The 42,925-nt window shown below is 75.0% G+C and carries 35 protein-coding genes; 20 read left to right on the top strand and 15 right to left on the bottom strand.

Annotated features, from left to right (window positions below; translation table 11 throughout):
- Window positions 1-40: 40 nt before the first annotated feature.
- Entirely contained in the window at window positions 41-1,228 is a 1,188-nt protein-coding gene (locus tag ACSNOB_RS17670) for an alkane 1-monooxygenase (RefSeq protein ID WP_436687649.1), read from the bottom strand.
- 215 nt (window positions 1,229-1,443) lie between these two features.
- On the opposite strand from ACSNOB_RS17670, the gene ACSNOB_RS17665 reads away from it, so the two are divergent.
- The gene (locus ACSNOB_RS17665) at window positions 1,444-4,371 is read left to right on the top strand and encodes a M36 family metallopeptidase (RefSeq protein WP_436687648.1); all 2,928 of its coding nucleotides are present in this window, start codon (window positions 1,444-1,446) and stop codon (window positions 4,369-4,371) included.
- A 92-nt stretch (window positions 4,372-4,463) separates the two neighbouring features.
- Here the strand turns inward: ACSNOB_RS17665 and ACSNOB_RS17660 are convergent, their stop codons facing one another.
- The gene (locus tag ACSNOB_RS17660) at window positions 4,464-5,303 is read right to left on the bottom strand and encodes a hypothetical protein (RefSeq protein WP_436687647.1); all 840 of its coding nucleotides are present in this window, start codon (window positions 5,301-5,303) and stop codon (window positions 4,464-4,466) included.
- A gap of 181 nt (window positions 5,304-5,484) precedes the next feature.
- Here ACSNOB_RS17660 and ACSNOB_RS17655 point away from each other — a divergent pair, with 181 nt between their 5' ends.
- Both ACSNOB_RS17655 and ACSNOB_RS17650 read left to right on the top strand, forming a co-directional pair.
- Window positions 5,485-6,153: a class I SAM-dependent methyltransferase gene (locus ACSNOB_RS17655; protein ID WP_436687646.1), complete on the top strand. Its 669-nt coding sequence runs from the start codon at window positions 5,485-5,487 to the stop codon at window positions 6,151-6,153.
- A 9-nt stretch (window positions 6,154-6,162) separates the two neighbouring features.
- On the top strand, window positions 6,163-7,326 hold the full coding sequence (locus tag ACSNOB_RS17650) for a cytochrome P450 (protein ID WP_436687645.1): 1,164 nt from the start codon (window positions 6,163-6,165) through the stop codon (window positions 7,324-7,326).
- A 114-nt stretch (window positions 7,327-7,440) separates the two neighbouring features.
- Here the strand turns inward: ACSNOB_RS17650 and bioD are convergent, their stop codons facing one another.
- A complete protein-coding gene (gene bioD / locus ACSNOB_RS17645) occupies window positions 7,441-8,145 on the bottom strand; it encodes a dethiobiotin synthase (RefSeq protein ID WP_436687651.1) in 705 nt (234 codons plus the stop codon).
- Window positions 8,146-8,213: 68 nt separating this feature from the next.
- Window positions 8,214-9,350, bottom strand: a complete 1,137-nt coding sequence (locus ACSNOB_RS17640) for an 8-amino-7-oxononanoate synthase (RefSeq protein ID WP_436687650.1) — start codon at window positions 9,348-9,350, stop codon at window positions 8,214-8,216.
- Window positions 9,351-9,506: 156 nt separating this feature from the next.
- On the opposite strand from ACSNOB_RS17640, the gene bioB reads away from it, so the two are divergent.
- From bioB to ACSNOB_RS17625, 3 genes are read left to right on the top strand one after another with little or no spacing between them, the layout of a single operon-like run.
- Window positions 9,507-10,502, top strand: a complete 996-nt coding sequence (gene bioB / locus ACSNOB_RS17635; RefSeq protein ID WP_436687644.1) for a biotin synthase BioB — start codon at window positions 9,507-9,509, stop codon at window positions 10,500-10,502.
- An 8-nt stretch (window positions 10,503-10,510) separates the two neighbouring features.
- A complete protein-coding gene (locus ACSNOB_RS17630) occupies window positions 10,511-10,735 on the top strand; it encodes a hypothetical protein (protein WP_436687643.1) in 225 nt (74 codons plus the stop codon).
- A 5-nt stretch (window positions 10,736-10,740) separates the two neighbouring features.
- Complete coding sequence (locus ACSNOB_RS17625) at window positions 10,741-11,247, top strand: GNAT family N-acetyltransferase (protein ID WP_393104527.1); 507 nt, start codon at window positions 10,741-10,743, stop codon at window positions 11,245-11,247.
- A gap of 78 nt (window positions 11,248-11,325) precedes the next feature.
- Here ACSNOB_RS17625 and ACSNOB_RS17620 read toward each other — a convergent pair whose 3' ends face one another.
- Entirely contained in the window at window positions 11,326-11,856 is a 531-nt protein-coding gene (locus tag ACSNOB_RS17620) for a DUF488 domain-containing protein (RefSeq protein WP_436687642.1), read from the bottom strand.
- Between the two features lie 148 nt (window positions 11,857-12,004).
- A complete protein-coding gene (locus tag ACSNOB_RS17615) occupies window positions 12,005-14,887 on the bottom strand; it encodes a glycoside hydrolase family 9 protein (protein WP_436687641.1) in 2,883 nt (960 codons plus the stop codon).
- Between the two features lie 413 nt (window positions 14,888-15,300).
- Between ACSNOB_RS17615 and ACSNOB_RS17610 the strand changes: the two genes are divergently transcribed.
- Entirely contained in the window at window positions 15,301-16,083 is a 783-nt protein-coding gene (locus ACSNOB_RS17610; protein WP_436687640.1) for an LPXTG cell wall anchor domain-containing protein, read from the top strand.
- A 315-nt stretch (window positions 16,084-16,398) separates the two neighbouring features.
- The gene (locus tag ACSNOB_RS17605) at window positions 16,399-17,964 is read left to right on the top strand and encodes an aldehyde dehydrogenase family protein (RefSeq protein ID WP_436687639.1); all 1,566 of its coding nucleotides are present in this window, start codon (window positions 16,399-16,401) and stop codon (window positions 17,962-17,964) included.
- 34 nt (window positions 17,965-17,998) lie between these two features.
- On the opposite strand, the gene ACSNOB_RS17600 is transcribed toward ACSNOB_RS17605, so the two are convergent.
- Both ACSNOB_RS17600 and ACSNOB_RS17595 read right to left on the bottom strand, forming a co-directional pair.
- Window positions 17,999-19,078, bottom strand: coding sequence for a GNAT family N-acetyltransferase (locus ACSNOB_RS17600; protein WP_436687638.1), 1,080 nt, complete (start codon window positions 19,076-19,078; stop codon window positions 17,999-18,001).
- A 120-nt stretch (window positions 19,079-19,198) separates the two neighbouring features.
- Window positions 19,199-19,903 (bottom strand): amino acid-binding protein, encoded by a 705-nt coding sequence (locus ACSNOB_RS17595; RefSeq protein ID WP_436687637.1) that lies wholly within the window; start codon window positions 19,901-19,903, stop codon window positions 19,199-19,201.
- 149 nt (window positions 19,904-20,052) lie between these two features.
- Between ACSNOB_RS17595 and ACSNOB_RS17590 the strand changes: the two genes are divergently transcribed.
- Both ACSNOB_RS17590 and ACSNOB_RS17585 read left to right on the top strand, forming a co-directional pair.
- The gene (locus ACSNOB_RS17590; RefSeq protein WP_436687636.1) at window positions 20,053-21,141 is read left to right on the top strand and encodes a phosphotransferase family protein; all 1,089 of its coding nucleotides are present in this window, start codon (window positions 20,053-20,055) and stop codon (window positions 21,139-21,141) included.
- Window positions 21,141-22,355, top strand: coding sequence for an acyl-CoA dehydrogenase family protein (locus ACSNOB_RS17585; RefSeq protein WP_436687635.1), 1,215 nt, complete (start codon window positions 21,141-21,143; stop codon window positions 22,353-22,355). The genes ACSNOB_RS17590 and ACSNOB_RS17585 overlap by 1 nt, the downstream gene beginning before the upstream one ends.
- Before the next feature lie 644 nt (window positions 22,356-22,999).
- On the opposite strand, the gene ACSNOB_RS17580 is transcribed toward ACSNOB_RS17585, so the two are convergent.
- From ACSNOB_RS17580 to ACSNOB_RS17555, 6 genes are all read right to left on the bottom strand, one after another.
- Window positions 23,000-24,046, bottom strand: a complete 1,047-nt coding sequence (locus ACSNOB_RS17580) for a LacI family DNA-binding transcriptional regulator (protein ID WP_436687634.1) — start codon at window positions 24,044-24,046, stop codon at window positions 23,000-23,002.
- Between the two features lie 85 nt (window positions 24,047-24,131).
- Window positions 24,132-25,565, bottom strand: coding sequence for a GH1 family beta-glucosidase (locus ACSNOB_RS17575; protein WP_436687633.1), 1,434 nt, complete (start codon window positions 25,563-25,565; stop codon window positions 24,132-24,134).
- A complete protein-coding gene (locus ACSNOB_RS17570; protein WP_436687632.1) occupies window positions 25,562-26,404 on the bottom strand; it encodes a carbohydrate ABC transporter permease in 843 nt (280 codons plus the stop codon). The genes ACSNOB_RS17575 and ACSNOB_RS17570 overlap by 4 nt, the downstream gene beginning before the upstream one ends.
- 11 nt (window positions 26,405-26,415) lie before the next feature.
- Window positions 26,416-27,387, bottom strand: a complete 972-nt coding sequence (locus ACSNOB_RS17565; protein WP_393104551.1) for a carbohydrate ABC transporter permease — start codon at window positions 27,385-27,387, stop codon at window positions 26,416-26,418.
- Between the two features lie 147 nt (window positions 27,388-27,534).
- Window positions 27,535-28,827, bottom strand: coding sequence for an ABC transporter substrate-binding protein (locus ACSNOB_RS17560; protein WP_436687631.1), 1,293 nt, complete (start codon window positions 28,825-28,827; stop codon window positions 27,535-27,537).
- Between the two features lie 566 nt (window positions 28,828-29,393).
- A complete protein-coding gene (locus ACSNOB_RS17555) occupies window positions 29,394-29,939 on the bottom strand; it encodes a plasmid pRiA4b ORF-3 family protein (RefSeq protein ID WP_393104555.1) in 546 nt (181 codons plus the stop codon).
- A gap of 150 nt (window positions 29,940-30,089) precedes the next feature.
- On the opposite strand from ACSNOB_RS17555, the gene ACSNOB_RS17550 reads away from it, so the two are divergent.
- The 10 genes from ACSNOB_RS17550 to ACSNOB_RS17505 all read left to right on the top strand — a co-directional run bounded on the left by ACSNOB_RS17550 (window position 30,090) and on the right by ACSNOB_RS17505 (window position 41,973).
- Entirely contained in the window at window positions 30,090-30,836 is a 747-nt protein-coding gene (locus ACSNOB_RS17550) for a pyrimidine reductase family protein (protein ID WP_436687630.1), read from the top strand.
- 143 nt (window positions 30,837-30,979) lie between these two features.
- Window positions 30,980-32,734 (top strand): ATP-binding protein, encoded by a 1,755-nt coding sequence (locus ACSNOB_RS17545; RefSeq protein ID WP_436687629.1) that lies wholly within the window; start codon window positions 30,980-30,982, stop codon window positions 32,732-32,734.
- 66 nt (window positions 32,735-32,800) lie between these two features.
- The gene (locus ACSNOB_RS17540) at window positions 32,801-33,949 is read left to right on the top strand and encodes an exonuclease SbcCD subunit D (protein ID WP_436687628.1); all 1,149 of its coding nucleotides are present in this window, start codon (window positions 32,801-32,803) and stop codon (window positions 33,947-33,949) included.
- Window positions 33,949-36,423 (top strand): AAA family ATPase, encoded by a 2,475-nt coding sequence (locus ACSNOB_RS17535; protein WP_436687627.1) that lies wholly within the window; start codon window positions 33,949-33,951, stop codon window positions 36,421-36,423. Before ACSNOB_RS17540 ends, ACSNOB_RS17535 begins: the two co-directional genes overlap by 1 nt.
- Before the next feature lie 49 nt (window positions 36,424-36,472).
- Window positions 36,473-37,432: a hypothetical protein gene (locus ACSNOB_RS17530; RefSeq protein ID WP_436687626.1), complete on the top strand. Its 960-nt coding sequence runs from the start codon at window positions 36,473-36,475 to the stop codon at window positions 37,430-37,432.
- Window positions 37,432-38,289 carry a spermidine synthase gene (locus ACSNOB_RS17525; protein ID WP_436687625.1) on the top strand — a complete coding sequence of 286 codons (858 nt, stop codon included), beginning with the start codon at window positions 37,432-37,434 and terminating at the stop codon, window positions 38,287-38,289. The genes ACSNOB_RS17530 and ACSNOB_RS17525 overlap by 1 nt, the downstream gene beginning before the upstream one ends.
- Before the next feature lie 82 nt (window positions 38,290-38,371).
- A complete protein-coding gene (locus tag ACSNOB_RS17520; protein ID WP_436687624.1) occupies window positions 38,372-39,064 on the top strand; it encodes a sigma-70 family RNA polymerase sigma factor in 693 nt (230 codons plus the stop codon).
- Window positions 39,061-39,843, top strand: coding sequence for an anti-sigma factor family protein (locus tag ACSNOB_RS17515; protein WP_436687623.1), 783 nt, complete (start codon window positions 39,061-39,063; stop codon window positions 39,841-39,843). The genes ACSNOB_RS17520 and ACSNOB_RS17515 overlap by 4 nt, the downstream gene beginning before the upstream one ends.
- Window positions 39,844-40,052: 209 nt before the next feature.
- Window positions 40,053-40,700 carry a COG4315 family predicted lipoprotein gene (locus ACSNOB_RS17510; protein WP_436687622.1) on the top strand — a complete coding sequence of 216 codons (648 nt, stop codon included), beginning with the start codon at window positions 40,053-40,055 and terminating at the stop codon, window positions 40,698-40,700.
- 352 nt (window positions 40,701-41,052) lie between these two features.
- Complete coding sequence (locus ACSNOB_RS17505) at window positions 41,053-41,973, top strand: DNA-3-methyladenine glycosylase family protein (RefSeq protein ID WP_436687621.1); 921 nt, start codon at window positions 41,053-41,055, stop codon at window positions 41,971-41,973.
- Between the two features lie 144 nt (window positions 41,974-42,117).
- Here the strand turns inward: ACSNOB_RS17505 and ACSNOB_RS17500 are convergent, their stop codons facing one another.
- Window positions 42,118-42,636, bottom strand: a complete 519-nt coding sequence (locus ACSNOB_RS17500) for a DUF1990 family protein (RefSeq protein WP_436687620.1) — start codon at window positions 42,634-42,636, stop codon at window positions 42,118-42,120.
- Window positions 42,637-42,925: the final 289 nt, after the last annotated feature.

Raw genomic sequence — 42,925 nt, 5'->3', positions numbered from 1 at the left:
GGGGCGACGCGCGTCACCGACACACCCGCTACCCCGGCCGTCAGCCGGCGCGCGGCTCGGCGGCGGGTGGACGGGGCGGGCGCGCCCGCAGCCGGCGCAGGGCCGGCGGGTGGACGTTGGCCCGGCTGAGGTCCCCGCCGTAGTGGGCGAGCACCCGGTGGTCCATGACCCGGCGCCACACCGGCGGCACCAGCGCGGCGACCACCATCGTGGCGTAACCGGCGGGCAACTGCGGGGATGAGTCGAAGCTGCGCAGCGTCTGGTAGCGGCGCAGCGGGTTGGCGTGGTGGTCGCTGTGCCGCTGGAGCTGGAAGAGGAAGATGTTGGTCACCGTGCGGTCGCTGTTCCAGCTGTGCCGGGGGTCGACCCGCTCGTAGCGGCCGGCGGGGGTGCGCTGCCGGGCCAGCCCGTAGTGCTCCAGGTAGTTGACCGCCTCCAGCAGGGAGAACCCGACCACCGCCTGGAGCGCCAGGAACGGCAGCACGCCCGGGCCGAAGGCCGCCACCAGCGCGGTGTAGAGCGCCAGGGTCATCGCGTACGCGTTCAGGATGTCGTTGCGCCAGGTCCACGGGCTGCGGCCGCGGCGGCGGAACCGTGCCGTCTCCAGCCGCCACGCCGAGCGCAGGCTCCCGGCGACCGTACGCGGCCAGAACGCCCAGAAGCTCTCCCCCAGCCGCGAGCTGGCCGGATCCTCCCGCGTGGCGACGCGCGTGTGGTGGCCCCGGTTGTGCTCGACGTGGAAGTGGCCGTAGGCGGTCGGGGCGAGGGCGACCTTGGACAGCCAGCGCTCCAGCGTCTCCCGCTTGTGGCCGAGTTCGTGGGCGGTGTTGATGGCGATGCCGTTGACCACCCCGATCGTGGCGACCAGGCCGGTCGCGCCGGCGACCGACAGGTCGCCCCGGGCCCAGACCGCGCAGCAGAGCGCCAGGCCGGCGTACTGGGCGGGCAGGTAGAGGTAGGTGAGCCAGCGGTAGTAGCCGTCGGCCGCCAGCCGGGGCACCGCCTCGTCGGGCGGGTTGCGCCGGTCCTCGCCGACCAGCAGGTCGACCACGGGGATCAGCACGAAGACGACGGCGGGGGTGAGCCACCAGGCCCACCCGCCGCCGGTGGCCCGCCAGGTCGCCCAGCCGAGGAAGGGCAGCGCCGGCACCAGCAGCGCCAGCGGCCAGAACGGCTTGCGGGCGTCCCGCCAGGCGCGGGCGTCGGTCGCAACGGCTTCGGCGGCCACGGCCCACCTCCGATCTGTCGCGGTCCCCCGACTGTGACAGCCGCCACCGACTTGTACAAGAGCAGATGTTTGTAAACCGATGCCGGCGCCGGGCCGCCTTGAGTAGGCGCGACCCTTGTTCCCGCCGACCCGGGCTGATATCCACAGATGCGCATGCGCCACCGCGCCGTGCGGGCCGGCGGAGGGTCGGCCACCCGCTCCCACGAGGAGGTCCCGTGGCACAACCGGAGCCGACACCCTGGATGAGCCGGCGTCGACGCCGGCTCGTCCCCGTCCTGGCGGCGACCGCGGTGGCGGCCGCGCTGCTCCCCGCCGGCCCCACCGCCGCCACCCCCGCCGGCGGAGCCGCCGCCGAGCGGCGCTCCGGCGCGTTCGCCGAGGGGCACGAGCACGCCGACGTCGACAACCGCCCCGGCGCCGCCGCCCCCGACGCGCGGCAGCGGGGCCTGGCCCGCAAGGCCGACCCGGACGTCCGCTGGAACCGACTCGGCACCCCGCACGCGCTCGGCCCCGGCCGCGCGCCGCTCGCCACCGGCCTCCCCGGCGACCCGGAGGCGGCCGCCCGCGCCTACCTCGCCGGTAACCAGGACCTGTTCGGCCTGGACGCCGCCGCGGTCGAGGCGATGGACCGGCTGCTGGTCCGCCCGATCGGCGCCGGCGCGGTGGTCACCCTCCGGCAGCGCTTCGGCGCCCTGCCGGCCGGGCACGACGGCCTGGTCACCGTCGCGGTCGCCGCGGGCAAGGTGCTCGCGGTCAACTCCTCGCTCTCCCGGGACACCGCCGCGCCGGCGCCCGCCACCCTCACCGACGAGCAGGCGTACGCCGCGGCGCTCGCCGACGCCGGCCTGGCCGCGGACGCCGTCCGCGACCACAGCGTGCGGTCCGTCGCCGTGCCCACCCCGCTCGACGGGCCCCGGGCCGCGTACGAGGTGACCCTGATCGGCGCCGACGCCGACGAACCGGCCGCGTTCACCACCTACGTCGACGGGATCAGCGGGCAGGTGCTGGTCCGCGAGGACCTGGTCGACTTCGACTCGGACAACCCGAGCTGGGCCGTCTTCCCGGCCACCCCGCCGCGCGACCTCGGCCCCGGGCAGGACCCCCGGGTGCGCTGGTGCGGCGACCCCGCCCCGGACTGTCGGGCCGCCTTCCGCGACCCGGCCACCGGCCAGCCGTGGGACGTCGACGCGGCCACCGGCACGCCGACCGGCACCGCGCGCGGCAACTCCGCCAACACCGTGCTCTCCTGGGGCGGCGGAACGCCGGCCGTCCCGGCCACGCCCAGCCCACAGCGCCGCTACGAGTACCCGTTCACCGACCAGTGGCACCAGGCCCGCTGCAACCCCGAGGTGTTCACCTCGGCGCGGCGCAACGACGGTGACGCCGCGATCGGCAACCTCTTCGCCATGCACAACCGGATGCACGACTGGGCCTGGCACCTCGGCTTCACCGAGGCGACCTGGAACCTCCAGGCGGTGAACCTGACCCCGCAGGGCCGGGGCGGCGACGCCGAGCAGGGCCGCGCCCAGCAGGGCGCGCTCAGCGGCAACCGGAACAACGCCAACCAGGGCACGCCGCGCGACGGGCTGCCGCCGACCACCAACATGTACCTCTGGCAGCCGCAGGCCGGCGGGCCGTACCCGCCCTGCGTCGACGGCGACTACGACATGACGGTGATCGGGCACGAGTACACCCACGCGATCACCAACCGCATGATCGCCGGACCGGACAGCGGCATCGGCGGGCACCAGGGCGGTGCGATGGGCGAGTCGTGGAGCGACCTGCTCGCCGCCGAGTACCTGTTCCAGCACGGGCTGCGCGCCCCCGGCGAGACGCCCTACGTCACCGGCGGATACGTCACCGGCAACCTCGTCAGCGGCATCCGCAACCACGACTTCAGCCGCAGCCCGCTGAACTACTCCGACGTCGGCTACCACAGCAGCGGCCCCGCGGTGCACGCCGACGGCGAGATCTGGAGCGCGACCAACTTCCGGGTCCGGGCGGCGTTGATGAAGCGGTACGGCGTCGGCACTCCGCAGCGCCAGCTCGACTGCGCGCGGGGCAGGGTGGCGGTGGAGCAGTGTCCGGGCAACCGGCGTTGGTCGCAGCTCGTCTTCGACTCGTTCCTGCTCCAGGCGGCCAGCCAGGTCAGCATGCTCGACATGCGGGACAACATGCTCACCGCCGACCTGCTCCGCTTCGGCGGCGCCAACCAGGATCTGATCTGGGCCGAGTTCGCCCGCTCCGGGATGGGCCGGGACGCGGCCAGCAACGGCGCCTCCGACACCGACCCGACGCCGAGCTTCGCCGCTCCCGGCGCCGACAACGCCGTGCTCACCCTCCGTCCCAAGGGCGACAGCGCCGACGCGCCGATCCGGGTGTACGTCGGGGCGTACGAGGCGCGGGCGGTCCCGGTGGCCGACACCGACCCGGCGACCGCGCTGCCGGACCGGATCGAGCTGGTGCCCGGGACGTACCAGCTGCTCGCCGTCGCGCCCGGCTTCGGCCACCAGCGGCTCACCGTGGTCGCCGAGGCCGGCCGGGAGGGGTACGTCGACCTGCGGATGAGCCGCAACCTGGCGTCCACGGCGTCCGGCGCGACCCTCACCGGCGACGGGGTCAACCTGGACCGGATCGCCGACGACACCGAGGCGACCAACTGGGCCTCCCTGGACGGGGTGGCCGGCCGGCAGGTCACCGTGGCGCTGCCCGGGGACGCGCCGCACGTCGTGAAGCGGGTGAACGTCAGCGCGATGCTGCGCCCGGCGGTCGCCGGCGACGCCGACGCCGGCAGCCAGAACTCGCTCAGCGCGCTGCGCTCGTTCGCGGTGTCGGCCTGCAACGCGAAGACCACCGACTGCGCGGACCCGGCGAACTGGCAGCGGATCCACACCAGCGCGACGGACGCGTTCCCCGGCGGCGCGTACCGGGCCTACGTGCGGGACATCAACCTGCGCTCGTTCCCGGTGCCGACCACCCTCGCCACGCACCTGCGGCTGGAGGTGCTGACCAGCCAGTGCACCGGCGGGCCGGACTACGCCGGCGAGCAGGACGACGACCCGGCCACCACCACCGACTGCGCGACCGCCAGCCCGGCGCGTGCCCAGGTGCGCGTCGCCGAGTTCCAGGCGTTCTCGAAGTGACCGCCCGTCGGGGCCGGCCGGCACGTCGCACCGGCCCCGACGCACGACCGCCGGGCCCGGTGCGGCATGTCACCGGGCCCGGCGGCCCCGGATCAGCGGCGGGCCGGCCGCCACCGCCGGGCCGCCGCGGGCCGTTCCCACCACCGGTCCGGCCCGACGTCGTCGCCCTGCGCGCCGGCCGCCCGCGTCAGGTGACGCAGCCGCAGCAGCAGGCCGACCCCGAGCGACAGCAGCAGCCCGCCGAGCAGGAACGCGGCCTGCACCACCCCGAACCCGCCGGAGCGCGCGACCGGCCGCCCAGCCCCGGCGACCGGGGGCGCGGCGTCGGTCACCGGCTCGTCGGCGGGGGGAGCCTCCGCGGGCTCGTCCGTCGCCGGCCCGCCCGCCTCGGTCGGGGTGGGCTCGGGCGGCGGGGTCGCGGTGGCGTCGGCGCCCGACCCGACCACGGACCGGGTGGCCGTCTGCCGGGACAGCAGCCGCAGGTTCCGGTCGTACGCCTCGGCCTCGAGGGTGACCCGTCCCCGCGTGACGTCCTCGGCGAAGGCGACCCGGTAGCGGGCGGTGACCGTGCGGCCGGGGCAGAGCGTGCCCGGATCGAGCCGCCGGTCGGTCAGCCGGGCCACGTCCCCGTCGGTCCGGACCTCCAGCGGGAACGAGCCGGTCTCCTCGACCCGGTCCATCCGCACCTGGTCGAGCCGGATTCCCCGCACCCGCAGCACCATCGACCAGCGGACCTTGACGCAGCCGCCGTCGTCGCGGGAGACCACGGCGGAGACGGTCTCCACCCGGCCGCCGGCGGTGAACTCGTCCGGCAGGCCGCTCAGCTCGGTGGTGAAGGCCGCCGACGCGGGCAGGGGCGCCGCGAGGACCACCCCGGTCAGGCAGGCCGCCACCACCGGGGCCCGCAGCGCGTACCGCCACACCGTCGCCACCTGCTCCGCCCTCCCTCGCCTCGCCTCCACCCCGCAACGCTGCCAGCGCCGCGGCCCGGCCGGTAGACGGGCGTGTTCGCACCGGTCGCCAAGCGCGGGGGCCTGTTTCACGGTGCGTGGTGAACCGGTCACCGCCGCCCCGCGACACGCCGGGGCCGGACGGCGGGAGAGAATCGGCGGCGTGTCCGACCTCTCCGCCGCCTTCGTCCGGCTGCACGCCCGCCTCGCCCCGGTCGCCTTCGTCCCCGAGGTGCGGCTGCACCAGGCGGACGACGCCATCGGGCTGTGGGAGCTGACCGAGGGCGAGTTCCGCAGCGCGCAGCCCCCGCCGTTCTGGGCCTTCGCGTGGGCCGGCGGGCAGGCGCTGGCCCGGTACGTCACCGACCATCCCAAGCTGGTCGCCGGCCGCCGGGTCCTCGACCTCGCCGCCGGCTCCGGCCTGGTCGCCATCGCCGCCGCGCGGGCCGGCGCCGCCGCCGTCCGCGCCGTGGAGATCGACGAGCTGGCCGTCGCGGCCGTGGGGGTCAACGCCGAGGCCAACGGGGTACGCGTCGACGCGGAACTCGGCGACATCCTCGACGGCGACGCCGCAGGGGCCGAGGTGGTGTTCGCCGGGGACGTGTTCTACAGCGAGGCGATGGCCAACCGGGTGCTGCGCTTCCTGCTGCGGGCCGCCCGCGCCGGGGCCCAGGTGCTGGTCGGCGATCCCGGCCGGGCGTTCCTGCCCCGCGACCGCTTCGACGAGCTGGCCGGCTACGACGTGCCGGTGCCCGAGACGCTGGAGAGCGTACGGGTGAAGCGCACCACGGTGTGGCTGTTGCGGGCGGGGCTGCCGGGCAGCGCCCGCTAGCGTGTCGGCGTGCTGTTCCGGAGCTGGGCGCAGACCGCCGACGCGCACTGGCCGGACGTGGCCCGGGTGCCCGACCACGTGGGTGTCGAACACCTGGTGGTGACCCGGCACGCGCTGGTCCGCGAGGTGCTCACCGACCCGGCGACCTACCGGCCGGACAACGCCCTGGACGCGGTGACCCCGATCCCGGTGGCCGCGCTGCGGGTGCTGGCCGCGCACCGGTTCCGGCTGCCGCCGACCCTGGCGAACAACGGCGGCGCCAGCCATCCGGGGATCCGGGCGATCGTCGCCGAGGCCCTGCACCCGACCCGGGTCGCCGCGCAGCGGCCCTGGCTGACCGCGCTGGTCCGGGAGCGCCTCACCGCGATCGGCGCCGCCCTGGACGCGGGCGCGCCGGTGGACCTCTACGCCGAACTCGCCGCCGACCTGCCGCTGCTGGTGCTGGCCCGGCTGGTCGAGCTGCCCGACGCGCCGGTCGGGGCGGTGAAGGAGTTCGCCCGCGCGGCGCTGGAGCTGTTCTGGGCGCCGCTGGACGCCGACCGCCAGGCGGCGCTGGCGGCCGAGGTGGGTCGGTTCCACCGGGTGCTGCGGGACTTCGCCGCGACCGGGGGCGGGCTGGCGGGGTCGCTGCGGGCCGCCGGGCACCCGCCCGACGTGGTGGTCGGCGCGCTGTTCTTCCTGCTGGTCGCCGGGCAGGAGACCACCTCGCAGTTCCTCACCCTCCTGCTGCGCCGGCTGGCCGGCGAGCCGGCGGTGCTCGCCGGGCTGCGGGCCGGCACCGTCGCGGTCGCCGACGTGGTCGAGGAGGGGCTGCGGCTGGAGCCGCCGATCGTCACCTGGCGGCGGGTGGCCGCCGTGGACACCACGCTGGGCGGGACGCCGGTGCCCGCGGGCACCAGCATCGTGCTGTGGCTGGCCCGCGCCGGCCGGGACCCGGCCGCGGTGGACGCGCCCGACGAGTTCCGGCCCGGCCAGCGCGGATCCCGACGGCACCTGGCCTTCGGGGCGGGCGCGCACCGCTGCGTCGGCGACCAGCTCGCCCGGATGGAGGCGGCGGTGGTGGTCGGCGAGACCGCGCCGCTGCTGGAGGGGGTCACGGTGGTCCGCGAGCCGTGGTGCCCGGACAACCTCACGTTCCGGATGCCCGACGCCTTCGTCGTCCGCCGCGGCTGAGTGCCGCCCGCCGCCGGACCGCCCGGGAGAACGGGATGCGGGGCGGGCCGCCCCGCACGGGAGGAGCCCCGCCCGCACCCGGTGGCACACCACGACCCGACGAGGGTCAGGTGCTCAGCTGATCTCCTCGGCCCAGGCGCGCCAGTCGTCGAGCACCCCGTAGAGCGCCGGGGTGAGCCAGCCGGGCGCGGAGCGCCGGAACACCCCCGGGTCCATCGCGCCGGCCCCCGCCGGCAGGGCGCCCAGCAGGTTCGGCACCAGCTCGGTGAGGTTGGCCCAGTGCACCAGCTCCGGGTCGGCCGGCCAGGCGCCGATCACCACGCCGGCCGGCACCGCCCGGCGTTCCAGGGCCTCCAGGGTGAGCGCGGTGTGGTTGAGGGTGCCCAGCCCGGCCCGGGCCACCACCACGGCCGGGGACCCCAGCGAGACCGCCAGGTCGGCCACCGTCCAGGGCTCCCCCGACGGCCGCAGCCCCATCGGTACGAGCAGCCCGCCGGCGCCCTCCACCAGCACCAGGTCGTGCTTCTCGGCCTCCTCGCGGACCGCGTCGACGGCGGTGTAGAGCTCCAGCGGCTCCAGCTCGGCGACCCGGGCCGCCGCCAGCGGGGCGAGCGGATCGGGGAAGCTGGCCAGGGTGCGGCCGGTCAGCGGGGCGGCCAGCCGGGTGACGGACTCGACGTCGCCGGGCTCACCGGTGGCCGTACCGGTCTGGCCGGGTTTGACCACGGCGACGCGCAGGCCGGCGGCCTGCGCGGCGGCCGCGATCGCCGCGGTCACCACGGTCTTGCCGACCTCGGTGTCGGTGCCGGTCACCAGCACCGGCCCCCGCCACGGCGACACCTCTGTTCGCGACTGCGGGGCTCGCAGAACCGGCTCACTCCTCGCGCTCACGGCGCACACTCCACGATGACCTCCAGGGCCCGCTCGAAGTCCCGCCGGGGCACTCCCGCGCCGATCGTCAACCGCAGCCGGGACCGGCTGTCCGGGGTGGACGGCGGGCGGAAGCAGCCGACGGCCACCCCTCGGTCGCGGCAGTCGTCCGCCCACGCCGTCGCCGCCTCCGGCCCCGGCGCGGTGACCGAGACGACCGCGCCGTCGGGGTCGGAGACGGTCAGCCCGGCGGCGGTCAGCCGGCGCACCGCGAGGGCGGCCCGCTCGGCCAGCTCGGCGCGCAGGTCGTCGCCGGCGCGGGCCAGCCCGACCGCGGCGTGCACGCCGGCGGCGACGGCCGGGGGCAGCGCGGTGTCGAAGATGAACGTCCGCCCGGTCTCCACCACGTGCCGGACGAACCCGGCCGGCCCGGCGACCACCCCGCCCGCGCCGCCGAGGGCCTTGGAGAGGGTTGCGGTGACCACCACGTCGGGCTGGCCGGCGAGACCGGCGGCGGCGACGCCCCCGGCGCCCGCCGGGCCGGTCACCCCGAGCGCGTGCGCGTCGTCGACGAGCAGCAGCGCGCCGTGCTCCCGGGCGACGGCGTGCAGGCGGGCCAGCGGGGCGAGGTCGCCGTCGACGGAGAAGACCGACTCGGTGACGACCACGGCCGGCCGGCCGGGCGCGGCGGCGAGCGCCGCGGCCACCGCCGCCACGTCGGCGTGCGGGGTCACCACGGTCTCCGCGCCGGAGATCCGGCAGCCGTCGATCAGCGACGCGTGGTTGTGGGCGTCGGAGACGAGCAGCGTACGCGGCCGCACGAGCGCCCGGACCGCCCCGAGGTTGGCCAGGTAGCCGGAGGAGAAGACCAGCGCCCGGTCGGCGCCGAGCCAGTCGGCGAGGGCGTCCTCGAGCGCGTGGTGGGCGTCGGTGGAGCCGCGCACCAGCCGCGACCCGGTGGCCCCCAGCCCGTACGCGGACAGCGCCCGCGCCGCCGCGGCGGTGACCTCGGGGTGGCCGGACAGGCCGAGGTAGTCGTTGCCGGCCAGGTCGACCACGGCGTCGCCGGCGCCGCGGGGCGACAGCCGGCGGGTCAGTCCCGCCTTCGCGCGCAGCTCGGCGCGGCGGTCGAGCGCCGCCAGCCAGTCCGCCACCGTCACCCCCACGCCGCCTGCGCCGACCGTCGTCGACCGCTTCCGCCGGGCGAAATTACCACCCGCCCGTTCCGGCCCGGCGTGTCCACCCCGGCGCCGCGAGCCCCGACACGCGGGCCGTTCTCCCCGGCCGGGGGGCCTTGTAGGGTACGAGCCATGCCAGAGATCCTCGACCAGGCCCGAACCCAGGTGCTGGAGAACGGCGTCGGTCTCGACGAGGCCGGCGTCCTCGCCGTGCTGAACCTGCCCGACGAGCACCTGCCCGCCGCCCTCCAGCTCGCCCACGATGTGCGGATGCGCTGGTGCGGCCCCGAGGTGGAGGTCGAGGGGATCGTCTCGCTGAAGACGGGCGGCTGCCCCGAGGACTGCCACTTCTGCTCGCAGTCCGGCCTGTTCACCTCGCCGGTGCGCTCGGTCTGGCTGGACATCCCCTCCCTGGTCGAGGCGGCGAAGCAGACCGCCGCGACCGGCGCGACCGAGTTCTGCATCGTCGCCGCGGTGCGCGGCCCGGACGCCCGGCTGATGAAGCAGATGCGCGAGGGCGTCGCCGCCATCAAGGCCGAGGTCGACATCCAGGTGGCGGCCTCGCTGGGCATGCTCAGCCAGGAGCAGGTCGACGAACTGGTCGACATGGGCGTGCACCGCTACAACCACAACCTGGAGACCTGCCGCTCCTACTTCCCGAACGTGGTCACCACGCACTCCTGGGAGGAGCGCTGGGAGACCCTGCGGATGGTCCGCGAGTCGGGCATGGAGGTCTGCTGCGGCGGCATCCTCGGCCTCGGCGAGACGGTGGAGCAGCGGGCCGAGTTCGCCGCGCAGCTCGCCGAGCTGGACCCGCACGAGGTCCCACTCAACTTCCTCAACCCCCGCCCCGGCACCCCGTTGGGCGACCGGCCGGTGGTGGAGGGCAAGGACGCGCTGCGCGCCATCGCCGCCTTCCGGCTCGCGATGCCGCGCACCATCCTGCGGTACGCGGGCGGCCGGGAGATCACCCTCGGCGACCTGGGCACGCGCGACGGCCTGCTGGGCGGCATCAACGCGGTGATCGTCGGCAACTACCTGACCACCCTCGGGCGGCCGGCGACCGACGACCTGAAGCTGCTCGACGACCTGAAGATGCCGGTCAAGGCGCTCTCCGCGACGCTGTGAGCGCTCCGGTGACGACGGGTGACGCGGCGACGGTGGCCGGCAGCGCGACGCCGGCCGCCTGGTGCGACCGCTGCGGCGAGGACACGGCCGTCGGCTCGCACGACGGCTGCGCGGCGGCGCGGGTGCTGGAGCCGCCGCGCTTCTGCACGCGCTGCCGCCGCCGGATGAAGGTGCAGGTGCTGCCGGTCGGCTGGGCGGCGGTCTGCGTCGAGCACGGCGAGATCCGGGGCTGAGGGAGATGCTGCGCGGCCGGGCGGTGACCCTGCGACCGGCGACGGCCGGGGACGTGCCGGCGCTCGCCGCGATCCGGGCCACCCCGCAGGTCCGGCGCTGGTGGCGCGGTGGCGACGACCTCGCCGCCGCCGTGCGGGCGGACCTCGCCGACGACGACGTGTCGGTGTACGCGGTCGAGCACGACGGCCGGGTCGTCGGCGCGATCCAGTGGTACGCCGAGGACGACCCGGACTACCGGCACGCCAGCCTGGACGTCTTCCTCGACCCGGCGGTGCACGGCCGGGGGCTCGGGCCGGACGCGATCCGCACCCTGGTCCGGCACCTGGTCGAGGCGCACGGGCACCACCGGTTCACCATCGACCCGTCGGCGGCGAACAGCCCGGCCATCCGCAGCTACGCCAAGGTCGGCTTCCGCCCGGTGGGGGTGCTGCGCCGCTACGAGCGCGGCGAGGACGGGCGGTGGCACGACGGGCTGCTGATGGACCTGCTCGCGGACGAACTCACCGACTGACGCGAACGGGGACGATCCCGGCCCGTCGTCGCGCTCGGCTTCACCCGGTTCGCGTACGCCCTGCTGCTGGGCGGCGGGTCAGGCGTCCCAGACCAGGTCGCGGGATCCGGAGCGGCGGGCGCCGGCGGCGGGGCGGTGCGGGGCGAGCCGGCCGTCGGGCATCAGGTGGTGCACCGGCACGTCGCGGGCCAGCACGGCGACGTCGGCGATCAGCCGCCGGTGGCAGCGCCACCAGACGCTCTCGCTGCACATCACCGCCGTGCTCCGGGCCGCCGCGTCGGCCAGCACCTCGTCCAGCGCCGCCCGGAAGTCGGCGGTGCGGGTGTACGCCGCGTACGCCCGGAACGCCGGCACGGTCCACCAGCTGTCCGGTTCGGGCTGGCCGGCGGGGACGTGCCGCCGCCCGCCGAGGCGCTGCTCCCACCGGTAGTCGATCCCCGCCGCCGGCAGCCAGCGCTCCAGTTCCTCGCGGCGGACGTCCGGGTTGGTCCGGCTGGCCGGGAACCGCCGCACGTCCACGACCAGGCTCACCCCGGCCCCGCCGAGCAGCTCCCCCAGCCGCGCCCGGTCGGCCGCCCCGTGCCCCACCGTCACCAACGCACGCTCCACGGGGGAAGCATGCCCCCGTTTCCGGACGCCTACCCTCCGCGCCGCACGGCGAGATCCGCGCCACTTTCCCGAAGGTGCCGCCGCCGGGTCTGCCGACGCGGCACCTTCGGTGACGTCGCGCGGATCTCGGGGCGCGGGTGGTGGGCGGTCAGGCGGGGGTGCAGGCCACGCCGTTGAGCGTGAACGCGGTCGGCCTCGGGTTCGAGCCGGTGTGGGTGCCGTTGAAGCCGATGCTGGTCGACGCCCCCGGCGCGAGCACCCCGTTGTAGGAGAGGTTCGCGGCGGTCACCGCCGTGCCGGTCTGGCGGTACGTCGCCGACCAGCCCTGCCCGACCTGCTGCCCGGGGGTGGGGAAGTCGAAGGCGAGGGTCCAGCCGGTGACGGTGGCCGTGCCGGTGTTGGTGATGGTGATCGCCGCCGTGAAGCCGGTGCTCCAGTCGCTGGTGGTCCACGCGACGGCGCAGCCACCGGCGGCCGGCGGGTCGGCGGTGGTGACCGAGACCGGCGCGGAGGCGGCGGAGGTGTTGCCCGCCGCGTCGACGGCCACGACGTGGAACTGGTACGCGGTGGCCGCGGTCAGCCCGGTCACCGCGAGCGTGGTGCCGGTGGGCGACCCGACCAGCGCGTCGGTGGCGCCGGCCTCGCGGTAGACCCGGTAGCCGGTGACGCCGACGTTGTCGGTCGACGCGGCCCAGTTCAGGGTGAGCCCGGTGGCGGTGACCGCCGAGGCGGTCGGCGTGCCGGGGCGGGACGGCGCGACGGTGTCGGGGCCCGGCGCGGCGGGGGTGCTCACCTCGGCCACGGGCGACGCGGCCGACCGGTTGCCGGCGCCGTCGCGGGCCCGGACCGTGAACCGGTACGTCCGCTCCGGCAGGAGCCCGGTCACGGCCAGGGAGTTGGTGCCGGCCGTGTGCAGGACGAGCGCGTCGCTGCCGACCTGGGCCTGGGTGACCTCGTAGCCGGCCAGCCCGCTGCCGCCGGCGTCGGTGGAGGCGGGCCAGGTCAGGGTCAGCCCGGTCGCGGTGACGGCCGAGGCGACGGGGGTGCCCGGAGTGGTCGGCGCGGTGGTGTCGGGAGTGGCCGGGCCGGGCTCCTCGCCCCAGACCCGGGCGCCGCCCGAGTACAGGGTGACCTTCCGGTTCGGCCCGGCCGCCGCCTGGTACGACGGGTCGTTCGTCGGGTCCCAGGTGCCGCCCTCCGGCACGCCGATCTTGAACTGCACCTCCATCCGGTGCTGCGACTGGCCGGCGGGCGCGATGCGGTGCCCGGTGCAGTCCACCTCGACGTACCAGACGTCGCCGGCGTGCTGGCGGGCCGTGGACGGCGACGGGCAGCCCTGGGTGTAGCCGGGGGTGACCGTGACCGGGCCGGCGCCGTCGGGCCGGAAGTAGTAGCGGAACCTCCCGTCGGTCAGGGCGCGGGCGGGGAACGCGGACTTGTTGTAGACGATCGCCTTGAGGCCGGTGGCCCGCGGCTCGGCCTGCATCACCGTGGTCTCCACGGTCAGCTCGTCGATGTCCGGCGACTCGGCCCGGGGGAAGCCGGCGAGCGGGGTGCCGCCGTACTCGCGGGTGAGCCGGGCCAGCGCGGAGGTGAAGCCGGCGTTGTAGTCGGTGGCGACCTCGTTCATGACGTAGTCCGAGCGGCTGTCCGTGTAGGCGTCGTTGGCCGCCGACGGGCCGCCGACCAGCGCGCCGTACAGCACGTGCCGGGTCTCGGTGGGCACCTGCTGGCTGTCCCACCAGGAGCCGTGGGCGGTGCGGTGGTGCGGGTTGCGCGGGGGGTTGGCGCCGAATCCGATGACGTAGCTGGAGTTGCGCGGGTTGTCGCCGAGCGCGTAGTTGATCTGCCGGACGGCGAAGTCGTGGTACCGGGCCTTGCGGGCGGCGTCGGTGGTCCTGTCGCTGTAGACCAGGGCGGCGAAGGCGGTGTTCGCGGCGTAGCGCAGCGCGCCCCACGAGTCGAGCACCGCCATCCCCCCGGGCGAGTACGGCACCCGCTGTCCGTCGACGCCGACGGTCCAGTAGTCGAGCCAGCGGTTGGCGTCGTCGACGTACTTCTGCTTGCCGGTGAGGTTGGCCAACAGCACGTACGCCCCGAACTGCTTGTTGTCCCAGGCGATCGTCCACCTGTAGGAGCGGGTGCTGCTCTGGTTCTCGGTGCCGAGCCTGTCGTACTCGGCCTCGGCCTTGGCGAGGTAGGCGGGGTCGCCGGTGGCCCGGTGCAGCCAGATCGCGCCCCAGACCAGTTCGTCCTGCCAGCCGCTCCACGAGCGGTAGAAGCTGGTCGCGTCGGTGATGCACTCGTGGTAGCTCTTCCGCACGGTGTCGGCGAACGTGTAGAGCTGCCTGGCGTGGCCGAGCAGCTTGTCCGCGTAGGCGGCGTCGGTGGGCCGGAAGACCATCGATGAGGCGGCCATCGCCGCCGCCGTCTCCCCGGCCAGGTCCGCGCCGCCGCAGCTCGCGTCGATCTTGTACGCGGGCCGCGCCATCGGCAGCACCTCGGCCGGCCCCCACCACCGGTGGTCGTCGTCGCCCCTGCCGACCTGTCCGTAGAGGACGTTGGGCGCCGGGTGCGCCTTGACGAACCAGTCGTTGACGAAGCGCAGGTTGTTCAGCAGGTGCGGAAGCTGGCCGGAGGCGACGTAGCCGTCGCGGTACTCGACGGCGCCCCAGGCGAGCATGGTGGCGCTGAACGCCATCGGGAAGCCGAACTTGACGTGGTCGCCGGCGTCGTACCACCCGCCGGTGAGGTCCACCCCGACGTCCGCCCCGTCGGTGAGCGCGGAGTCGCCGCGCCAGGAGACCCGGTTCCAGTCCGGCAGCCGACCGGACTGCTGCGCCTCGTAGAAGAAGAGTGACTTCTGCAGCGCCTCGGCGTAGTTGAAGGCGGGTGCCGCGGCTGCGGGCGCGGCGCCGGCGGGTGCGGTGACCGCGAGGGCGAGCCCGGTCGCGAGGGCCGCGGCGGCGGCCAGCAGACGCCGCGGCCAGGGCTGGTCGCCGGGCGGGCGCGGTCGTGTCGGGTGGCGCATGACGGTGCTCCTGTCGGTGGCGTCGCCGGCGGCACCGGGAAGGGACGCGCCACGGCGTCGGGGCGGCCGCAGGGGGTTCCGGGCTGCCGGCGGGGGTGGTGGGGGGTGACCCGAGGAGCCGGGAGCGCTCCCATGGATAAGCGACAATGTAATGCCGGCGTGGCCCGTTTGTGAAGACCGGCCAGGATGGACCGACCGGGCACGGGCCCGCCGGCGCGCAGCGCCGCAGGGGCCGATCGCGTTACATCAACACGCCTGCGGAGAGTGATGAATTTCGGCTCGGGGCCGGCTGGCGCGCCGCTTCCTAGCAGCTCAAGCCGATCGCCCGATGTCCATGGCCGTCACGCACCGTGCGATCATGTGCTGTCCCCTCGATCAATTCCGGAGGAATCCTCATGGCACATCGTCGGCGCGTGGCGCGCACGGCCGTTTCCGCAGTCGCCGCCACGGCCTGTCTCGCGCTCGCCACCCCGGCCTGGGCATCGAGCACCATCCAGATCAACCCGGACCACAAGGAAGAGACCGCCGGCGGCTTCTCCGAGCAGGACTGCAACGACCCGCGATTCGCGGACCGCCCGGCGGACCACGACGGCTGGCACTTCATCCTGCCCGGCGGCAAGGGCTCGGGCGGCTTCGAGACCCTCACGCTGACCTTCGACACCGGCAGCAGCGAGGTCACCGTCACGGTTCCGAACGCCGGTGACGCCTACCCCGACGCCCTCTACCCGGCGGGCAAGGACGAGGACCGGCTGATCCACGCCTACCTCTTCACGCCGGCCGGCTGGACCCTGCTGGACGGCAGCGCCGCCATCAGTGGCAGCGCGGACAAGTTCAACCTGAGCCACACCTGCGGCGGCACCGCCCCGACGCAGTCTCCGTCCCCGTCGGCGACGGCCACCCCGTCGAGCACCCCGTCGGCCACCCCGTCGACCTCGACGTCGCCCTCGACGTCGGTGTCGCCGTCGGAGTCCACCTCCCCGAGCGGGTCCGTCTCGCCGTCGGAGTCGGGCACCCCGTCGGTCACGCCGTCGGAGAGCACCGGCGGCGGCAGCGGTGGCGGCGACGAGGACGAGGGCGGCCTGCCGCTGACCGGCGTGGCGACGACCAGCATCGCGCTGGGCGGCCTCGTCCTGATCGGCGGCGGCGCGCTGCTGATGCTGCGCCGGCGGCGCGACAACATCACCTTCACCAGCTGACAGCACTCAGCGCCCGACCGGCCGCCGGACACCTCGTCCGGCGGCCGGTCGCCTTCTCCGCTCGGCCGGCCGCCGGCCGATGCCGCCCGGACATTCATCACATCATCCAAGTTCATGGATTACTTGCTCGCGTAATGCCAGGTCAGGGCCACTGTCGACGGGCATGAGGACGCGTCGAGGACGGCCGGGCGCGGGCGGGGCGTTCCGGCATACGAACGTACTGTTGCCGCGCCGCTTTCCGGCGCGCGACAGTACGCGACACCAGCGGTGCCATCGACGCCGCCGCTCCCCCGGTCCGACCCTGAGGAGATCGCGATGGCTCTACGACTCGCCGACGGCACCGCCTGGTCCGACACCCTCGCCCGTGCGGTGGCCGCCGCGCCGGAGGCGTTCGGCGCCCCGGTCGACGGCGTCACCACGCTGCACAACCTCGTGCGCGGCGACTGGCACGCGGTGGGCACGCCCAGCCCCGTCCGCACGCCGGTCGACAACACCGTGCTGGTCAACCTCCCCCGCCTCGACGCGGAGACCGCCCGCGCCGCGGTCGCGCACGCCGCCGCCGCACACCGCGCCTGGGCCGACACCCCGCTCGCCGAGCGCAAGGCCCGGGTCACCGACGCCCTGGACGCGCTCACCGCAAACCGCGACCTGCTCGCCCTGCTGCTGGTCTGGGAGATCGGCAAGCCGTGGCGGCTGGCGTGCGCGGACGTGGACCGGGCGCTGGACGGCGTCCGCTGGTACGTCGGCGAGATCGACCGGATGCTCGCCGACGGGCGTGAGCCGCTGCCCGGGCCGGTCAGCAACATCGCGTCGTGGAACTACCCGATGAGCGTGCTCGTGCACGCCGAGCTGGTGCAGCTCCTCGCCGGCAACGCGGTCATCGCCAAGACCCCGTCCCAGGGCGGGGCGGTCTGCCTCACCGTCGCGCACGCGCTGATGCGCCGGGCCGGGCTGCCCGCCACCCTGGTCTCCGGCGGCGGCGAGGAACTGTCCGAGGTCCTGGTACGGGCACCGGAGATCGGCGCGGTGGCGTTCGTCGGCGGGCGCTCCAACGGCGGCAAGGTGGCCGCCGCGCTGCTCGACTCCGACAAGCGACACTTCATCGAGCAGGAGGGCCTCAACGCCTGGGGCATCTGGAACTTCTCCCAGTGGGACCTGCTCGCCGGGCACCTCAAGAAGGGCTTCGAGTACGGCAAGCAGCGCTGCACCGCGTACCCGCGCTTCGTGGTCCAGCGGGACCTGGTCGACGAGTTCCTCGACATGTACCTGCCGGTGGTGCGCTCGGTCCGGTTCGGACACCCGCTCGCCGTCGGCGACGACTGGACCGCCGGGGACCCGCTGCCCGAGCTGGACTTCGGCCCGCTGATCAGCGCCGCCAAGGCCGACGAGCTGCGCCGCAAGGTCGAAGAGGCGGTACGCGGCGGCGCGGTGCCCCTGCACCGGGGCAAGCTCGACGGGGCGCCGTTCCTCGACGGGCAGGACACCTCGGCGTACGTGGCGCCGTCGGTGCTGCTGGCCCCGCCCGGCCGGTCCCGACTGATGCACGCCGAGCCGTTCGGCCCGGTCGACACCATCGTCGTGGTGGACACCACCGACGAGCTGCTGGCCGCGATGAACGCCTCCAACGGCGCGCTGGTCGCCTCGCTGGCCTGCGACGACGAGGAGCTGGCCGGGAAGCTCGCGGTGGACCTCCAGGCGTTCAAGGTGGGCATCAACAAGCCGCGCTCCCGGGGCGACCGGGACGAGCCGTTCGGCGGCCGGGGCGCCTCCTGGAAGGGCGCGTTCGTCGGCGGCGACCTGCTGGTGCAGGCGGTCACCCAGGGCGGCGACGGCCGGCTCTACGGCAACTTCCCCGACTACAGCAGCTACCCGGCCACCTGAGCGGCGAGGAAGGGCGGCGAACGCCGGCGGACCGTCAGGAAGGGGCCCTGCGCAACAGGGCGCCCTTCCCCGCACCGCGGGTGTCGGCGGCGAGCGGGACGGTGAGGGTGAGCAGGGCGCCGTCCCGTTCGGCCGGGGCCGGGCGGCCGAGCCGCCGCAGGGTGCGCAGCATCGGGGCGTTCTCCGCCTGCACGTGCAGCACCAGGGCCGCGTACCCGGCCTGCTCGGCGTGCCGCACCAGCCGGCGCAGCAGGGCGGAGCCGAGCCCCCGCCGCTGCCAGTCGTCGCGGACCAGGAGCGCCACCTCCGCCTCGTCCCCCTCGGCGAGCAGGTTCGCCATCGCCACCACCGACTCCGTCGGCGCGCTGTCCCCGCCAGCCGTGGCGAGCAGGGTGAGGCCCCGGGCCGGCTCCAACAGCCGGCGCAGCCGGGTCGGCGACGGCACGGCCGCCCCGCCCAGGTAGCGGCGGTGCCGGCTGCGCGCCGAGCAGCCCTCGTGCAGCTCGACCACGCCGGGCAGGTCGTCGGCGGTCGCCGGCCGTACGGCCGCCTCGGCGCCGTCGGGCAGGACCAGGGTGACCTGCTCGGCAGCCCGGCGCGCGACGGTGGCCGACAGCTCCAGCAGGGCCTGCGCCCGGGCGAACTCGGCCGGGGTGAAGCCGGGCGCGGCCCGGCGCAGGGTGAACGCGCCTCCGCCCGGGTCGGCGAGCAGCATCGTGGTGTCGGTGATCCCGCCGCCGGCGCCGGCCGGCGCGGGCCGCCAGGTGACCGCGTCGGCGCCGAGCAGGGCGCGCAGCGCCTCCCCGGCGGCGTCCGGGTCCCGCACCAGCCGGTTGGCCAGGCCAAGCACCCGGGTGGGCTGGTCGGCCAGCCCGCGCGCCTCGCTGCGCGCGACCCAGCAGTCCCGCCCCCGCCCCCGCTCCACGGCGGCGGCGAGGTCCGCCTCGTCGAGCGTGTCGGGCGCGTCGACCAGGAAGTCGTCGACCGCCCCCCGCTCGGTGGTGTGCACCTGCACGGCGAGGATGTTGACCCCGCGCAACGCCAGGCTGGCCGTGAGCACCGACAGGTAGCCCGGTCGGTCGTCCACGGTCGCCCGGATCCGCCACAGCGTCATGGTTGCCTCCCTTCCCCCTACGACCCTCGCCGGTGGCTGTTGCGGGCCGGTTGCCCCGGGGTGACGGCTCCGGTCCGGCCGGCGCGACCTGCGCCACACCGCCCCGCCGCGCGGCCGGTGTCACGGGTTCACCACGACCGGCGGGGCCCCGACCAGGTCGAGCCGGTCGCCGAGGATCACCGCGCTGGCCCGGACGAGCTGCGCCAGCCGGTCCACCTCGGTGGAGTGGAACGCCGCCGCGGCCGGCGTCCCGGCGCGCTCGCGGGCCACCACCAGCACCAGGCCGGCCCGACCGAACGGCGCGACCGCGAAGTGCTCGCCGTCGGGCGCGGTCATCGCCCGGGCGCGCAGCGGGGTCACCTCCGGCAGCCGCGGCGGTACGGGGGCCCGCCAACTCGCCGGCCCGACGGTCGCCTCCCCGGCGGCGCCGCTCCGCGAAGCCCAGTCCACCGGCACCACCGCGGCGACGGCCCAGTCCGCGGCGAGCAGCCCCGGCACGGCGTCGACCAGGATGGCCACCCCCTCGGCGGGGTTCGCCGCGACCTGGGCCAGCAGCTCGGCGTCCTGTCCGGTGGTGGTGGGCGCGCCGATCGCCCGCCACACCCCGTCCACCCGGACGCCGGGGATCGCGGCGAGCCCGGCCAGCAGCCGCTCGACCCGCGCCGCGCCCGGCCAGACCACGGTGAAGTCGTCCACGGCCCGCCCGCCGAGCCGCTCCAGCACGACCACCTGGACGATGTCCGCGCCGGAGACGCCCATGGTGCGCGCCACCTGGCCGAGCGTGCCCGGACGGTCCGGCAGGGTGACCCGAACTCGTAGCAACATGTCTGACCCTCCGCTCGGCGGGCCGGCACCGGTGGCCGGCAGGCTGGGCACCAGCCTGACCGGTGGCCGTTTCGCCCCTGTTGCAGCGTCATGTCCCGAGGGTCAAATCCGACCTTGACAACATGGCGGAGCTGCCATCAACTAATCGGATGACCGAGCCGGCCGTCGACGCGCACGGGTCGGGGGACGCTCCCGTTCCCTCCACCGCCCCCCGCGGGCTGGACCTCGACCGGCTCGCCGGCTACCTGGCGCGGCACCGGCCCGAGCTGGCCGGCGCGCCGCTGCGGGCCCGGCTGATCGCCGGCGGCAAGTCAAACCTGACCTACCTGCTGCACGCGGGCGGGCAGGAGGTCGTGTTGCGCCGCCCGCCACTCGGGCACGTGCTGGCCACCGCGCACGACATGACCCGGGAATACCGGGTGATCTCCGCGCTGGCGCCGACCGACGTGCCGGTTCCCGGGGCGCTGCTGCTCTGCGCGGACCCCGAGGTGATCGGTGCGCCGTTCTACCTGATGGAACGGGTGCGCGGCGAGGTGTTCCGCACCCGCGCCCAGACCGATCCGCTCAGCGCCGGCCAGCGGCGGGAGCTGGCGATGGCGATGATGGACACGCTGGCCGCCCTGCACGCCGTCGAGCCGGCATCGGTGGGGCTGGGTGACTTCGGCCGGCCGGAGGGCTACCTCGCCCGGCAGGTCCGCCGCTGGTCCGGCCAGCTCGACCGGTCCCGCAGCCGGCCGCTGCCCGGGATCGAGGAGCTGCGCGACCTGCTCGCCGCCACCGCGCCGGAGGGCGCCAACGCCGGCCGGATCGTGCACGGCGACTACCGGCTGGACAACCTCCTCGCCACCGTCGACCCGGTGGCCGTCCGGGCGGTGCTCGACTGGGAGATGGCCACCCTCGGCGACCCGCTGGCCGACCTCGGTCTGCTGCTGACCTACTGGGACGTGCTCGGCGGGAGCGACTCGGCCGCCGGCAACCCGGTCGCCGACGGGCTCGGCCCGCGCGCCGGATTCCCCACCGGGTCCGAGCTCATCGAACGGTACGCCGGGCGCGGCGACGTCGACGTGGGGCCGCTGCACTGGCACGTCGCGCTCGGCTGCTTCAAGCTCGCGGTGATCTGCGAGGGCATCCACTACCGGCACACGCTCGGGCAGACGCTCGGCGAGGGCTTCGACCGGATCGGCGACATGGTGGCACCGCTGGTCGAGCACGGGCTGACCGCCGCCAGGGAGCGGTGATGGACTTCGCGTACGACGCCCGCACGGAACAGCTGCGGGCCGAGCTGACCGAGTTCCTGGAGCAGCACGTCTACCCCGCCGAGCCGGTGCACGCCGAGCAGGTCGCCGCCGCCGGCGACCCGTGGGCCCGGCCGCCGGTGCTGGCCGAGCTGAAGGTCGAGGCGCGCAAGCGCGGCCTGTGGAACCTCTTCCTCCCCGACCCGCGCCACGGCGCCGGGCTGACCAACCTCCAGTACGCCCCGCTGGCCGAGCTGACCGGGCGCAGCCCGCACATCGCGCCCGAGGCGGTCAACTGCGCCGCCCCGGACACGGGCAACATGGAGCTGCTCGCCGAGTTCGGCTCGCCGGAGCAGCAGGAGCGCTGGCTGCGTCCGCTGCTGGAGGGGGAGATCCGCTCGGCGTTCTGCATGACCGAGCCGGAGGTCGCCTCCTCGGACGCGACCAACATCGCCACCCGGATCACCCGGGACGGCGACCACTACGTGATCAACGGACGCAAGTGGTGGTCGTCGGGGGCGATGGATCCACGCTGCGAGATCTTCATCGTCATGGGCAAGACCGACCCGGAGGCCGACCGGCACCGCCAGCAGAGCATGATCCTGGTGCCGCGCGACACCCCCGGCGTCACGGTCCGCCGGGGCATGACGGTGTTCGGCTACAGCGACGCCCCGCACGGCGGGCACGCCGAGATCGACTTCACCGACGTCCGGGTACCGGCGGAGAACCTGGTCGGGGCGGAGGGCACGGGATTCGCGATCGCCCAGGCCCGGCTCGGCCCCGGCCGGATCCACCACTGCATGCGGCTGGTCGGCATGGCGGAGCGGGCCCTGGAGCTGCTCTGCCGGCGGGCCACGGAGCGGGTGGCGTTCGGCCGACCGCTCGCTGAGCAGGGCGTCGTCCGCGAGTGGATCGCCGAGTCTCGGGTGCGCATCGAGCAGGCCCGCCTGCTGGTACTCAAGACCGCCTGGCTGATGGACACCGTGGGGAACAAGGGCGCGCACACCGAGATCCAGGCCATCAAGATCGCCACGCCGGCGATGGCCGAGTGGGTGATCGACAAGGCCATCCAGGCGTACGGCGGCGCCGGCGTCAGCCAGGACACCCCGCTGGCCGCCCTCTGGGCGCAGGCCCGCACCCTGCGCCTGGCCGACGGCCCGGACGAGGTGCACCGCGCCTCACTCGCCAGGCGCGAACTCCGCCGCTGGTCCGACTGACCACGGCACCGACCGGACCCGCGCCAGATCCGGCCCCGGCCGGGCGGCATGGTGCCCCACCGACGCTGTCGAGCTGATGTCACAAACGACTCAACGCAGACGCCGACCCGGGTCTGCCGGCCGACGCCGCGTTCGCGCAGGGCGGCGGCGACCCCGGCCGCCCGACGGGCAACCGCCGCGCCGGCCTCGCCACCCCCATCGCCGGACCGGCGCGTCGCCGGTCGGCGGTCGGCGGTCGGCGGTCGGCGGTCGGCGGTCGGCGGTCGGCGGTCGGCGGTGAAGTCGTAGCCGACCCCGTTCGACAGGCACGCCGGAGCGTCGCCGCCGCTGGTGGTGGTGATGATGATGTCGATAACGACTCAGCTCGACAGGCACACCGAGCGTCACCCACCCGCCGGCGGCGACGTCGAAACGATCCAGCTCGACAGGCACACCGAAGCGCCGCCCACCCGCCGGCAGTGACGTCGAAACGATCCAGCTCGACAGGCACACCGAAACACCACCCACCGGTCGGCGGCGATGTCGAAAACGACTCAGCTCGACAGGCACACCGAGCGTCACCGTCCGGGGCGGATGCGGTGCAGGCACGGGCCGGTGGCACCGGCGGGCCGCACCCGGGGCGGGCGGTCGGCGGCGGGCCGGGGTCAGGCGGAGGCGCGTTCGACGAGCTGGGTGTCGAGGAGGATGTGGGGGGACGGAAGCTCGTCGCCGCGGATGCGGGAGACCAGCAGGCGGGCCATCTGCCTGCCCATCTCCTCCACCGGCTGGAAGACCGTGGTCAGCGGCGGATCGGACTGCCGGGCGATCGGGGCGTCGTCGAAGCCGACGACCGCGACGTCCTCCGGCACCCGCCGGCCCGCCTCGCGCAGCGCCCGCAGCGCCCCGAACGCCATCAGGTCGGAGGCGACGAAGACGGCGTCGAGGTCGGGGCAGACCTCCAGCAGCCGGCGCATCCCCGCCGCCCCGCTGCCCTCGCTGAAGTCCCCGTACGCGATCAGGTCGGGGTTGACCCCGCCCCCGGCGGCCCTGACCGCCTCCTTGTAGCCGGTCAACCGGCCCAGGCCGGCGCCCATGTCCTGCGGGCCGGCGATGGTGGCGATGCGCCGCCGCCCCCGGCCGGCCAGGTGTTCCACCGCCCGGCGGGCGCCGCCGATGTTGTCCACGTCGACGTAGTACGCGGGCTGCGCGCCCGGTTGCAGCATCCGGGCCGGCCGCCCGCCGAGCACGGTGGGCAGGCCGCGCTCCTCGAGCAGGGTGGGCAGCGGGTCGGAGTCGTGCAGCGACAGCAGCAGGACCCCGTCGACGTGCTGGTTGGTCAGGTGGTGCTCGACCCGCTCCCGCTCGATGGGCGACTGCACCATCGCCAGCCAGAGCTGCAGGGGCGTCTCCAGCAGCCCGGAGCTGACACCCCGGACGATGCCGGCGAAGAACGGCTCGGTGAAGACCCGGTCGCCGGACTCGGAGACCACCAGGGCGATCGAGTCGGTGCGCTGGGTCACCAGGGCGCGGGCGGCGCGGTTCGGCACGTACCCCAGCTCGGCGATGGCCTGCTGCACCGCGGCGCGCGCCTCGGGGCTCACCTGCGGTGAGCCGTTGACCACGCGGGAGACCGTCCCGCGGCCGACGCCGGCGCGGGCGGCGACGGCGTCGAGGGTCGGGCGCCCGAGCGACCGGGTGCGCTGCGTTGTCATCGTCTGCTCCTCCGACGGCGGGCCGGCCCCGGCCCCACCCTGTGCGGGTGGCTGCCGGGGCCGCCCCTTGATGGCTGGCCCTCGCCTATTGTGCGGCCAGACCGTTGCGTCGGATCACCTCGGCGTACCACCTGGCGCTGGACTTGGGGATGCGAACCTGGCTGTCGTAGTCGACGTAGACCATCCCGAACCGCTTGGTGTAACCCCAGGCCCATTCGAAATTATCCATCAGCGACCAGGCGAAGTATCCGCGCAGGGGCACCCCGGCCCCGATCGCCTCGTGCGCGGCGCGCAGGTGGGCGTCGAAGTACGCCAGCCGGTCGACGTCGTCGACCTGCCCGTCGACCACCGAGTCCACGAAGGCGGAGCCGTTCTCGGTGACGTAGAGCGGCAGGTCCGTGTACTCCTCGTGGACCCGGCGCAGCGTCTCCACCAGGCCGGGGGCGTCGATCTCCCAGTCCATGTCGGTGACCGGAACGCCCCGGGTGACGAACCGGACGTCCTCGCTGCCCGGCCAGCAGGACGGCGAACGCCAGTACGGCTCCGGCTCGGCGCCCTCGACCGGAGCGGCGACCACGTGGCGGCTGTAGTAGTTGACGCCCACCAGGTCCAGCGGGGTGGCGATGGTCGCCAGGTCGCCGTAGCGCACGTGCCCGAAGTCGGTGACCCGGGCGAGGTCGGCCATCAGGTCCGCCGGGTACGCCCCGCGCAACAGCGGGTCGAGGAAGAACCGGTTGGCCAGCCCGTCGATGCGGCGCGCGGCGTCGACGTCGGCGGGCGCGTCGCTGGCCGGCGTGACCGGGTAGAGGTTGACCGTCACCCCGACCTCGGCGGCCGGCCGGGCCGCCCGCAGCGCCTGCACGGCGAGGCCGTGGCCCAGCATCAGGTGGTGCCCGGCCCGGACGGCGTCCGCCCCGTCGGAGCGGCCCGGCGCGTGCACGCCGGAGCCGTAGCCGAGGAACGCCGAGCACCACGGCTCGTTGAGCGTGGTCCAGTAGCGCACCCGGTCGCCGAGCGCGTCGGCGACCAGGGTGGTGTATTCGGCGAACCGCGCGGCGGTGTCCCGGGCCGGCCAGCCGCCGGCGTCCTCCAGCGGCTGCGGCAGGTCCCAGTGGTAGAGGGTGAGCCACGGCTCGATCCCGTGCGCCAGCAGCTCGTCCACCAGCCGCGAGTAGAAGTCGAGCCCTTCGGCGTTGGCCGGGCCGGAGCCGCCGGGCTGCACGCGCGGCCAGGACACCGAGAACCGGTACGACTTCAGGCCCAGCTCGGCCATCAGCGCGACGTCCGCGTCGAGGCGGTGGTAGTGGTCGCAGGCCACGTCGCCGGTGTGCCCGGCGACCACCCGGCCGGGGGTGTGGCTGAAGGTGTCCCAGATCGACGCGGTCCGGCCACCCTCCGTCGCCGCGCCCTCGATCTGGTACGCGGCGGTCGCCGCGCCCCAGAGGAAGCCCGGCGGGAAGGTCAACGGCGGACGGTCGTCGAGGACGCCGACGGCGGGTGGGGTGGCGGGGTTGCTCACGACTTGACGGCACCTTCCATGATCCCGCCAACGATCTGGCGGCCGAACACGATGAACACGACGACCAACGGTAGGGTGCCGACCGCCGTGGCGGCGAACACCTGCGAGTAGTCGGTGTAGTAGGCGTACGACAGGAGCGCCAGCGAGACCTGGAGCGTCGGGTTCTCCGACGTGAGCACCGCGTACGGCCACAGGAACGAGTTCCAGGTCTCCATGAACGTGAGCAGGCCGAGCACGGCGGCGGCCGGGCGCAGCGCGGGCAGCACGATGTTCCAGTAGATCCGGAAGGTGCTCGCCCCGTCCATCCGGCCCGCCTCGATCAGCTCGTCGGATATGGCCTGGGTCGCGTACTGCCGCATCATGAACACGCCGAACGCGCTGACCAGGAACGGCACGGTCACCGCGTAGAGGGTGTCGAACCAGTTGAGGTCCTGGATCATGCCCCACAGCGGGATGAGCCCGAGCTGGGTCGGGATCATCATCGTGACGATGATGGTCAGCAGCAGGGCGTTGCGGCCCCGGAAGCGCAGCTTGGCGAAGGCGAAGCCGGCCAGCGAGCCGGTGATCACCACGGAGACCGTCACGATGCCGGAGACGATCACCGAGTTGAGCAGGCCGGTGAGGAAGTTCGCCGCTTCGTTGTCGAGCACCCGGCCGAAGTTGTCGCCGAACGACCCGGCCGGCGTGACCGGCGGCGGGACGTCGTTGATCGAGTCCAGGCTGCGGGTGGCGATGACCACCATGTAGTAGAACGGGTAGATCGAGAAGAGCGCCGCCAGGACGAGCGCGACGTAGGTCAGCGGGCTGGTGCGCCACAGGCGCCGGGAGGCCGAGTTCATCTGGGCGTTCCTCACTTCACCGTACGGCGGACGAGCAGGAAGTTGATCCCCGAGACGAGGGCGATCATCAGGAACATCGCCCAGGCGACCGCGGCGCCGTAGCCGGCGGTGTTGAGGTTCTCGATGCCCAGCTCGTACATGTACATGGCCAGGGTCTGGAACTCGCGCTGGTCGCCGCCGATGATGTTGCCGTTGGCGAAGACCAGCGGCTCGGTGAAGAGCTGGAGCCCGCCGATCGTGGACAGGATCACCACGAAGACGAAGGTGGGCGTGAGCATCGGCAGGGTGATCCGCCAGAACTGTTTCCACTGGTTGGCGCCGTCGAGCGCCGCCGCCTCGTACAGGTCGCGCGGGATGGCCTGCATGCCGGCGAGCAGGATCAGGGTGTTGTAGCCGGTCCACCGCCAGTTGACCATGGAGGCGATGGCGGTCCAGGAGCTCCAGCGCTCGGCGTCCCAGTCGACCGGGTCGACCCCGACGAAACCGAGCAGCCAGTTGATCACGCCGAAGTCGCGCTGGAAGAGCATGCCGAAGACGATCGCCACGGCGGCCACCGAGACCACGTTCGGCATGAAGATCGCCATCCGGAAGAACGTGCGCGCGCGCAGGAAGGTGCGGTTGAGCAGGCTCGCCAGGAACAGGGCGAGCAGCAACTGCGGGATGGTCGACAGCAGGAAGATGCCGAACGTGTTGAGCGTGGCATTCCAGAAGTAGTCGTCCTTGACCAGGGCGACGTAGTTGTCGAACCCGACGAAGCTGTGGTCGCCGATCAGGTTCCAGTCGTGCAGGGACATCCACGCGGTCCGCAGCATCGGGTAGAGCCCGAAGATGCCGAAGATCACGAAGAACGGCGCGATGTACAGGTACGGCGAGTACTTCAGGTCCAGGCGGGTCAGCGAGTGCGACCGGGACCGGCGCCGGGAGTGCGGGCGGGGTGGCGGTGCGGCGGGCGACGGCGGCGCCGTCGTGGCCGAGAGGCTCATGCGGGGTCCTTTCCCGGCGTCGGCACGGGCCCGCGCCGACGCCCAGGCGCTCTTACGCGGACGGCGCCGATGGCGTCCGGGGGCGGAACGGGACGGCGCCGGTGGCGTCCGGGTGTCGACCCGGACGCCACCTGGCGACGAGGTGGGTCAGAAGGCGCCCTGCGTCTTGGCGTCCTTGGTGAACTGCTCCCAGGCCTTGTCCTTCGTGGCCTGCCCCTGTTCGTACGAGCGCAGCGCCGGCTCGAACGCGTTCTCCTTCACCGCCTGGTGCTTCGGGCCGAGGTGCAGCGGCTGGATCTTGGCGACGCTGTCACCGAAGATCTTGCCGGTCGGCGCGTTGTTGAAGTACTCGTTGGTGTAGGCGAGGAACTCCGGGTTCTTCAGCGCCTCCAGGTTGGTCGGCAGCGGGCCCTTGAGCTTGAACGCCGCCACCTGGCTCTGCGCGCTGGTCAGGTACTCGGCGAGCTTCGCCGCCTCCTTCTGGTGCTTGCTCTGCGTCGGCACACCGAGCCAGGAGCCACCCCAGTTGCCGGCCCCGCCCGGCACCGGGGCGACGTCCCACTTGCCCTTGTTCTCGGGGCCGGAGTTGTCCGAGACGATGCCGAGCATCCAGGACGGGCAGAAGGTGGCCGCGAAGGTGCCCTGCTTGAAGCCGGCCGACCACTCCGGCGACCAGGTGGCCGTCTCGGCGGTGATGTTGGCGTCCGCCATCGCGACCGCGGTGTCCCAGGAGGTCTTCACCGCCGCGCTCTTGTCGGCGACGACGTTGTCGTCCTTGTCGTAGAACAGGTCGCCGCCCTGCTGGAACATCACCGCGCTGGCGGCGGTGGTGACCGAGTCGAGCAGGCCCTTGCCGGTGGCGGCGCGGTACTTCTTGCCGGTGTCGATGAAGGCGTTCCAGTCCGGCCAGAGCGCGGCCACCTGGTCGCGCTCGACCGGCAGCTTGGCGGCCTGGAAGAGGTCGCGCCGGTAGCAGACGGCGAGGCTGCCGACGTCGGTCGGCAGCCCGATCAGCCGGCCGTCCGGCGCCTTGCCCAGCTCGTACTTCCAGGGCAGGTAGTCCTTGCTGTGGTCGGCGACCAGCGGGGCGAGGTCGACCCAGTTCGCCGGGTTGGCCTTGAACTCGTTGAGGATGCCCTCTTCGAGGGCGACCACGTCGGCCGCGCCCTTGCCGGTGGCCAGCGCCCGGACGATCTTCGGCCGGTACTCGTTGAGCTGGGCGATCTTGCGCAGCTCGACCTTGATGCCGGTGTCCTTCTCGTACTGCTTGATGATCTCGTCGTAGCCGAACTCGCCGAACGTGTCGACGACCAGCTTGGCCGGCTTCTCGCCGGCCGCCGGCGCGTCGTCGTCGTTGCCGCAGGCCGCGAGGCCGCCGAGGGCGGTGATCGCGGCCAGGGCGGCGGCCGCCATGCGGGTACGCCGCGTGGTGAGGCTCATCCTGACCCCTCTTTCGGTGGTGAGGCTTCTATCGGGTGTGGTGGGGGGTGCCGTGCGCGCCGCCGACGCCGGGCGGACCGGCGGTGGGCGGCCGGAGCGGGCGCGGGTGAGCCGTGCCACGTTCTCGGGAGCGCTCCCATGAGATTGCCGGCGGGTGTCAGGGGTGTCAATAGGACTATGGGAGCGTTCCCAGATCGTTACCGCCGAGGCGGTTTGAGCGGGTCGGGATGCCGACTGGCCCGCTGGCCGGCACCGCGCCAGGGGTGCCGGCAGCGGCCGAATCGGTTCAGCGACCGGGGTCGGCGACGCCGGGCCGGTCACCGGCGCGCGGACGCGGGCAGGGACTCCGGCTGCCGAAACGGTTCAGCGGGGACGCGCGGGCCGAGCCGCGGCAGCGGAGGCGGAGGCGGAGGCCGAGGCGGAGGCGGAGGCCGAGGCGGATGCGGAGGCGGAGGCGGCCCGGCGGGGCGACCGACCGGTGGCGTCAGCGGAACCGGCCCGGCGGGACGCGGGGACCGGCCGGTGTCGGCAGAACCGGCCCGGCGGGACGCGGGGACCGGCCGACGTCAGCAGAACCGGCGCAGCAGGGTGCCGGCCCGGCCGGCGTCGAAGGCGGCCGGGTCGAAGCCCGCGCCCACCCAGTCCCGCATCGACCGGTGCTCGGGGTGGCCCGGATCGGCCAGCGCGGCCAGCAGGGCCTGGTAGCCGACCGGGCCGCCGACGTCCTCCGGCGGGCACGCCCGCTCGCCGTCCGGACAGGAGGGGTAGCGCTCGTCCGGGTCGGCGGTGAAGGCGTCCTCCACCACCAGGTCGTGCTCCCACCAGTCGCCGAAGTCGTAGGTGTAGTGGAACCGGCTGCCCTTGCCGACCACCGCGTCGAGCCGGACGTCCAGCTCGTCGTGCAGGGCCAGTTCGCCGTCGGCGTCGGGCTCGCCGTACTGCCGGCCCTCGATCTCGAACGAGTGCAGGTGGCAGTCCCGCCAGCCCATGGCGTGCTGCACCACCCGGTGTAGCCGGTCCAGCGTGTAGCCGCCCGGGACGAGCACCCGGCGCCAGACGGGCGGCCGGACCCCGGCCAGGGAAATCTTCAGCTGGAAGATCTGACGCGGCATGCTGTCCCATCCTTCCTCGGCATAGGCTGCGAGCATGATCTGCCGAGCGTGCCGGGCGAGGCGGCACGACGACTGTCCGGGCCGGAACTGGTGCGACTGCCAGCACCGTACCCCCCGACCCACCCCTCCGGTCACCGGTCCGGCCGGCGAATGAGCGTCGGAATCCCGATTTCGGCGCTCTGGCCGGACCCGTCGCCGCAGCCCTTGGACGACACCGCGCTGGCGGCGCACTACGGTCGCGCGGACCGCCCCCACCTGCGGGTGAACTTCGTGACCAGCGTCGACGGCGCGGTCTCCGTCGACGGCTACTCCGCCGGGCTCTCCGGCGAGCCGGACAAGCGGGTATTCGGCCTGCTGCGAATGCTCTGCGACGCGCTGGTCGTGGCCGCCGGCACACTGCGGCACGAGGGCTACCGCGCGGTCCGGCTCGACGAGCGGCGCCGGGCCTGGCGCCGCGCGCACGGCCTGCCGGAGTACCCGACCCTCGTCGTCGTCTCCGACTCGCTCGACCTCGACCCGGCGCAGGCCGCGTTCGCCGACGCGCCGGTGCGGCCCGTGGTGCTCACCCGGGTCGGGGCGGCGGCGCCGACCGGCCTGACCGACGTCGCCGACGTGGTGCGCTGCGGCGACGACCGGGTGGACCTCGCCGAGGGCCTGGCCGAGCTGCGCCGCCGCGGCCTCGACCAACTGCTCTGCGAGGGCGGCCCGCGGCTGTTCGGCGCGCTCACCGCCGCCGATCTGGTGGACGAGGTCTGCCTCACCGTCGCCCCGCTGCTCGCCGGCGCGGGTCCGGGGCGGATCACCGCCGGGGACGCCAGCGCGGTGCGCCACCTGCCGTTGCGGCACGTGCTCGCCGCGGCCGACGGCGTCCTCATGCTCCGCTACGCCCGCGACTGAGCGTGGTCGGTCGGGCACGCTGCGACGGGTGACCGGCGGGGCGGCGTGGCGTCCGCCGCGTCGCGTGGCAACGTGTCGTACTCCTGCGGCAGGATGCACCACGTGTGCCCCGACCGCGACGACCAGCCGACCGGAGTTGCCCGATGACTGACGACGGGTTCGACGGCCCGGGCGAGGAGGTCGGCCGGGTGCTGGGCACGGCCGACGCCACCCCGCTGCAGTTCTGGACCGCGGTCTCCCCCGGCAGCTACCTCCAGCTCGACGACGTCGTGGTGACCCGCCGGGAGCTGCCCGACCGCGAGCCGGTGACGATCGCCGGGGTGGTCACCCAGGTGCGCGCCCGGCACGAGGGCGCCCAGTTCGACTCCGACGTCTTCGCCATCGCCGACGGCACGCTGCCCGCCCAGGTGCAGGAGGCCGCCGAGATCACCACCACCCGGGTCGACCCGGAGCTCTACGTGCCGCCCTCGCCGGGCGCGGTGGTGCACCGGGCCGAGGGCGACGCCCGGGCCCGGGCGCTGCACTTCGACCGGATGGAGCGGCGGATCCCGATGGGGATGGGCCGCGACGGGGTGCCGGTCTACCTCAACGCCGACTTCCTCGACGGCAGCCGGGGCGCACACGTGTCGATCTCCGGCATCTCCGGCGTCGCCACGAAGACGAGCTTCGCGACCTTCCTGCTCTACTCCGTCTTCCGCTCCGGGGTGCTCGGCGGCGACGCCGTCAACGCCAAGGCGCTCATCTTCAACGTCAAAGGCGAGGACCTGCTCTTCCTCGACCACCCCAACACCCGGCTCGACGACGCCACCCGGGCCGCGTACGCGAAGCTCGGCCTGACCGCCGGCGCGTTCCCCGACGTGCGGGTCTACGCCCCGCCGCGGGTCGGCGACTCCTCCGGCACGCCCGACGTGAGCAGCCGGCTCACCGGGGTGGACAGCTTCTACTGGACGCTGACCGAGTTCTGCGCCGACCGCCTGCTGCCCTACGTCTTCGCCGACGCCGACGACGAGCGCCAGCAGTACACGATGGTCGTGCACTCGGTCGCCGCGCACCTGGCCCGGCACGCCCAGCCCGCCGACGGCGGGGTGAGCATCGACGGGGTGCGGCTCGGTTCGTACGCCGACCTGGTCGACCACGTCGTCGAGCAGCTCAACGACGACGAGACCCGCTCCGGCTGGGCCGGCAGCGCGGTCGGGCTGGGCACGGTCAACGCGTTCGCCCGGCGGTTGATCGGCAGCAAGAAGGACCTGTCCCGGCTGATCCGGGGCGACCTGGCCACCCGCCGCCCGCACTCGATCAACACCGCCGAGAGCGCCCAGGTCACGGTGGTCGACCTGCACAACCTGCCGGACCGCGCGCAGCGGTTCGTGGTCGGCGTGACCCTCAAGAGCGAGTTCGAGCGCAAGGAGAAGTCCGGCACCGCCAAGCCGCTGCTCTTCGTGGTGCTCGACGAGCTCAACAAGTACGCCCCCCGTGAGGGCTCCTCCCCCATCAAGGAGGTGCTGCTCGACATCGCCGAGCGGGGCCGCTCGCTCGGGGTGATCCTGGTCGGCGCCCAGCAGACGGCGAGCGAGGTGGAGCGCCGGATCGTCACCAACTCGGCGATCCGGGTGGTGGGCCGGCTCGACCCGGCCGAGGCGTCCCGCCCGGAGTACGGCTTCCTGCCGCCCGCCCAGCGGCAGCGCGCCCTGCTGGCCAAGCCCGGCACGATGTTCGTCAACCAGCCCGACATCCCGGTGCCACTCTGCCTGGAGTTCCCGTTCCCGGCCTGGGCCACCCGGGTCTCCGAGGCCGGCCGGGCGCCGTCGGAGACGCTGCGGTCGATCACCCAGTCCGTCGACCCGTTCGCGGTCGTCGGCTCCGGTGGCGGCACCTCCGACGACGACATCCCCTTCTGAGGGCGGACCGGTGAGCGCGAGGAGTGAGCCTGCGAGCCCCGCAGTCGCGAACGAAAGGCTGTCACCGTGAAGATCCTGCACACCTCCGACTGGCACGTCGGCAAGGTCCTCAAGGGCCAGTCGCGCGCCGAGGAGCACAAGCAGGTCCTCGCCGGGGTGATCGACGTCGCCCGGGCGGAGCGGCCCGACCTGGTCATCGTCGCCGGTGACCTCTACGACACCGGCGCGCCGACGCCCGAGGCGACCCGGCTGGTCACCCGGGCCCTGACCGCGCTGCGCCGCACCGGCGCCGACGTGGTGGCCATCGGCGGCAACCACGACAACGGCCAGGCCCTCGACGCGCTGCGCCCCTGGGCCGAGGCCGCCGGGATCACCCTGCGCGGCGGCGTCCGGGAGAATCCGGACGAGCACGTCATCGACGGCACGACCGCCGGCGGCGAGCGCTGGCGGCTGGCGGCGCTGCCGTTCCTCTCCCAGCGCTACGCCATCCGCGCCGTGGAGATGTACGAGCTGACCGCCGCCGAGGCCACCCAGACGTACGCCGACCACCTGGGCCGGGTGCTGGGCCGGCTGACCGAGAGCTTCACGGAACCGGACCGGGTGCACCTGGTCACCGCCCACCTGACCGTGGTCGGCGCGGCCACCGGCGGCGGCGAGCGGGACGCGCACACCGTCCTGGGCTACGCGGTGCCGGCGACCGTCTTCCCCGGCACCGCGCACTACGTGGCGCTGGGCCACCTGCACCGCTCGCAGCGGGTGCAGGGCCCCTGCCCGATCCGCTACAGCGGCAGCCCGCTGGCCGTCGACTTCGGGGAGCAGGAGAACGTCCCGTCGGTGACGGTCGTCGAGGTCACGGCGACCACGGCGGCGCAGGTCCGCGAGGTGCCGGTGCCCGCCGCGGCCACGCTGCGGACGGTCCGGGGCACCCTGGCCCAGCTCGCCGAGTTGGAGGTGCCGGACGCCTGGCTGCGGGTGTTCGTGCGGGAGCAGCCGCGCGCCGGGCTGCGCGAGGAGGTCCAGGAGCTGCTCCCCCGCGCCCTGGAGATCCGGATCGACCCCGAGCTGGTGCCCGCCCCGGGCAGCGGGGCGCGGGCGGCGCAGCGGGCCGGCCGCTCGCCCCGGCAGCTCTTCGCCGACTACCTGGACAGCCGGGGGCACACCGACGACGGGGTGCGGGAGCTCTTCGACGAGCTCTTCGAGGAGGTCGACCACTGATGCGGCCGATGCGGCTGGACATGGCGGGCTTCACCGTCTTCCGGGACGAGACCACGATCGACTTCACCGACGCCGACTTCTTCGCCCTGGTCGGGCCGACCGGCTCGGGCAAGTCGACGGTGCTCGACGCGATCTGCTTCGCCCTCTACGGCACGGTGCCCCGCTGGGGCGGCACCCGGGGGCTGGCCAACGCCCTCGCGCCCTCGGCCACCGAGGCGCGCGTCCGGCTGGTCTTCGAGTCCGGCGGCGCCCGCTACGTGGCGACCCGGGTGGTGCGCCGGGACGGACGGGGCAACGTCAAGACGGCCAACGCCGGGTTGCAGCTCATGCCCGCCGGCTTCGACGTAACCAAGCTCGACACCGGGCTGAGCCCGGAGGACCTCGGCGAGGTGGTCGCCGGCACCCCGGCCGAGATGGAGCAGGCGGTGCTGGAGGCGGTCGGGCTGCCGTACGAGCAGTTCACCAGCTGCGTGGTGCTGCCGCAGGGGCAGTTCGCGGACTTCCTGCACGCCAAGCCGGCCACCCGGCAGCAGATCCTGGTCAACCTGCTCGGCCTCGGGGTCTACGAGGAGGTGCAGAAGAAGGCGACCGCGCGCGCCGCGCAGGCCGAGGCGAAGCTGGAGGCGGTCGACCAGGCGCTCGCCGGGCTCGCCGACGTCGACGACGCCGCGCTGGCGGCGGCCACCGGACAGGTCGACCGGATGCGGGAGCTGGTCGGGGCCGTGACGGAGGCCGTACCCGAGCTGGCGGCGGCCCGGACGACGGCGCGGGAGGCGGCTGCGGCGCTGGCCGCCCTCGACGCCGACCTGGCGGTGCTGGCCGCCGTGCGCGCGCCCGACGGGGTGGCCGAGGTCGCCCGGGCGGTGGCGTCGGCGCGGGCCGACGCGGACGAGGCGGCGACGGCGGTGTCGCTGGCCGAGGAGCGGGAGGAGAAGCTCCGCGGCGAGCTGGCCGCCGCCGGCGACGAGAGCGCGCTGCGGCTGCTGCTGCGGGCGTACACCGACCGGGAGAAGCTGGCCGGCGAGGCGGAGACGGTCCGCGCGGCGGTGGGTGCGGCGCAGGGCGAACACGCCGCCGCGGTGGCGGCGCTGGCGCAGGCGCGGGCGGCGGCCGAGCGGGCCGAGGCCGAGCTGGAGGCCGCCTTCCGGGCCCACGAGGAGGCCAAGGCGACCGACCAGGCGGTGGCGCTGCGGGCGCACCTGCGCGACGGGGCGACCTGCCCGGTCTGCGAGCAGACCGTGGCGAGGGTGCCGGCGGTGCCGGCGGACTCGGCGGTCGCCGCCGCCACGGCGGCGGGGCGGGCGGCGCGGGCCGCCACCAAGGCCGCCCAGGCGGTGGTGCAGGAGCGCGACGCCGCGGCCCGCGAGCTGGAGCGGGTGCTGGTGCGGGCGCGGGCCCGGCAGGACCAGCTGGACGCCCGGCTGGCCGAGCTGGACGGGCAGTTGGCCGGTGCGGCCGAGCCGGCGGTGCTGCGCCGCGAGCTCGACGACCACGCGCGGCTGCGCCGGGCGCTGGAGGAGTCGGCGGCGGCGGTGCGCGCCGGCCGGGAGGCGGCGCGGCGGGCCCGGGCGGCGGTGGACGCCGCCGAGGAGCGGCTGCGCGCGACCTGGCGGGCGTTCGACGCCACCCGCGACGGGCTGGCCCGGTTCGGTCCGCCGGCGGCCGACCGCGAGGACCTCGGCGCGGCGTGGGCCGTCCTCACCGGTTGGGCCGGCGCGGAGGCGGAGCGCCGCCGCGCCGAGCGGGCGGGCCGGGCCGCCGCGGTGGCGGAGGCCGAGGCGGTGGCGGCCGGCGTCGGCGAGCGCATCGCCGGCATCCTCGCCGCCGCCGGGCTGCCGGCCACCGACGATCCGGTACGCGCCGCCGACCGCGCCCTGGAACGGGCCGAGGCCGACCTGCGCGAGCTGGAGCGCCGCCGCGAGCAGGCCGGTGGGCTGCGCGAGCAGCGGGCCGGGTACGAGCGCGAGGCGCAGGTGGCCCGGGCCCTCGCGGGGCACCTGCGGGCCAACAACTTCGAGCGGTGGCTGCTGGCCGAGGCGTTGGACCTGCTGGTCGACGGCGCCTCCGGCATCCTGCGGGAGCTCTCCGGCGGGCAGTACGACCTGGTGCACGACAAGGGCGAGTTCTTCGTCGTCGACCACCACGACGCCGGGCTGCGCCGGGGCGTGCGCACCCTGTCCGGCGGCGAGACCTTCCAGGCGTCGCTGGCGCTGGCGCTGGCGTTGTCCGAGCAGCTCGCCGGGATGTCCACCACGGCGGCGAGCCTGGAGTCGATCGTGCTGGACGAGGGCTTCGGCACGCTGGACGCGGCGACGCTCGACACGGTGGCCGCCACCCTGGAGAATCTGGCCGCCCGGGGCGACCGGATGGTCGGGGTGGTCACCCACGTGCCGGCGCTGGCCGAACGCATCCCGGTCCGCTTCGAGGTCAGCAAGGACGCCCGGTCGGCCCGCGTCGAGCGGACCGGCCGGTGAGCGGGGGCCGCCGCGGCCTCCCCCGGTCCACGACGGGAGGCTCGCCCCGGTGACCGATCCCCGGTTCTTCGTCGACGCCTGGGACCCGGCGTACGGTGCCTCGTTCGAGGCGTCCGGCGGCGGTCCCGCCGCGCCGAGCAGCGCCCAGGTCGAGGCGGACGTCGAGCTGCCCGCCGTCGACTGGCGGGCCATCGGGCCCCGCCCCGGCGTGCGCGCCCCCGACGTGGTGCTGCTGGTCGACGGGGTGCGCCGGATCGACGCGAGCGTCTGGACGGCGGAGGACGACGGCGCCTCCTTCCCCGGCCTGGCCGCGTCGTACGCGGCCGGGGTGGTCCGGTGCGACCTGGAGCGCGGCGCGGCGCAGCTCGCCGGGGCGAAGGTCGGCCGTGGCCTGTTCACCGCCAGCCCGTCCGCGGTGGACGTGGTCGCCGGCAGCGTCCGCTACCCGGTGCACCGGGTCAGCGGCACGGGCGAGCTGAACAAGCTCCCCGCCGCCGTGCAGGGGCCGCTGACCGCGCTGGAGGTGGAGGTCTCCGGGGCGGCCCGCACGGACGGCGACCTGCTGGTCGTCGACGGCCCGCTGCGCAACCGGCGGCAGCTGCCCCGCACCCTGGGCTACATCAAGACGCAGCACAGCCAGTACCTCGACGCCCGGCTGACGGCGGTGGTCACCGGGCTGGCGGCCGGCGAGCGGTCGCCGGTGTTCCGGCTCGGCACGGCGTGGGGCGGCTGGTCGTGGTATCTGCGGCTGCCGGTGGCCCTCGGCGCCCCGTGGGCGGGCATCGTCCGGATGGAGTGCTCCGCCGAGCTGAGCGTCGACGAGGCGGTGGAGCTGGCCGACCTGTCGCTGGTGACGCTGCCCCGGTTCGCCTCCACCCCCTACAAGGACCCGCGGGCGCCGCAGAACCTCATCCCGATCGCCGGCCTGGAGCGCCGGCTGCGGGCCCTGCTCGGCGACGCGCGGCTGCTGCACCGGGTGCTCACGGCCGCCGCCCGGGCCCGCCGCTGATGGGGCGCAGGCGGGCCACCGAGACCGTGGCCGCGCGGGTGGACACCGGGCAGGCCGAGCTGGTGCCCGATCCGGACCGGCCGGGCTCGTGGACGCTGCTGCTGGACGGCGCGCCGCAGTCGCACGTGGACCTGACCGACCCGACGCACCTGGAGTTCGAGTACGTCCGGCGGCTGGCCGCCGCGATCGACCTGGTGGCCCCGGCCGGCGCGCCGCTGCGGGTGCTGCACCTCGGCGGCGGGGCGCTGACCCTGCCCCGCTACGTGGCGGCCACCCGGCCCGGCTCCACCCAGCGGGTGGTCGAGGTGGACGGCGCGCTGGTCGAGCTGGTCCGCCGCGCCCTGCCCTGGCCGGCGGACTTCCGGCTCAGGGTGCGGGTGGCCGACGCCCGCGCGGTGCTCGCCGCCAGCCGGGACGCCGGCTACGACGTGGTGGTGGCCGACGTGTTCGCGGGCGCGCGCACCCCGGCCCACCTCACCTCGGTGGAGTACGCCGCCGAGGTGGCCCGGGTGCTGCGCCCCGACGGCTTCCACCTGGCGAACGTCGCCGACGGCCCGCCGCTGCGCCACGCGCGGGGGCAGGTCGCCACGGTCCGCTCGGTGCTGCCCCGCGCCTGCCTGGTCGGTGACGCGGCGGTGCTGCGCGGGCGGCGCTACGGCAACCTGGTGCTGGTGGCGGGCCGGGGCGAGCCGCCGGTGCCGGAGCTGACCCGGCGCGCCGCCGGGGACTGGTTCCCCGGCCGGGTGCTCGCCGGCGAGGAACTCGACCGGTTCACCGGCGGCGCCCCGGTGGTCCACGACGCCGACGCCACCGACTCGACCCCGCCGCCGCCCGGAATTTTTTCCGTGCGCCGTTGATCCGTTCGCGGGGGCGCTGCGTACCACCGGGCGGCCGTGCCCGAGGGGGACGGCCGATGTCATCGGACACCCGGAGGTCTGCATGCATGCGGTGGCGGCCGGTTGGCACGGCGACAGGGTGCAGCCGGACTGGATGTCCGCGCGGTCCCAGTCCCGGCCGGGAGCGTCGGCTAGTGGGGTCGACGCCCGTCCGACGCCTCGCCAGAATGGGCCGGTGACGCCGCGCTCCGCCCCCGGACGCCACCAGGCGCCGTCGGCCGAGGCCGGCCACTCGGACCGGCTGATCCGGCTGCTCTACGCCGAGCACGCCGGGCCGCTGCTGGCGTTCGTCATGCGGCTCACCGGCGGCGACCGGCAGCGGGCGGAGGACATCGTCCAGGAGACGCTGCTGCGGGCGTGGCGCAACGCGCACCGGCTGGGGGCGCAGGGGCAGGGTTCGCTGCGGCCGTGGCTGGTCACGGTGGCCCGTCGGATCGCCATCGACGAGCACCGCAGCGAGCAGGCCCGGCCGGCGGAGACGTACGACCGGGACCTGACCGCGTTCGCCGAGGCGGACAGCACCGACCGGGTGCTGCGCACGATGACGGTGGCGGACGCGCTGCGTACGCTGAGCCAGTCGCACCGCGAGATCCTGGTGGCGACGTACTTCCGGGGTCGGACGGTGCCCGAGGCGGCCGAGGAGCTGGGCCTGCCGCTCGGCACCGCCAAGTCGCGGGTCTACTACGCGCTGCGCGCGCTGCGCACGGCTCTGCAGGAACGGGGGGTGACGGAATGAGCCGGGCGGACCACATGGACGTCGCGGCGTACGCGCTGGGCGTGCTGGACGAGCACGACACACAACGGTTCGAGGAGCACCTCGCCACCTGCTGGGCCTGCGCCGCCGAGTTGGAGACGATGGTTCCGGTCGTCGGCATGCTCTCCGACATCGACGGCGAGACGATGGCCGCGGTGGAGCAGACGCAGACCGACCCCGCCCTGCTGGACCGGACGCTGGGGGCGGTCCGCGCGCACCGGCGGCGCAGCCGGTTCCGGCAGTTGCTCGCCACGGCGGCGGCGGTGGTGGTCTTCGGCGGGCTGACCGCGATCGGCTTCGTCAGCATCGCCGAGGACAGCGCGCCGGAGGTGGTGGCGGAGCCGACCGCCACCGCCCCGGTGGAACGCCCGACCGTGACCGCGTCCAGCGACCCGAACGACCCGAACCTGGGCGGTCCCGTCGCCGTGGAGGGCGAGAAGACCAACGTCACCGACCAGACCACCGGCGTGCAGGCCACGTTCTTCGTCGCCTCGAAGCAGTTCGGCACCAGCGTGAACTTCACCCTGGCGAGGCTGCCCGGGCCGCGGGCCTGCCGCCTGGTGGTGGTGCGGAAGAACAACACCAGCGAGGTGATCTCCACCTGGTCGGTGCCGGGCACCGGCTACGGCACCAACGCGAACTCCGAGGCCCTGACCCTGTCGGCCACCACGTCCACCCGCAAGACGGAGATCAAACAGTTCCAGGTGCAGTCGGTGGACGCCTCGGGGGTGGCGAGCCCGCTGGTCACCGTGCCGATGTAATTTCCACCGCCCGATCGGCGCCGGTTGACGACAATGACCGGCGCCGATCGGTTGTGCCGTTCTCCGGAAATCGCCGTCCCGAACCGGGACACGGATTCCGCGCGGGATCGGTTCAACTATTCCCTGTGAAATTGACCACCGTTCCGCATTCAACCTTGACAGCCGTCGCGCCGTATTACCCGGCGTACTGCCGAGAATGAGGAGGGCACGTGGCACAGCTGAAGCGAACCGCCATCGTCGCGAGCGCGATGGTCGCACTGACGGCCTGCGCTCCCGCGGGTTACGACGGGGCGAACTCGAGCGCGGCCGAGCCGGTCGCCGTCGCCGCGGCCGAACCCACCGCGGCGGCCGAGCCCGAGGTCTCGGCGTCCCCGGAGGCTCCGGCGGCCGACGTGCCGCCCCCGGCCGACGTGGAACTGACCGAGGAGCTCAACGGCAGGAAGGTCGCCCGGATGGGCAGCGTGGTCACCGACCAGGACGGCTGGATCCTCTACCGCTTCGACAAGGACACCAACGACCCGCCGACGTCGAACTGCGTCGACAAGTGCGCCGAGGTGTGGCCCCCGGCGCTGACCGACGGCAACCCGGAGCTCAACGGCGTCTCCGACGACAACGTCGGCACGGTCACCCGGCAGGACGGCACCCGGCAGATCACCCTCGACGGCTGGCCGCTCTACCGCTACATCGGCGACAAGAAGCCCGGCCAGTGGAAGGGCCAGGGCGTCGGCGGCACCTGGTTCGTGGTCGCCCCGGACGGCAAGAAGAACCTGACCTGCCTGCCGACCGGCACTCCCAAGCCGGTCGCCCCGCCCTCGGACGACAAGGCCGAGCAGGGCGGCGGCGACTACTCGTACTGATCCCGCCGGACCCGGTGGCCGGTCGTAGCCGGGGAGGGCGCGGCCGGCCACCGGGCGGGGGCGCGACGGCCGGCGCGCCGGCGACGCCGCGTCCCGACCCCGCGGGGCCGACCCCGCGGGGCCGGCGCCCGGTGCGGGTCGCCCGCCCGCAGGCGGAGGAACGACCACGGATTTCCCCGGGCGGACGAGGGCGGCGGGCGCGCTCATGCCAGCGGGCGCGCACCGCCGAGGTCCCCCCACCCCGCACCCACGGCCGGGCACCGGCCGGTCCGCCCGGTGGAGAGGCACCGCCGGCGCCCCGTGCGCCGGCGGTGTCGTCGGTCGCGCGGGCGGGGCGTGACAGCATGTGCGGGTGACCGGGACCGAACCGACCGCCCGTCGGGAGCTGCGCCCGCCGGCCGGGTACCGGCTGGCCGCGTCGGTCCGGGCGCTGACCTTCAGCCCGTACGACCCCTGCGCGCGGATCGCGGCGGGCACCTTCTGGTGGGCCACCCGCACCCCCGACGGGCCGGCCACCCTCGCCCTGCGGCCGGTCGGCGGCGACCTGCTCGCCGAGGGCTACGGCCCGGGCGCCGACTGGGTCATCGAGCGGGCGGACGCCGTCGCCGGGCTGCGCGACGACCTCACCGGGTTCGCGGAACTCGCCGCCGGCCACCCCGTGGTGGCACGGCTGGCGGCCCAGCACCGGGGGCTGCGGATGCCGGCGACCGGTCAGGTCTTCCCCCGGCTGCTCCGGGCGGTCTTCGAGCAGAAGGTGACCGGCAAGGAGGCGTACCGGGCGTACGCCGCGACCGTGCGGCACTTCGCCGAGGCGGCGCCCGGACCGATGCAGCCGCTGCTGCTGCCGCCGGAGCCGGCGGCGGTGGCCGCCACCCCGTACTGGGTGTTCCATCCGTTCGGGGTGGAGCAGCGCCGGGCCGACACGCTGCGCCGCGCCGCCGCCGTCGCGGACCGGCTGGAACGCTGCGCGGACTCCGCCGAGGCCACCCGCCGGCTCACCGCCGTCGCGGGCATCGGGCCGTGGACCGCCGCCGAGGTGGTGCGGATCGCGTACGGCGACCCGGACGCGGTCAGCGTCGGCGACTTCCACGTGCCGAACACGGTGGCCTGGGCCCTCGCGGGCGAGCCGCGCGGCGACGACGCCCGGATGCTGGCCCTGCTGGAGCCGTTCCGGGGGCACCGGGGGCGGGTGTGTGTGCTGTTGGCGGCCGGGGGCGTCCAGGCGCCGAAGTACGGGCCCCGGATGCCGATCCGCTCCTTCGCCCGGTTCTGACCGCCGCTCTCCGCCCGCAAGCCGCGCCACCGGTGGCCGCCCGCAAGCCCCCGCCACCGGTGACTGCCCGCACGCCGCGCCACCGGGGACCGCCCGCAGGCCGCGCCCTCGCGGGACCGGGTCGGCGGTGACGCGCCGGAGGGGTCAGGAGCGGGCGCAGAGGCGGCGCAGGGTGCGGCCGAGCCACCAGGCGTACGCGTGCTGGAAGGCCCGGCCCGCGGGCCCGGCCGCGCGCATCACCCAGCGGTCGGGACGGCTGAACGCGACCACCTCGAACCAGACGCGGCCGGCGGCGTCGCGACCGACCACGAACGCCTCCTCACCGCTGGCCGGGTGCCCGGGCAGCGTGCCGTAGCCGAAGCCGGCCCGCCGGTCGTCGTCGACGGCCCAGACCACCTCGCAGGGCGCGGCCAGCCGCAGCGGCCCGACGCCCAGCCGGGAGACCACCCGCACCCCGGGCGCCGCGCGCTCGGCTGCCGCGTCCATCCGGATGCCGGCCGCCCGGTGCAGGCGCCAGCCGAGTACGGCCGCCCCGGCGGCGGCGAAACACGAGTCGGGCAGCCGTACCCGGTGCCGCACGTGCCGCCACCCGGGCGGCAGCTCCCCGGTGCGGGTGGCACCGACGTGCGGATAGGTCAGTGCCGGCACGGCGCGCACCCCCACGGCTCGACGGGACCCCGCCAGCGTACGGCCGGCGCCGGCGGGACGCCCGCCGGGCGTGGCGACGGTGGACGGGGCGGCCGCCAGACGCGGCGACGACCGGACGGGGCGGCCGCCGGGCGGGAGGTCCGGCTCGCCCTGGCGACGGTGACGCCGCGCATCGGCGTCGGTGGCGGCGTGCGCAACTTCAGGGAAGTAGTGGCCTCCGCCAGCCCTGAGGCCACTATTTCCCGGAAGTTGTCCGCATCCCGGCGGAGGCGGGGCCGGGGTGCGGACAACTTCCGGGAAATAG

The sequence above is a fragment of the Micromonospora sp. URMC 106 genome (genome assembly GCF_051386395.1).
Lineage (GTDB): Bacteria > Actinomycetota > Actinomycetes > Mycobacteriales > Micromonosporaceae > Micromonospora.
This window is presented reverse-complemented; position numbering and strand designations above follow the sequence as displayed.

What these genes read in the sequence shown, in the direction of transcription:
- ACSNOB_RS17595 (WP_436687637.1), bottom strand. Translation starts at nt 19,903, where the DNA reads ATGTTGCTACGAGTTCGGGTCACCCTGCCGGACCGTCCGGGCACGCTC.
- ACSNOB_RS17590 (WP_436687636.1), top strand. Translation starts at nt 20,053, where the DNA reads ATGACCGAGCCGGCCGTCGACGCGCACGGGTCGGGGGACGCTCCCGTT.
- ACSNOB_RS17565 (WP_393104551.1), bottom strand. Translation starts at nt 27,387, where the DNA reads ATGAGCCTCTCGGCCACGACGGCGCCGCCGTCGCCCGCCGCACCGCCA.
- ACSNOB_RS17580 (WP_436687634.1), bottom strand. Translation starts at nt 24,046, where the DNA reads ATGACAACGCAGCGCACCCGGTCGCTCGGGCGCCCGACCCTCGACGCC.
- ACSNOB_RS17550 (WP_436687630.1), top strand. Translation starts at nt 30,090, where the DNA reads ATGAGCGTCGGAATCCCGATTTCGGCGCTCTGGCCGGACCCGTCGCCG.
- ACSNOB_RS17525 (WP_436687625.1), top strand. Translation starts at nt 37,432, where the DNA reads ATGGGGCGCAGGCGGGCCACCGAGACCGTGGCCGCGCGGGTGGACACC.
- ACSNOB_RS17515 (WP_436687623.1), top strand. Translation starts at nt 39,061, where the DNA reads ATGAGCCGGGCGGACCACATGGACGTCGCGGCGTACGCGCTGGGCGTG.
- ACSNOB_RS17585 (WP_436687635.1), top strand. Translation starts at nt 21,141, where the DNA reads ATGGACTTCGCGTACGACGCCCGCACGGAACAGCTGCGGGCCGAGCTG.
- bioB (WP_436687644.1), top strand. Translation starts at nt 9,507, where the DNA reads ATGCCAGAGATCCTCGACCAGGCCCGAACCCAGGTGCTGGAGAACGGC.
- ACSNOB_RS17545 (WP_436687629.1), top strand. Translation starts at nt 30,980, where the DNA reads ATGACTGACGACGGGTTCGACGGCCCGGGCGAGGAGGTCGGCCGGGTG.
- ACSNOB_RS17605 (WP_436687639.1), top strand. Translation starts at nt 16,399, where the DNA reads ATGGCTCTACGACTCGCCGACGGCACCGCCTGGTCCGACACCCTCGCC.
- ACSNOB_RS17600 (WP_436687638.1), bottom strand. Translation starts at nt 19,078, where the DNA reads ATGACGCTGTGGCGGATCCGGGCGACCGTGGACGACCGACCGGGCTAC.
- ACSNOB_RS17625 (WP_393104527.1), top strand. Translation starts at nt 10,741, where the DNA reads ATGCTGCGCGGCCGGGCGGTGACCCTGCGACCGGCGACGGCCGGGGAC.
- ACSNOB_RS17555 (WP_393104555.1), bottom strand. Translation starts at nt 29,939, where the DNA reads ATGCCGCGTCAGATCTTCCAGCTGAAGATTTCCCTGGCCGGGGTCCGG.
- ACSNOB_RS17570 (WP_436687632.1), bottom strand. Translation starts at nt 26,404, where the DNA reads ATGAACTCGGCCTCCCGGCGCCTGTGGCGCACCAGCCCGCTGACCTAC.
- ACSNOB_RS17615 (WP_436687641.1), bottom strand. Translation starts at nt 14,887, where the DNA reads ATGCGCCACCCGACACGACCGCGCCCGCCCGGCGACCAGCCCTGGCCG.
- ACSNOB_RS17520 (WP_436687624.1), top strand. Translation starts at nt 38,372, where the DNA reads ATGCATGCGGTGGCGGCCGGTTGGCACGGCGACAGGGTGCAGCCGGAC.
- ACSNOB_RS17560 (WP_436687631.1), bottom strand. Translation starts at nt 28,827, where the DNA reads ATGAGCCTCACCACGCGGCGTACCCGCATGGCGGCCGCCGCCCTGGCC.
- ACSNOB_RS17535 (WP_436687627.1), top strand. Translation starts at nt 33,949, where the DNA reads ATGCGGCCGATGCGGCTGGACATGGCGGGCTTCACCGTCTTCCGGGAC.